The 57,671-nt window shown below is 42.1% G+C and carries 42 protein-coding genes and 2 riboswitches (2 of these 44 cut by a window edge); of the genes, 17 read left to right on the forward strand and 25 right to left on the reverse strand.

The features are described 5' to 3' along the window. On the reverse strand, nucleotides 1-305 hold the 5' end (the start) of the coding sequence (amiC, locus tag KDJ85_RS02865) for an N-acetylmuramoyl-L-alanine amidase AmiC (RefSeq protein WP_225818396.1). The gene continues 946 nt to the left of window position 1, outside the view; only the first 305 of its 1,251 coding nucleotides appear in the window; it begins with the start codon at nucleotides 303-305; its stop codon lies beyond the left edge, outside the window. Nucleotides 306-551: 246 nt separating this feature from the next. Here amiC and argA point away from each other — a divergent pair, with 246 nt between their 5' ends. Then, complete coding sequence (argA, locus tag KDJ85_RS02870; protein ID WP_225818397.1) at nucleotides 552-1,895, forward strand: amino-acid N-acetyltransferase; 1,344 nt, start codon at nucleotides 552-554, stop codon at nucleotides 1,893-1,895. A 109-nt stretch (nucleotides 1,896-2,004) separates the two neighbouring features. Here argA and KDJ85_RS02875 read toward each other — a convergent pair whose 3' ends face one another. The 13 genes from KDJ85_RS02875 to rppH all read right to left on the reverse strand — a co-directional run bounded on the left by KDJ85_RS02875 (nucleotide 2,005) and on the right by rppH (nucleotide 21,384). Continuing rightward, nucleotides 2,005-2,574, reverse strand: a complete 570-nt coding sequence (locus KDJ85_RS02875) for a hypothetical protein (protein ID WP_225818398.1) — start codon at nucleotides 2,572-2,574, stop codon at nucleotides 2,005-2,007. Between the two features lie 70 nt (nucleotides 2,575-2,644). Beyond that, the gene (gene recD, locus KDJ85_RS02880; protein ID WP_225818399.1) at nucleotides 2,645-4,492 is read right to left on the reverse strand and encodes an exodeoxyribonuclease V subunit alpha; all 1,848 of its coding nucleotides are present in this window, start codon (nucleotides 4,490-4,492) and stop codon (nucleotides 2,645-2,647) included. Continuing rightward, nucleotides 4,492-8,103, reverse strand: a complete 3,612-nt coding sequence (recB, locus tag KDJ85_RS02885) for an exodeoxyribonuclease V subunit beta (RefSeq protein ID WP_225818400.1) — start codon at nucleotides 8,101-8,103, stop codon at nucleotides 4,492-4,494. The genes recD and recB overlap by 1 nt, the downstream gene beginning before the upstream one ends. Further along, nucleotides 8,100-10,997: a pitrilysin gene (ptrA, locus tag KDJ85_RS02890; protein ID WP_225818401.1), complete on the reverse strand. Its 2,898-nt coding sequence runs from the start codon at nucleotides 10,995-10,997 to the stop codon at nucleotides 8,100-8,102. Before ptrA ends, recB begins: the two co-directional genes overlap by 4 nt. Nucleotides 10,998-11,014: 17 nt before the next feature. Then, nucleotides 11,015-14,392, reverse strand: coding sequence for an exodeoxyribonuclease V subunit gamma (recC, locus tag KDJ85_RS02895; RefSeq protein ID WP_225818402.1), 3,378 nt, complete (start codon nucleotides 14,390-14,392; stop codon nucleotides 11,015-11,017). Beyond that, on the reverse strand, nucleotides 14,370-14,756 hold the full coding sequence (locus tag KDJ85_RS02900) for a type IV pilus modification PilV family protein (protein WP_225818403.1): 387 nt from the start codon (nucleotides 14,754-14,756) through the stop codon (nucleotides 14,370-14,372). Before KDJ85_RS02900 ends, recC begins: the two co-directional genes overlap by 23 nt. Then, nucleotides 14,753-15,190: a YgdB family protein gene (locus KDJ85_RS02905; protein WP_225818404.1), complete on the reverse strand. Its 438-nt coding sequence runs from the start codon at nucleotides 15,188-15,190 to the stop codon at nucleotides 14,753-14,755. The genes KDJ85_RS02900 and KDJ85_RS02905 overlap by 4 nt, the downstream gene beginning before the upstream one ends. Continuing rightward, entirely contained in the window at nucleotides 15,190-15,795 is a 606-nt protein-coding gene (locus KDJ85_RS02910) for a prepilin peptidase-dependent protein (protein WP_225818405.1), read from the reverse strand. Before KDJ85_RS02910 ends, KDJ85_RS02905 begins: the two co-directional genes overlap by 1 nt. Further along, nucleotides 15,789-16,274, reverse strand: a complete 486-nt coding sequence (locus tag KDJ85_RS02915; RefSeq protein ID WP_225818406.1) for a prepilin-type N-terminal cleavage/methylation domain-containing protein — start codon at nucleotides 16,272-16,274, stop codon at nucleotides 15,789-15,791. Before KDJ85_RS02915 ends, KDJ85_RS02910 begins: the two co-directional genes overlap by 7 nt. A 307-nt stretch (nucleotides 16,275-16,581) precedes the next feature. Next, a complete protein-coding gene (locus KDJ85_RS02920) occupies nucleotides 16,582-17,433 on the reverse strand; it encodes a thymidylate synthase (protein WP_225818407.1) in 852 nt (283 codons plus the stop codon). Nucleotides 17,434-17,544: 111 nt separating this feature from the next. Further along, nucleotides 17,545-18,441 carry a prolipoprotein diacylglyceryl transferase gene (gene lgt, locus KDJ85_RS02925; protein ID WP_225818408.1) on the reverse strand — a complete coding sequence of 299 codons (897 nt, stop codon included), beginning with the start codon at nucleotides 18,439-18,441 and terminating at the stop codon, nucleotides 17,545-17,547. Between the two features lie 158 nt (nucleotides 18,442-18,599). Continuing rightward, nucleotides 18,600-20,846 carry a phosphoenolpyruvate--protein phosphotransferase gene (gene ptsP, locus KDJ85_RS02930; protein WP_225818409.1) on the reverse strand — a complete coding sequence of 749 codons (2,247 nt, stop codon included), beginning with the start codon at nucleotides 20,844-20,846 and terminating at the stop codon, nucleotides 18,600-18,602. Between the two features lie 4 nt (nucleotides 20,847-20,850). After that, nucleotides 20,851-21,384 carry an RNA pyrophosphohydrolase gene (rppH, locus tag KDJ85_RS02935; protein ID WP_206083716.1) on the reverse strand — a complete coding sequence of 178 codons (534 nt, stop codon included), beginning with the start codon at nucleotides 21,382-21,384 and terminating at the stop codon, nucleotides 20,851-20,853. Nucleotides 21,385-21,497: 113 nt separating this feature from the next. After that, nucleotides 21,498-21,595: riboswitch (TPP riboswitch) on the forward strand. A gap of 59 nt (nucleotides 21,596-21,654) precedes the next feature. On the opposite strand from rppH, the gene thiB reads away from it, so the two are divergent. From thiB to rluA, 6 genes are all read left to right on the forward strand, one after another. Beyond that, on the forward strand, nucleotides 21,655-22,659 hold the full coding sequence (thiB, locus tag KDJ85_RS02940; RefSeq protein ID WP_225818410.1) for a thiamine ABC transporter substrate binding subunit: 1,005 nt from the start codon (nucleotides 21,655-21,657) through the stop codon (nucleotides 22,657-22,659). Beyond that, on the forward strand, nucleotides 22,635-24,239 hold the full coding sequence (thiP, locus tag KDJ85_RS02945) for a thiamine/thiamine pyrophosphate ABC transporter permease ThiP (RefSeq protein WP_225818411.1): 1,605 nt from the start codon (nucleotides 22,635-22,637) through the stop codon (nucleotides 24,237-24,239). The genes thiB and thiP overlap by 25 nt, the downstream gene beginning before the upstream one ends. Beyond that, nucleotides 24,232-24,936: a thiamine ABC transporter ATP-binding protein ThiQ gene (thiQ, locus tag KDJ85_RS02950; RefSeq protein ID WP_225818412.1), complete on the forward strand. Its 705-nt coding sequence runs from the start codon at nucleotides 24,232-24,234 to the stop codon at nucleotides 24,934-24,936. Before thiP ends, thiQ begins: the two co-directional genes overlap by 8 nt. Nucleotides 24,937-24,998: 62 nt before the next feature. Further along, nucleotides 24,999-27,350, forward strand: coding sequence for a DNA polymerase II (locus tag KDJ85_RS02955; protein ID WP_377210617.1), 2,352 nt, complete (start codon nucleotides 24,999-25,001; stop codon nucleotides 27,348-27,350). 384 nt (nucleotides 27,351-27,734) lie between these two features. Continuing rightward, the gene (gene rapA / locus KDJ85_RS02960; RefSeq protein ID WP_219244428.1) at nucleotides 27,735-30,641 is read left to right on the forward strand and encodes an RNA polymerase-associated protein RapA; all 2,907 of its coding nucleotides are present in this window, start codon (nucleotides 27,735-27,737) and stop codon (nucleotides 30,639-30,641) included. 225 nt (nucleotides 30,642-30,866) lie between these two features. Beyond that, the gene (rluA, locus tag KDJ85_RS02965) at nucleotides 30,867-31,517 is read left to right on the forward strand and encodes a bifunctional tRNA pseudouridine(32) synthase/23S rRNA pseudouridine(746) synthase RluA (RefSeq protein WP_225818413.1); all 651 of its coding nucleotides are present in this window, start codon (nucleotides 30,867-30,869) and stop codon (nucleotides 31,515-31,517) included. Between the two features lie 636 nt (nucleotides 31,518-32,153). Here the strand turns inward: rluA and djlA are convergent. Beyond that, nucleotides 32,154-32,969: a co-chaperone DjlA gene (gene djlA / locus KDJ85_RS02970; RefSeq protein ID WP_225818414.1), complete on the reverse strand. Its 816-nt coding sequence runs from the start codon at nucleotides 32,967-32,969 to the stop codon at nucleotides 32,154-32,156. A gap of 178 nt (nucleotides 32,970-33,147) precedes the next feature. Between djlA and lptD the strand changes: the two genes are divergently transcribed. From lptD to apaH, 6 genes are all read left to right on the forward strand, one after another. Continuing rightward, the gene (gene lptD / locus KDJ85_RS02975) at nucleotides 33,148-35,517 is read left to right on the forward strand and encodes an LPS assembly protein LptD (RefSeq protein ID WP_225818415.1); all 2,370 of its coding nucleotides are present in this window, start codon (nucleotides 33,148-33,150) and stop codon (nucleotides 35,515-35,517) included. A 129-nt stretch (nucleotides 35,518-35,646) separates the two neighbouring features. Beyond that, nucleotides 35,647-36,999, forward strand: a complete 1,353-nt coding sequence (gene surA / locus KDJ85_RS02980) for a peptidylprolyl isomerase SurA (protein ID WP_225818416.1) — start codon at nucleotides 35,647-35,649, stop codon at nucleotides 36,997-36,999. Then, nucleotides 36,983-37,975, forward strand: a complete 993-nt coding sequence (gene pdxA, locus KDJ85_RS02985; RefSeq protein ID WP_225818417.1) for a 4-hydroxythreonine-4-phosphate dehydrogenase PdxA — start codon at nucleotides 36,983-36,985, stop codon at nucleotides 37,973-37,975. Before surA ends, pdxA begins: the two co-directional genes overlap by 17 nt. Continuing rightward, entirely contained in the window at nucleotides 37,972-38,781 is an 810-nt protein-coding gene (rsmA, locus tag KDJ85_RS02990; RefSeq protein WP_225818418.1) for a 16S rRNA (adenine(1518)-N(6)/adenine(1519)-N(6))-dimethyltransferase RsmA, read from the forward strand. Before pdxA ends, rsmA begins: the two co-directional genes overlap by 4 nt. Nucleotides 38,782-38,799: 18 nt before the next feature. Next, nucleotides 38,800-39,177 carry a Co2+/Mg2+ efflux protein ApaG gene (apaG, locus tag KDJ85_RS02995; protein WP_047755704.1) on the forward strand — a complete coding sequence of 126 codons (378 nt, stop codon included), beginning with the start codon at nucleotides 38,800-38,802 and terminating at the stop codon, nucleotides 39,175-39,177. A gap of 2 nt (nucleotides 39,178-39,179) precedes the next feature. Then, a complete protein-coding gene (apaH, locus tag KDJ85_RS03000) occupies nucleotides 39,180-40,010 on the forward strand; it encodes a bis(5'-nucleosyl)-tetraphosphatase (symmetrical) ApaH (protein WP_225818419.1) in 831 nt (276 codons plus the stop codon). A gap of 61 nt (nucleotides 40,011-40,071) precedes the next feature. Here apaH and folA read toward each other — a convergent pair whose 3' ends face one another. Next, a complete protein-coding gene (gene folA, locus KDJ85_RS03005; RefSeq protein WP_225818420.1) occupies nucleotides 40,072-40,569 on the reverse strand; it encodes a type 3 dihydrofolate reductase in 498 nt (165 codons plus the stop codon). A gap of 250 nt (nucleotides 40,570-40,819) precedes the next feature. On the opposite strand from folA, the gene KDJ85_RS03010 reads away from it, so the two are divergent. Beyond that, nucleotides 40,820-41,434 (forward strand): LysE family translocator, encoded by a 615-nt coding sequence (locus KDJ85_RS03010; RefSeq protein ID WP_225818421.1) that lies wholly within the window; start codon nucleotides 40,820-40,822, stop codon nucleotides 41,432-41,434. A gap of 66 nt (nucleotides 41,435-41,500) precedes the next feature. Here the strand turns inward: KDJ85_RS03010 and ftsP are convergent, their stop codons facing one another. The 7 genes from ftsP to nudF form a co-directional block, all read right to left on the reverse strand. Then, the gene (gene ftsP, locus KDJ85_RS03015; RefSeq protein WP_225818422.1) at nucleotides 41,501-42,919 is read right to left on the reverse strand and encodes a cell division protein FtsP; all 1,419 of its coding nucleotides are present in this window, start codon (nucleotides 42,917-42,919) and stop codon (nucleotides 41,501-41,503) included. 351 nt (nucleotides 42,920-43,270) lie between these two features. Continuing rightward, nucleotides 43,271-44,011 (reverse strand): 1-acylglycerol-3-phosphate O-acyltransferase, encoded by a 741-nt coding sequence (locus KDJ85_RS03020; protein WP_225818423.1) that lies wholly within the window; start codon nucleotides 44,009-44,011, stop codon nucleotides 43,271-43,273. 97 nt (nucleotides 44,012-44,108) lie between these two features. Further along, a complete protein-coding gene (gene parC, locus KDJ85_RS03025) occupies nucleotides 44,109-46,364 on the reverse strand; it encodes a DNA topoisomerase IV subunit A (RefSeq protein WP_225818424.1) in 2,256 nt (751 codons plus the stop codon). Between the two features lie 34 nt (nucleotides 46,365-46,398). Beyond that, a complete protein-coding gene (gene parE, locus KDJ85_RS03030) occupies nucleotides 46,399-48,294 on the reverse strand; it encodes a DNA topoisomerase IV subunit B (RefSeq protein ID WP_225818425.1) in 1,896 nt (631 codons plus the stop codon). Nucleotides 48,295-48,381: 87 nt separating this feature from the next. Next, nucleotides 48,382-48,963, reverse strand: coding sequence for an esterase YqiA (gene yqiA, locus KDJ85_RS03035; RefSeq protein WP_225818426.1), 582 nt, complete (start codon nucleotides 48,961-48,963; stop codon nucleotides 48,382-48,384). Nucleotides 48,964-48,969: 6 nt separating this feature from the next. Then, complete coding sequence (cpdA, locus tag KDJ85_RS03040) at nucleotides 48,970-49,809, reverse strand: 3',5'-cyclic-AMP phosphodiesterase (RefSeq protein ID WP_225818427.1); 840 nt, start codon at nucleotides 49,807-49,809, stop codon at nucleotides 48,970-48,972. A 978-nt stretch (nucleotides 49,810-50,787) separates the two neighbouring features. Next, complete coding sequence (gene nudF, locus KDJ85_RS03045) at nucleotides 50,788-51,426, reverse strand: ADP-ribose diphosphatase (RefSeq protein WP_225818428.1); 639 nt, start codon at nucleotides 51,424-51,426, stop codon at nucleotides 50,788-50,790. A 309-nt stretch (nucleotides 51,427-51,735) separates the two neighbouring features. Here nudF and tolC point away from each other — a divergent pair, with 309 nt between their 5' ends. The 3 genes from tolC to KDJ85_RS03060 all read left to right on the forward strand — a co-directional run bounded on the left by tolC (nucleotide 51,736) and on the right by KDJ85_RS03060 (nucleotide 55,402). After that, the gene (gene tolC / locus KDJ85_RS03050) at nucleotides 51,736-53,127 is read left to right on the forward strand and encodes an outer membrane channel protein TolC (RefSeq protein ID WP_225818429.1); all 1,392 of its coding nucleotides are present in this window, start codon (nucleotides 51,736-51,738) and stop codon (nucleotides 53,125-53,127) included. Between the two features lie 400 nt (nucleotides 53,128-53,527). Next, nucleotides 53,528-54,232 (forward strand): DUF1190 family protein, encoded by a 705-nt coding sequence (locus KDJ85_RS03055; protein WP_047755625.1) that lies wholly within the window; start codon nucleotides 53,528-53,530, stop codon nucleotides 54,230-54,232. 6 nt (nucleotides 54,233-54,238) lie between these two features. Then, nucleotides 54,239-55,402: a glutathionylspermidine synthase family protein gene (locus KDJ85_RS03060; protein ID WP_206083695.1), complete on the forward strand. Its 1,164-nt coding sequence runs from the start codon at nucleotides 54,239-54,241 to the stop codon at nucleotides 55,400-55,402. Nucleotides 55,403-55,483: 81 nt separating this feature from the next. Here the strand turns inward: KDJ85_RS03060 and ygiD are convergent, their stop codons facing one another. Both ygiD and ribB read right to left on the reverse strand, forming a co-directional pair. Then, nucleotides 55,484-56,287 carry a 4,5-DOPA-extradiol-dioxygenase gene (gene ygiD / locus KDJ85_RS03065; RefSeq protein WP_225818430.1) on the reverse strand — a complete coding sequence of 268 codons (804 nt, stop codon included), beginning with the start codon at nucleotides 56,285-56,287 and terminating at the stop codon, nucleotides 55,484-55,486. Between the two features lie 498 nt (nucleotides 56,288-56,785). Further along, complete coding sequence (gene ribB / locus KDJ85_RS03070; protein ID WP_225818431.1) at nucleotides 56,786-57,439, reverse strand: 3,4-dihydroxy-2-butanone-4-phosphate synthase; 654 nt, start codon at nucleotides 57,437-57,439, stop codon at nucleotides 56,786-56,788. A gap of 158 nt (nucleotides 57,440-57,597) precedes the next feature. Further along, a riboswitch (FMN riboswitch) is annotated at nucleotides 57,598-57,671 on the reverse strand (it continues 78 nt past the right edge of the window).

The following is a 57,671-nucleotide window of genomic DNA, read 5'->3' on the forward strand; positions in this document are numbered from 1 at the left end:
CTAACCAATTTGAGGTAAGGGTCACGTGTTTGAATTTGAGTTCCCATCTGCTTAAGTACGTTATTTAACTGTACGCCCTCAAGGTCAACAACAATCCGCTCTGGATTATTCAGCACAAACTGGCGGTACTTTAGCGGAACGCTTGATTCAAGCGTTACACGAGTGTAACTCGATGCAGGCCAAATACGCACAGCAATCACGCTGCTATTAGCAGAAAAACCGAATGGGCTAACGCTCAGTAACATAACTGCGGCGGCGCCTTGAATAAAACGGCGCTTAGATGGGCTGTGATCTTGCTGACTCATCAATAATTCCGAACCTAGAACTGAAAAATAAATTGATATTAGACTATATGCCAATTAATTGGCCAGAAATAAGCACTCTAACTAATCATGTGCTCTCTGTCATTAATAATACACATTTATATTTAAAGATATGTAACTCTTAAAAATATATTTGTTATTTTTTATACCATCTTTTACTTGATATTTTTCGCCAAAAAGAATAAAAATACATTATTAACGAATAAAAATTCATTAAAGAGGGTTGTTATGAAAGAGCGCAGCACCGAGTTGGTTGATGAGTTTCGCCATTCGGTACCTTATATAAACGCCCACCGCGGCAAAAATTTTATCATTATGCTTGGTGGTGAAGCGATTGCGCATGAGAATTTCCCAAGTATTGTCAATGATATAGGATTATTACATAGTTTAGGGATCCGAATTATTGTGGTCTATGGTGCTCGCCCTCAGATTGAGGATATTCTAGCAGAGCACAAATATGATGCGGTTTACCACAAACATACCCGTGTGACTGATTCGAATACACTTGAATATGTTAAGCAGGCATCTGGTGCATTACAGCTTGATATTACCGCTCGCTTATCAATGAGTTTAAGTAATACACCATTACAAGGTGCCCATATTAATGTAGTCAGTGGTAATTTTGTCATTGCACAGCCACTTGGTATCGATGATGGCGTTGATTACTGCCACAGTGGAAGAATCCGCCGCATCAATGAAGAAGCCATTAATAATCAATTAGATAATGGTTCTATTGTTTTAATTGGCCCTGTTGCGGTTTCCGTTACTGGGGAAAGTTTTAATCTGACCTCAGAAGAAATTGCGACTCAACTCGCTGTAAAAATGAAGGCCGAGAAACTGATCGGTTTCTGCTCCTCTCAAGGTGTCGCAGATAAAGAGGGGAATATCTTATCTGAATTGTTCCCTAATGAAGCAGAAAACAGAATTCAAGAACTTGAATCTGAAGGGGATTACTACTCTGGAACTGTACGTTTCCTGCGTGGCGCAGCAAAGGCTTGCCGCCGTGGGGTACGTCGTAGCCACCTATTAAGCTATCAAGAAAATGGCTCGCTGATTCAAGAATTATTCTCTCGTGACGGTATTGGTACTCAAATCGTAATGGAAAGTGCTGAACAAATTCGCCGTGCAAATATCAATGACATTGGGGGCATTTTAGAACTCATTCGCCCTTTAGAGCAGCAAGGAATACTTGTTCGCCGCTCACGGGAACAACTTGAAATGGAAATCGATAAATTCACGATTATTGAACGAGATAATTTAGTGATAGCTTGCGCTGCTCTTTACCCATACCCGGAAGAAAAGCTAGGGGAAATGGCTTGTGTTGCCGTTCACCCGGATTACCGTAGTTCTGCTCGAGGAGAGGAGCTACTTCACCGTGTTGCAGTACAGGCAAAACAATTAGGCTTAGATAAACTATTTGTATTAACGACTCGTAGTATCCATTGGTTCCAAGAGCGTGGTTTTACCCCTGCTGAAATTGAGATGCTGCCATTGAAAAAGCAAGCTTTATATAATTACCAACGCCGCTCTAAAATTTTGATCTTGGATCTAAAGAGCCAATCTGATAAGTAACCCTCTCTATTTACAATAGAATAAGTGTTGGTTAGTGCAGTTAATACCCCAAATTATTCATGGATGTCTAATTTGGGGGCATATTATTAACTCGTTAATATCGACTTAATTAAGCAATCTGTACAATTCTTGCTTTTTCACAAAGCGGATTGGCCTCTAAATGCGGCTTTATTGCCGCTTCCATTTCAGCAAAAGAGCTACCATAGAAGTAGAATGCCGTTTCTGTTGGGCCATCCCACACGCCGTGAATGCTACCAATATCTTCAACTGCGTCATCTAATACATCAAAAACGTCGTTAATGTCACCATTTTCGTAAACTTCATCAGCAAGCTCTGTACCATTAAAATAAACGGCTAAACCTTCGTGCTCACCAAAGTCGATACGAACATCTTCACCATGAATAAATAAACGAGACCCTTTTGGCGCTAGCATTGAGGTAAATAGCTGGATTATCATGCTAATATTTTCATCACTTGCGTCAGCGATGGCCAATTCAATATCACATTCCTGTGCTTCACCATTATCACCTAATAGTGTGCCGCCACCTGTGACATGAATATCCTTACCCAGACTTTTCATGACTTCATCAAATGCATCTTCTAAATCTGCACGCCTAACAGGTTCTAATCTCGCATTTAACGTAATGGTTACTGCGGTCATCTCTTGCTGGTTATCCATATCATTACCTTTAAATCATTATTATTAACAAGTTAAGTGGTTTTATTACCTATACTATCACTTGTCATGGTTACACTAACTGTCTCGTTAGCCCACTACGGCGTTTTGTTGGTGTTTCGATTGCCCGACGTAATATCTTCGGATTGCTATAAAGGGAAAGTTCTTTTTTTGCTCGAGTGATTGCGGTGTATACCAATTCTCGAGTAATAACGGGTGAATATAATTGGGGCAGAACGAATGCGGTATGAGTAAATTCCGAACCTTGTGATTTATGAACCGTCATCACATAAGCGGTTTCATGTGAAGGAAGTCGATTTGGCTGAACTCCGCGAATGCTCCCATCAGGAAACTGAAAATAAGCTCTAAGCGCGCCTTCTTCATCAGGCAAAATAATGCCAATATCGCCATTAAAAAGCCCTAATGGGCTATCATTACGGCTGATCATTATAGGCCGACCTGCATAATGTTTATTCAAATGGTTATAAGGCCGATTGATTAGCCCTTGACGATGAAGTAGCTTTTCTAGTTTATCGTTTAGCCCAACGACACCAAAAGGCCCTTCTCTTAGCGCGGTTAACAACCGATATTGATTAAACTTAGATAAAATTTCTTCGGGCGTTTTATTTGCTTTTACTGCAAGTAAGTAATCTTCATAGCAAGCTGAAGCATCAAATAAAATTTTCACATAATCATCTGCGGTCTCTTGTACATAATTATGCACATCCACTACCCCTTGGTTTAACAGCTTCTGAGCCCGAACGGAATTACCATCGTTAACAGCAAAAGCGAGTTGCCCAATACCTGATTGTGCTGAAAAACGATAACTTTTGCGTAATAAGCACAAACTATCACGAATAACAGGGCCTTCAACTGACGAGTATTCACCTAGTGAATAACCTGTAATTTCCGCCAATTGCTTCGCTCTTTCAGGGCTATAGCCAATATCTGCAAACTGGCAGATATCTCCGAGTACCGCTCCTGCTTCTACTGATGCAAGCTGGTCTTTATCACCCAGAAATATCAATTTTGCCTGTTCAGGTAGCGCCTCAATCAATTTTGCCATCATCGGTAAATCAACCATCGATGCTTCATCGATAATTAAGACATCCAATGACAATAAATTATTGCGATTAAAGCGAAATTGTTGACTTTCTGGTTGAGCCCCTAATAATCGATGCAACGTCTTTGCTTGATTTGGCAAAATTTCACGCTCTTTTTCAGTCAGAGGCATGCCTTTCATCGCATTACCAAGGGATTCCGTTAACCTTGCCGCTGCTTTCCCTGTTGGAGCCGCCAGCTCAATCTTTAACTGATTCTCCTTTTGCGTTTCCAGCTTAATTAAAGCAGCCAGTATGCGGGCAACTGTCGTGGTTTTTCCCGTACCTGGCCCCCCTGAAATAATGGAAACTTGACTGGTTACTGCAACTGCCGCTGCAATCTTTTGCCAATCAATACTTTCTGAAATAGGAAAGAGAGTATCTAACACGGTTTGAATTTGTTGATTCTGACTATTTTTCACTGACCTGTTAGAGAAAAAATGAGCAACACACTGCTCATACTGCCACATACGTTGAAAATATAAATAATCCCCCGAAAGCAATAACGGGGAGAGGCTATTTTCTGATGTTAAAGAGACCGCATGCGCATTTTGCACAGCTTGATAAAGTGTTTTTTTGTCAGGCTGCCCCATTCTTTGCCAAAAATCATTTGCAAGCTCTTGATGACGCCCTGAAAATAGATTATCCAATGTCACGTCGGATAATGCTAAACACACATGTCCTGTCATGGTTTCCGCACTCAAAAGCGCAGCAACAACCAATAAAATGGGATTGTTTTCATCAGCAATACTGTAAGCAAATTGCACATCTAAAGGCGTAAAAACTCGCTCTTCAATCCCTCGATTAAAAAGAGATTTCATTAGCATACCTCCTTATCGGGTGTATCGCTAAACAGTTGCTCGATAGCTTGAATAAACGCTTTTTCTGGGCGATAAAAGAAAATGCCATTCTGTGAATTAACGTTATTAATTCCTCTTAAAAAGAGATAATACACACCACCAAAATGCGTTTCGTAATCGTAGTCAGGTAAGCGCTGTTTTAAATAGCGATGTAGCGCCAAGGAATACAATTGATATTGTAAATCATAGCGGTGATCAATCATTGCTTCAGCCATCGCCTCTTGCGTGTAGAATGAAGCATCTTCACCAAGGTAATTCGATTTATAATCAAGTAAATAGAATTTTCCATTCCAATAAAAAGTTAAATCGATAAAGCCTTTTAAAATCCCCTGCACTTTTTCAAAATTTAATGGCGGACATCGTTTAGATAACGGATCATAGCGATGCGTTACGTTATCTAAGCTTTTCGCATTAATGATGGCGTCAATGGGCAAATAAAACTGCATTTCATCAAGCTGATCTTGTAACGGCAATACGGATAAACAAAGCCCATCGTCAGAAAGGGGAGCATCTACGATTGCTTTTAACCATTCTTGCAACATGGGCGCCCATTTAACATCAAACCCCGAACCTTCAAGCTTTTCAGTTAACCACTCGAGTAAAACTGGCTCGCTAAAGCCAATTTCCTCCATCAAGGTATGCAAAAAAGTTCCAGGTGATGCGCCTTTAGGAAACTGATGAGGCGTTAAGATGTTATCGATTTCATCTTCTTGTTGTTCGATATCAACACTCGCTTCGACATCCATTTTAGGTGCCAATGAGTTTGCAAACTGTAATGGAGAAACTGTTTGCTCATCTTCTACATGGCTAGCACCATAACTAAGCCCTGAATAGCTGGTTACCCGCCAGTGATCGTCAAAGTAACGAGTTAGTTCCCTCGCCATTAAATCGCCATGAGTTTCTTTGTCTAACACAAGTCTTTCAGGTTCAAACTGACCAATAGGAATAACGTCAATAATCTCATTGCCAATCTCATTTAACATATTATTTAGCAGCAGATGATCACCTGGCTCTCCTTTTTGGATAACGTAGCCAAGGGCTGATAAATGTAAATCCGTTTCACCACTTTTCTTTCTGTTTCCCTTTATTAACGGAGCAATACCGACGCTACAGTGATAAATTGCACGAGTTAATGCTACATACAGCAAACGGAGATCTTCAGCTAAACGTTCTTCATCTGCTAAAATAACGGTTTCTTCACTATCTTCTAAATCTAACCTCGTACCATAATCATTCCTATCATGATATAAGCCTTTAGATTGCGGTAAGAAATTGCTAGCGAAAGGTAACCACACAATTTTATATTCAAGGCCTTTTGATTTGTGGATTGTACTAATTTGAACAAGGTGCTTATCGCTTTCCAAGCGCATCTGCTGTGCGTCCGATTGATGATCGGGATGAGCAATTTGTTGTGCTAACCAGCGAGTTAGTGTGTGCTCACCTTCAAGTTGAACTGACATTTCCTGCAATAACTCACCGATATGCATAACATCCATCAAACGCCTTTCACCATCAATTGAAGATAATAATGTTTCAGCAATATGGCGCTGTGACATTATCATTCTCAACATTGGCAATACACCTCGTTTTTGCCAGACGGTAGAATAGCGAGAAAATTCATCAACGAGATTTTCCCATGCTTTCTCATCATGGTTGAGTTCATCAATCTCTTTCGCGGTTAGCCCTAAAATCCCTGTTGCTAATGCACTTCGTAGCACGCGCTCTTTTTCAGGTGTCAATACTGCCTGTAGCAGCCACAATAAATCCCTCGCTTCAGGTGTTGAAAATACACTTTCCCTATTTGATTGAAAAACTGAAGGAATATTTAGCTGATTTAAGGCATCTCTAATTAATACTGCTTCACGGCGGCTGCGCACCAATACAGTAATATCTGAAGCGGAAACTGAAACCTGTTGTTCATTATTCACGAAGTATGTTTTACCTTCGAGCCCACCTTGCAGGTATTGTGCAATTTGCGCTGCACATTGTTTCGCCATTCCATGTTCATATTCAGAAACAGAGACCGCTTCTGCATCTAACTGCCAAAAAGTGAGAGCCTTGACCTCATTACCTCTGTTGACCAGTTTTTTCCCTACATTTTGTTGTGCAAAGTTAACGGGCTGGAATGGAATTTGTTCAAAAATAAAAGGCGATTGGCAATGGCTAAATACACGATTTATGGCTTCAACCATACTCTGTGATGAGCGATAGTTGGTTTCTAATGTGTAGTGAGCGCTAACTTCTTTTTTCGCTTCAATATAGGTAAAAATATCTGCGCCACGAAAAGCATAGATGGCTTGTTTCGGATCACCAATAAATAAAAGAGCTGTATCATCAACACCTTGATAAATTCGCCGAAAAATACGGTATTGCTGTGCATCTGTATCTTGAAACTCATCAATCATTGCAACAGGAAAACGTTGGCTAATCGTCTGTGCTAAAAACTTACCGCCATCATGACTCAGCGCACGGTCTAAACGCGTTAAAAGGTCATCGAACCCCATTTCTCCGCGACGATGTTTTTCATCAGCAATAGTTTGCCTAACTTCTGAAATCGCTAATGGGATCACAATATCTTTCAACGTGAGTGATTGAGTGAGTAACACCTCAATTTGCTGAAAAACCGCATGCTCAGGGCCCTGCCCACTTTTTGATTTTTCATGTAATACCGTTTGAGAAAAACGAACAAGATCTTTTGGAAGATCATAATCTTGGGTGATTTCTTCCGCCCACTGGCCTATTTTGGTTAACCAACCGGGTAAAAAACGAGAACTGTAACTTCGTTTATCAACATCAGAGCCTGTAATGAGTTTTTCAAAATCCCCTGCATTTTCTCGCCAAGATAGTTTCACCGATTCAATCAGGGAAATTATGCGTTGATGCCGCTCCTCCAAAGACTCTTGAACCCTAGGCTGATTAATAATAAGCGGCATATCTCCTTGTAAGAAAGGCCTTATTTCAGCTAAAAGAGACTCAGGGCCATTCCATTCGGACTGCACGACTTTAGTCATTGAGTAATCAAGCGGGTAAAAATGGCGTCGCCAAAAGTCTGCACAGGCTTGCTTTTGAATTGGAAATTCATCTTGGATCATTGTTTGTTCAAAGAGTACACCAGATTCAAATGCATTATGCACTAGCATCCTTTGGCAAAACCCATGGATAGTATAAATAGCAGCCTCATCCATTTGCCGTTCAGCCGCCAATAACCACTCTTGTGCAAACTTTAATTGTTCTTCACCCGAAAGCTCACCAAGCAACTCCAAATATTCAGGTTGAGATTCAAAGCCAACGCCATTTCTTAAGCAAACCAAACGCATTTCATGAATTCGCTGACGTATTCGTCCACGTAATTCATTTGTTGCAGCCTCGGTGAATGTCACCACCAATATTTCTTCAACACTAAGCGGTCTAGGGAACGCATTTCCCCCCCCTAGACCTAATAAAAGCCGCAGATAGAGTATACCAATAGTATATGTCTTCCCTGTTCCCGCAGAAGCTTCTATTAATCTTTGTCCACGTAATGGTAAAGAAAATACATTTAATAGTTGGGACTCTACCTGCACTTTATTCACTCAGCATCTTCCTTTATTGGCAAAATCTTTTGTAACTCTGAAGCTGTTGGGTAAAATACCCAATCTTTCAGTTGAGCAAAACCAGACTTCGCATCCGCACCTTGACCAATGACTTGAGATGTTAATGCTAGCCCTTTTCGCTTAATGACTGCATTTTCGTAATATTCAATGACTTGCTCTTTCGTTGCAGCCCCTAAGGCCAACAAAACTTTCTCACGGGTGTCAAAACTAAAAATATTACGTGAGAAGTCTGATGAATAACGCCCAAGCTCTTCATAAAATGTCTGCGGTGGCTGGTTCATTTCAGTAATAATTGATTGTTTATACTGACTAAACTCTTCAACTGGCAGCTTTTTAAGTTTATCTAATGCCTGAGCATAAAACGCTTGATAGCGCGTGTTAAGGTAATCGGGTGTCTTGGCATTACTTTGTAATAAAAAGCCCATTCCCCACTGGTCACCTAAGCCAGATTTAAATGCAAATACCGCATAACCTAGCTGTTCATTAGTCCTTAATTGATCATAAAACCAAGGCTGAATAACCTTCGCTAAAATACCTGACAGCACTGCGCCATCTATGCGACTATAGCCATCTGGAACAAAGATTTCAGCTAGTGCGTTATCGGTACTATTCCCTTGTTTATGGAAGTCAGCTAAATAGTTTTTATCAATAACAACCACATCACCACGCCACCATTCAGTCCCCTCACTATGTAATAACTTTTGAGCATCCTGAATTGTTTTGATACTTTGCGACTCACTCATGTTACCGAAAACGAGTGCTTGTAATGCTGCGCTTTTCACCAATAGCTGACGATAACGAGTCAAGTCACCTAACGATATGTTCTGCAACTCAGCAAGACGCTGCTCTTGTTCAAAGTAAGGTACGCTATTAATGCGCTGAAGAGGCTGCATTGCCAATTCATAAGCTTTAGCATTATTTGCAACAGCTATTTGTTCCTTATACCAAGATTTTGCCTGTGCTAACTCTTGCTCTGTTGGCTCAAAGCTTAAATACAGCTTAGTCATTGATAGAAAGAGTTCTGGTAAATGTTGCGTATAACCACTCGCATTAAGCTGTAAACCAACATCTTGTGAAACAGAAACAGACATACCCGCAACGGATGCTTGATATTGCAGCTCATCCATTTTTAATGACGAAATATATTGCAGTAATGCCCCTGTTACTTGGTCTTTCGCACTCTGATTACCTTGCTTTGTACGTAAAGACAATGTGATATTTGCTTTAGGTTCATCAGCAAAATATTGGCTTGGCATATATAACACACGAGTATTTCCATTTTGGTAAATAAACTCAGGGTGTTTATAGGCTTTTTCTGGTTTAATTAAGGTTAGTTTATCCGCAATGTAAGGGTTTAATGCTGGCAGTTTAAAGTGCATTTTAGACTCTAAACTATCCCAATTTTCAAACTGTTTTTGCGTGATCTGATCAACTTGATAAGGCGCTTCAACAAAATACGCTTTTTTATTGCTTGGTTCATCAGGGCTAATAAACCAGATTCTTGCATTTTTTGCAGTCAACTCGGATAGACGTTGCTTAATGGCTGCTGGATCATATTTATCTGCAATATAATCAGAATCAAGCACATGATTAACAGGAACATCGATCATTTGGTCAGACAACCATTCGATGTAGTTCATATCCCTAACAACCGAACCATAGCGGAAAGATAAGTTAAGCACTTTTGCAATTTCATCAAAATAGCTTTTGCTTATGCCATCATTTTTGATTAAATCTATATAGGAGAAAATAGCGGCGATTATCTGGTCTCGCTCCTGTAACCCCTTATCCGTTAAAGTGACATAAATAGAGAAAGAACCATAATTTCTATCCGCGTTTGGTGATGCTGATGCACTTATTCCTTCAGCTAAACCCTGCGAAATTAACCAGTCAGCTAATGTTCCAGGGCTACGATTCCCAAGTAGGTAACTAATATAGCTATCACTTTTACTGCGAAAATCCGCCATATTGTTTTTAATACTAAATTCAATTTGAATCGCTTTTTGTGGCTGCGCTGGCACGTAATGAATAATAATGCCTTTTTCTTTATCCGTAACCGCTTGAGTATTAATGGCAGGAACACTGGCATTAAAATTAGGAATACGACCAAACGTTTCTTGCGCTATATTGGCAAGAGATTCAATTGATTGATCACCATAAAGAACACCATTCATCAAATTCGCTGAATAATAATGTTTATAAAAACCAACAAGTTCATCCTGTAATTTACTGTTAGGCTTATCTTTTAATGTATCTAAGTTACCGCCAGAAAAACGAGAGTTAGGATGTTGTGGGTTTAGTGTTTCAGAACGTACTTGCCATATACGCATTCCATCGCGAGAACGCGCCATCGTTAATTCTGCATTAACTGCATTACGCTCTCTATCTGCATTAGTAGGATCCAATAACGGCTCTGCTAATGCATCAGCTAATCTGTCAGTCGCCTCTTTTAATGCGCCGTTCTCCACTTCAAAATAATATGCTGTTCGGTGTGGTGCAGTACTGGCATTATGGCTACCGCCGTGTTTTTGTAAGAATTCAGAAAAACTACTTGGTTCTGGGTATTTTTTAGAGCCCATCAGTATCATATGTTCTAAATAGTGAGCTAACCCTAGCTGGCTATCTGGATTTTCAATACTTCCTACTGGTATAGAAACGGCTGCTAATGATTTTGTTGCTTTAGCATCAGACACCAATAAAACCGTCATATTGTTCTTCAGTTTTATTGCCTTATACTCGCGAGGGTCGCTCTCACTCTTATTAATCGTCTCAGGTAACAATTGCCATAATGGTTGAGCGGCAATAGCACTACCACACCCTAATACTATGAATAATAAGAATAGTTGGGCGATTTTTTTGGATAAATATTGCATCCTATAATGCACTCCCGTTATTTTAAATATTTAGTCATTGGCTGTAAAAAACACTGAGTATTCTGTAACAACGATTGAATCATTGTACTATTCAAGTTTCTACAAGCCCTCAACACGTAATCATCTTCCATCTCACCTTTTTTCATCGAACTCCCTTGGAGACTTTGAATTAAGGCTGATAGTGCTTTTTGTTGGTTATCCTCTGAAACGAAATCATATTGCTTCGTTTTTTTATCAAAACATGCATTTAACCAACTCCAACCACTTTGGTTTAAAAGAATTAATGGGGAGTTTAACCCTTCACAATAACCTTTTACTAAGCTTTTTAAGTAACCTAATGCATCATCTTTTTCAATGGATGAAAACTGCCAAATACTGTTATCGCGCCCCAATGCAATGCTCTCTCCTTCGCCAACTTGAACATTAAAAAGAAGATGCTCAATCCATAACTGCATTCCATCATTCGCAGTTAGATAAGCTGGACGGTAACGTAATATACCTGCTTCGTGCACATTCTGAAGTTGCCCTGTCAATTTGATCCCTTCAATTTCGCAATCTATTGGATAATCAAACGGTTGAACTTCATAATCTTTTATTTTTTCAGCTAATGGAATAATCTCGTTAAGCTGTTGCTCCCAAAAAAGTTGACCAAATTGTTTCGCTGGCAGCTGCCCTGATGCTTTAAGTGCATGATAAAAAGGATCAGGGCTTTCCTCTTTGACCAGCAAATCTAAAATTTGGTCGTTAATTTTATAGCGTTGTAGCCGCCCAAGGATAAAAGGTTCTTCCTCTGGGAGCTCGGTATCTTCAATTGAGAAATGAACTTTCAGACGTTGCTGGAAAAATGCACGAATAGGATGACGATAAAAACGTAAAAGCTGCTCTAAAGAAATATGCGTAATTTTTTCTTCTGGATCTTGAAGAACTGAGCAAAAAGAGGTGTCTACACTCTCTGTCGTCTTCGCTGCAGGTAACCACTCTTTAGCAAAACTTTGATAAGGGGCTTGAGGAAGATAGTTTTCTTTCGCAAAAGGAACTCGATTGTGTTGAGTAACCAGATGAGATCTTAGCCGCTTAGAACTGTCATCGATATTGAGGAACTCATCACCTTCTAAGCAGAAACTTTGGCAAATATAATCGAGTAGCTCCGTCACTAAGACAGATGGATTGCATGGTTGATTATCACGAATTGAGAGCCCGATATAGCTAATATACAGCTGTTTACTTGCTGAATTGAGCGCTTCTAAAAAGAGGTAACGGTCATCATCTCGACGCTTTCTATCCCCTCTTGCAGGCTTCTCTGCCATTAAATCAAAACCCAATGGTGGAATACTACGTGGATAGGCTCCATCGTTCATCCCCAGCAAACACACGACTTTAAATGGAACAGAACGCATTGGCATCAATGTACAAAAGTTAACGGCTCCTGCTAAGAAACGCTGACTAATTTTTTCATCATCAAAGCGTACGGAAAGTTCGTCCCTAATCAAACGAAGTGGAATCGCTTCTTCATAACCTGATACCATCGCATTTTCAATAATTTGATGCCATTGGTCGGTTAAAAGCGCTAAGACGAGCTCAGTTTCACTATCAACCATAAAACAACTATCAATAATTTGCTGACAAAGCTCTTTCCATTCGTTGAGCGTTTTTTCTAGCGCTAATATGGCACGCCATTCTCTTAATGTATTAATTAATAAAGCCAATTTTCCTGCTAGTTGAGCAGCCAACCCACTACACTCATCGTAAGGCAAAATACCATTCCATGGACCATTTCTACTATCCATAGCATACCCCAATAGCATTCGGCTTAAACCAAATTGCCACGTATTTTGTCCTATAACGGGTAAAGCAAATGAACGTACATTATCATCATCAAGCCCCCAGCGGATCCCTGACTCGTTCACCCAACGTCGTAGCAAACTTAATTCACTTTCATCAATCCCAAAATGCTGAGAAAAAGCCTTAACCTCAAGTAAACTAAGTACTTGTTCCGTAGAAAAACGACTTTGTGGCAAATCTAACAATGTGATAAATGCCTGCAAAATTGGATGAGCTTGTAATGCTTTCCTGTCAGAAATAGAAAAAGGGATATAATGTGAAGATGTTGTATTACCAAAAACAGCTTGAATATACGGTGCGTAGCTATCTATATCTGCCACCATAACAATGACATCTCTTGGTGTTAATGATGGGTCTTCTTCAAAAATAGAAAGCAGGTGATCTTGCAACACCTCAACTTCACGTTGGGCGCTATGACACAAATGGAACGAAATAGAATTATCCCCTTTATGTATTAGCCCTTTTCCTTGGCTTGTCTTATAGTTTTCTATTGTCGTCCCAAGTTGGGCGTGATCCTCAAGGTCTAAAATATCTTGCTGAATATTTTCTAGCAGGCTCGCTCTATTTGTATCAACATAAGCAGAAATTTCATTCGCTGTATCAATTTGAGAAATAAAATATAAATTATCTCGACCAAGCTTTCCCCACGAGGCCAGCAGCGGATTCACAACATCCTGCTCCCCCTCGTCATTAAATAGATGAGTTACATGCTCTTCAATTTTAAAACGCGATATCTCATGCTTATCAAGATAATGGCGTAATTTCCTTTGTTGCAATCTGGCTAAAAAAGAAGCGCTCTGAATATCCCCCCAATAATAACGGCAAGGGTTTGTAAACATTAAATGGATGTCGGTATGTTCCGCAATGGCATTCAACGCTTGAAGATAAACAGGTGGGAGTGATGAAATTCCGCAAATAAAAATACGCTTAGGAAGCATTTTCCCTAAAGAAGGTGTACTTCTCAGCTTATCAATAAAATTTTCGTATAAGTTAGCTCGATGCCAAGGTGATTGATTTAATTCATTTGAGTATTCAACAAGACATAGCCACAACCTTTTCTGCCATAGCTGATTAGTACTAAGCCCTTCTATTAGCTCATTTTGTTGCCATTTTTCAATCCATTGAGGCCGATAGACTAGATATTGGTCAAATAGGTCTGCAACCCTTCCCGCAAGCTGATGAAGTTTTCGTTTATCGGTATCATGTTGTAGATAATGTCTTAATGGCTCAAATTCATCATCATCAATAACCTTGGGTAAGATTGTCATCAATTTCCATGTCATTGCATGTTTGGTATACGCACTTTCTTTCGGTATCTCAGGTAGCACACGTCTGAACATGTCCCATATAAACGTCGCTGGCAACGGGTAGTTAATATTTGCGGCAATCCCAAATTGCTTTGCGAGTTCAATCTGTAACCACTGAGACATTCCAGGGCTTTGCACTAAGATGATTTCTTGTTCAAAGGGGTGAGATAAAGGCTCATTCTTCATTAAATGAGCAATGAGCTCTTTTAACAAATCTAATTGGTTAGAATGATAGACTTGGAACATGACGCTCTCCTATTGAGCAATACCAACGGCTAAGCGAAAGCCGCTGCCTAGGAATAAGTAATGAAACCATCAACTCAGTGCAAAACTCCGCTGGGTAGCGGTGACTTTGCTCAATCTTTCCAACAGAGTATCGTAAATCTGTATCAATGAAAGACCTTTCCGTCTTCGAAATTTTATCGACCAGTATTCGTTGTTTTTCTAATGCACTATGCAATTCCCTGACAGCCATTGAACTCTTATATAATTGATTAAAATTCAATACGATATATTGTGTATAGTTTAGCAAAGCGATAAGCAGGATAGCAAAAACCACCATAGCTATCATTGATTCTATTAATGCAAACCCTTGTTGTTGTCTTTTCACAAACAAAATCCTTTTTGTTGAACAGGACAATAATCTAACCAGCCATTCTTACGGGGAGTAACTCTCTGCTTCAGAGGATCCCATTCAACCCATTGATATACTTTAATATCTAAACCATCTTTATAAGAACTTTGACCTGATAAAATAGAAGTTGAGCGACCATAAGGCTTTAAGCAGCTTTTCCAATTCTGTGTTGCGTCTTGCTGACAAACCCATTTTTTCTTTGTATTTGTTTCCCAAGATAGCGTTAAACCCCACGCTAACGCGGATTCCGCTCGGTTAAACGTATGATAATATTTAGTTTCTTTGTGCCACTCATCTAAAGCTCGACGTTGAAAAAAATGAAGAGAACTCATTAATAACAAACTCATAGTCATTAAAACAACTGTCATCACTAAAGCAATATTGCCTCTTTGGCTGTCCATTTTTGCCATTATAAATTCCTAAGCTTTACTGAGATTCTGTACTCAAAAAGCTGTCCAGCTAATAACCTTGTTTCAACACTCATAATAACTTCAAGTAGTTGAGTATCTTCAATCCAATTAAAAGCTAATTTTTTTACTGTAACCAATTTTGCATCGAACAATGACTGCCAACGTGTTCCGCTACAATCCCTAACATTTCGGTTTGACTCTAACTTTCCATTATTTAGCCGATAACCAAAATAGTCGGTCTCTCTTTTTTTTGACTTAACATCCACCCACTCACCTGATAAATCTTGGTCATAGGCAAAAATGATACACGTATTTTTTCCCTCACTTAACGATTTAGCGCTAATCATTATTGGTTCTCCCTGACAACTAGAATTGTGGCAATAACCAATGCGCCTAAAGTCCTTTTCCATATTAAGTAAAACCTGCCTAACATCCCTATTTATTTGATATTGAAAATAAGCGCGGTAAGTTTGCTTAAAGATTGAAGGGATACTATTCATAACAGCGAGACAAATAAGGCTACTTATTACCATTGCAACCAACATTTCAATTAATGTGAACCCCTTTTGCCTTGCCTTATTTAAGCAATTTGCCAGCGTCAACATTTAGGTATCCCTGCCATACCAAAGTGTGAACAGGCTCTAACTCGCCCTAAAGCAGACATATAAATAGAAATAACCCTATCTTTATTCTTTAACTGAAAACTAAATGCGCGGCTGGTGCCTTGCTTCCCATATAACTCGACTGAAGTACGAGTTGAGCTAGCCAGTTCAATTCCCTGAAATTTATCAGATGTAACATTCCCTACCTCTTGGTGTGTATTTGAATCTTTGATGGACATACACCAGTCAGCTTTTCCTGGTCTTACGAAAAGAGTTTGCTGTCGATTCATGTAAATTCCTTCTTTTACATGCTGGTAAATAAACTCAGTCAGTTGCCTCGCAGTATCAATGAGCCGTTGTTGAGCAATGTGCTGTTGCCAAGAATGCAGCCCCGAAAAAGCAGTCAAAGAACAAATAAACAGCACAACTAATATCTCTATTAGTGTAAAACCTAGCTGAGTTTGATCCCGTTTGATTTTCATAAACCCCCTCCATGTATATAGAGAAGGAATCTCGCTAAAAAAAACGGACATAACGAGTAAATGTTTTTCTGTTTACATAGTGCTTCCCAAAAAAGTGGACGCTCTTGGCTTAAGTTCAAATCAATTTGCGAAACGCTTCGCAAAATCATAGAAAGCATCCAAAAAAGTGGAGTTTTTTTACTCAAGGAAAAACAAAATAAAACACACCGGTAAAGTGTAAGTAACTTAAGGAGGAGAAATATGTATTCAAGAATAGGACTGATGGTGGCTCATCATCTCAAGCCACCATAGTTATGAAAGAGAATAATTAAACAGTAAATGGATACTTGATAGCTTCATGACACTGATACCCATCAAGTGTGAAGTCATCTGTTGTTACCCATGTTTCAAGATCTTCTAACGTTTTAATTTTTGGGTTAATTGTTAATGAAGGGGAAGGAAATGGTTCACGCTTTAGTTGCACATCTCTCATCAACGGTAACTGATTTTCATAAATATGTGCATTTACAATTTTATGATAGGCCTTACCTGCTTTATGACCCGTAATCCGAGCCATTAATGCAAGTAAAACAAAGCATTGTACTTGATTGAAATTCAAGCCGAGCGGAACATCACAGCTACGCTGATATGATGTTAGATGCAGCGTATCGCCTAGCAGCGAAAATGTATGAGTGTGCATACAAGGACGTAGGCACCCCATTTCAAATTCACCTGGATTATAGAAGGTGATAATTTCCGCACGGTCATCAATGCCATTTTTTAAGTTATTAACCACTTTTCGAAGTTGATCGAGATGGGTGCCATCTGGGCGTTGCCATGAGCGACCTTGAACTCCATAAACACGGCCCATATCGTCCTCACCTTTTCGATGGGGATTATTTAGCCAAGCTTGGTTTTCATTCGCATTTGCATTCCATGTGTTGCAACCAATTTCACGAAATTGTGCTGCATTATCATAACCACGCAAATAACCCAGTAGCTCAGCAATCGCCGCTTTATAAAAGCTCTTACGAGTCGTAATCAAAGGGAACTGATTATTACCAACATCATATTCAAGATCGGCATTAATTACAGTTAAACAACGAACGCCCGTACGTTTGTTTTCAACCCATTGCCCTTCATCAATAATACGTTGGCATAACTCTAGATACGGCTTCATAGTGGCTCTCTTATTCGAAATAACTTAACTGGCAAGCTTAGAACTAAATACCTTATTTTCAATGAAATTATTGTATTTGAAATACTAAGCTAGCCTCAACAACAAGGTGAGTTAACTACCTTTAGGCTCTTTTTCTGGCTTATGAGCAGGGACATTTCGACCATATTTATATGCCCAAACAATCATTAAAATACCAATAATGATCATTGGGATAGATAAAATTTGCCCCATACTAACACCGCCAAATAACCCAAGCTGGGCATCTGGTTGCCTGAAGAATTCAACAATAATCCTAAACGCACCATAACCAATTAAAAATAGCCCTGAAACGCTCCCCATTGGCCTTGGTTTACGAACAAATAAATTCAGGATAAGGAATAAGACAATACCCTCTAAGAACATTTCATAAAGCTGTGAAGGGTGTCTTGGTAATACACCATATTGCTCTAAAATCGGTAATAAAGAAGGGTCCTGCGCAGCCAATTGAATATCTTCGCTGCGTGAATGCGGGAATAGGAAAGCCCAAGGCGTATCAAGGGTTACACGTCCCCATAATTCACCATTAATAAAGTTACCGATACGCCCCATTCCTAAACCAAACGGGATTAACGGAGCAACAAAGTCAGAAACTTGAAGAAAACGACGACGAGTACGATGTGCAAACCACATCATGGCACAAATCACACCAATTAAGCCGCCATGAAAGGACATCCCGCCATCCCAAACTTTAAAGAGATAAAGCGGATCATCAAGGAAAACTGGGAGGTTATAGAAAAATACGTAGCCAAGACGACCACCAACAAATACACCCACAAACCCAACATACAGCAGGTTTTCAACTTCGTTTTTAGTCCAGCCGCTATTTGGTTTTGCAGCACGACGCCCTGCTAACCATAATGCGAAAACAAAACCAACGAGGTACATAAAACCATACCAGTGCAACGATACTGGCCCAATTGAGAACATAACAGGATCAATTTCCGGAAATGCTAAGTAGCTGTTACTCATCGTTCCCCACTTTTAATGATTAAGCCAATAGTTGGCTGGCTATAAAATATCCAATACACATCAACGCATTTGAATGAGCGCAAAAGCATACAACAAAAGGTATGGTAACTTATACTCGAATATAATAATTTAACCGCAAACACGCAAAAATAAGGAAGCTAAATTCCACCGCGAACAAACCCACCTAAGCGATGAATTTCCATAAAGTGGCTCGCTTCTTTTCGAACATTTTCACATGTTTCTGCCATTAATAATTTATCTACCAAATCCGCCATTAGCTCAGGATCAAGTTGACGAATAAGGTACTTCATCCTCGGAACACTTCGCCCACTCATACTTAAAGAACGGTAACCAAGGGCAATTAATATCATAGCACTGAGTGGCTGGCCTGCCATCTCACCACACACACTGACAGGAAGCGCCAAACGCTGACACTCTTCACTGACCTTAGCCAGAAAGCGAATAACCGCTGGATGGAGATTATCATATAGCGCAGCAACATGTGTATTATTGCGGTCAACAGCAAGTAAATATTGTGTAAAGTCATTGGTACCAATAGAAATAAAATCTACGCGTTTTTTTATCTCTGGCAACAAAAATAACAACGAAGGCACTTCAAGCATTACACCAATTTGTGGCATTTGTACTGGCTGTCCAAGCAATTGGCTGACCTCGCCTTTCGCTCTTTTTATTAATAAAATAGCTTCATCTATTTCATTAATACTGGTCACCATAGGCAACAAAATGCGTAAATTTCCAGATAATGCATTAGCCCGTAGCATCGCCCTTAATTGAATTAAAAAAATCTCAGGCTGATCAAGCATTATGCGGATCCCTCGCCAACCTAGACTTGGATTTTCTTCACTAATAGGCATATAAGGAAGCTGCTTATCTGCCCCAATATCAAGGGTGCGTAGCACGACTGGCTTTGTTGGAAATAACTGTAAAACTTCTTTATATAGCTGTTTTTGTTCATCTTCTGAAGGAAAACCATTGTGCAGCATAAATGGTAATTCTGTACGGTATAGCCCAACACCATCAACCCCTGTATTAATTTGCTGCTCATAGCGCGGACTTAACCCTGCGTTTAGGTGGATCTGTATTTGTTCACCGCCTATTAAGGTTGCATCTTGCTCTAAAGTTCCCTCAGCCAAACGACTAATCACATTCTCTTCTTCAATAATTTGCTGATATTCCTGAGTAATTAGGTTTTCGGGCTCGATGAAAACCTCACCACGGTAACCATCTAAAATCAAATGACGGTTATGCAGTAGAGACGGTTCAATATCCGCTCCCATTATGGCGGGAATACCCATTGCTCGGATTAAAATTGCTGAATGCGAATGCGTTGCGCCATCACGGACAATAACACCTGCCAGCTGCTCCATCGGCAACTCAGCAAGCACACTGGCACTGAGTTCATCAGCCACTAAAATAAAGCGATCGGGCCACTGTTCATTCGCCTTTAACGAATCATCAAGATGAAATAATAAACGCTGACCTAACGCTTTGAGATCTGCGCCCCGCTCTCTTAAATAGAGATCACGTAAACGAGAGAATTGCTCAACATAGTTTTCAATAACCGTTTTCACCGCCCATTCAGCAGCTGCTCCGCCATCAATGGCTGCAAATAGATGTTTTTTAAGCTGAGGATCACTAAGCAAATGATTATAAAGGTCAAAAATTGCTGCGCTTTCTTTTGCAGAACTCGCCATAAAGCGTTTGCTGATCCTCCGGCATTCTGCGGTCGCACTTTCTAAGGCGGTAATTAAACGTTGCTTTTCACTATCGATATTAATGGCGCTAGTTTGGCTGATGCTATCAAAAGAGGGCTGTGAATTGTCTTGCCAACCATAGGCCATTGATATTCCCTGAGAAACAGGGATAGCTTTAATTCTATTTTGCCGATACTGTCCAAAAATCCCTTTGGCTTGTGCTTGTGATAAAATCACGGCAAGCTGCATCGACAGCGTCACCATAAAAGACTCTTCTGTCTCATTAAACAGTCGTTTTTCACGCTGCTGAACGACAAGCACACCTAATAATTGGCGCCGATAAACAATAGGGACACCCAGAAATGCTTTAAGCTGCTCTTCTTTTAATTGAGGAAGGTATTTATATTGAGGGTGTTCACGAGCATCAGCGAGGTTTAGCATTTCAGATTGACGCCCAACAGCGCCAACAACACCTTCATCAAAACCAAGGCGAATAGCAATCCCGCTAGGTTTTTTTAACCCGCGGGTTGCCATTAAGTAATAGCATTGGCGGGGGTGATCTGCCAAGTAAATCGAACACACATCGGTTCGCATTGCTTTGCAGGTTTCATCCACCAACACTTCTAGCGCATCAGTCAAACTTGTCGCCATCGCAACTTTTTCGACAATTTCACGTAAACGCATCAACATAGGCTTACTTTGCTCCGCGCCTACGGTTATTAAAAGCGGGTCGTTGTGGTAATTTCTGTTCCTGTAAAGGCATAACAACTGGAGCGAATTCTTTCATTACACGGCGATAGACTTCCCGTTTAAAAGAAACCACCTGCCTGACAGGATACCAATAACTGACCCATCGCCAGCCATCAAATTCTGGCGATTTACTGCGCTGCACGTTTATATCGGCATCATTACATTGCAGTTGGAGTAAAAACCAACGCTGTTTCTGCCCAATACAAACTGGTTTTGTATCCCAACGCACCAAACGCTTGGGTAATTTGTAACGTAACCAATTACGGGTAGATGCCAGTAACCTAACATCCTTACGCTGTAGCCCAACTTCTTCGTATAACTCACGATACATCGCTTGCTCTGGTGATTCCCCAGGATTGATGCCCCCTTGAGGAAACTGCCATGAGTGCTGACCATAGCGGCGAGCCCATAGAACCTGCCCTTGCCGATTACAAATTACAATTCCTACATTCGGGCGGTAGCCATCATCATCAATCACTCGACTACCCCAATAACCAAATTTGAAAGATACCTAATTGTTTCACACATACCCTAACTGGTAAACCTATATCAATACAGTTTGCAGATATGTCCGAAGTCTCTACAATAGTGAGTGTCTCAACGGGGTGCTAAATTTATTTTGGCTGAGAAATAACCCGTAGAACCTGATCCGGTTAATACCGGCGTAGGGATTTGAGCCACCGCCTGCAAACCTGCATCGGTTTACTCTCAAATCCTGTGTCACTCTCTTTTTAGCGCAGGAAAAAGCATGTTTAAAAACAAAATTATAGCATCGATTTTTACCCTCAGTGCACTCAGTTTGAGTCAATTCGCATGGGCAGAGAAACCGACCCTAACTGTCTATACCTATGACTCCTTTGCCGCAGAGTGGGGACCCGGCCCGCAAATTAAAAAGAATTTTGAAGCTCAGTGTGACTGTGAATTAAAAGTTGTTGCGTTAGGTGATGGCGTTGCCTTGTTAAATCGTTTGAGAATGGAAGGCAAGAAAAGTAAAGCTGACATTATTTTAGGCCTAGATAACAACCTATTAGATTCTGCTGAGAAAACAGGCCTTTTTGCCCCAGCTGAGATTGACACAACCGCACTAAAATTACCCATTGCATGGGATAGCTCTGTTTTCATTCCTTATGACTATGGCTATTTTGCATTCATTTATGACAAGAATAAAATCCAACAACCTCCCACAAGTATGGATGCACTATTAAATAGCGAAAATAACTGGAAAATCATCTACCAAGACCCACGCACCAGCACACCAGGACTTGGGCTGATGTTATGGATTGAAAAACTGTATGGTGATAAATCCGCTGATGCATGGAAAAAAATGGCAGGAAAAACCCTAACGGTCACCAAAGGTTGGAGCGAGGCATACGGTTTATTCTTAAAAGGTGAAGGGGATTTTGTTCTGAGCTATACCTCATCGCCAGGCTACCAGATGCTAAATGATAAAAAAGATAATTATGCCGCGGCCTTATTTAATGAAGGCCATTACATGCAAGTGGAAGTTGCTGCAAGATTAAAAAACAGCCCACAGCCTGAACTTGCTAAGCAATTCTTGCAATTTGTTTTAACTCCTGATTTCCAAAATACTTTACCGACCACTAACTGGATGTACCCTGTCATTGATATCCCCCTTCCAGACGTTTACAACCAACTCCCTCTACCAGAAAAAGCCTTACAATTTAGTTCACAAGAAGTGGCTAAAGAACGTCAAAATTGGACACGTTTATGGCAAGCCGCCGTCAGTCGTTAATTAATCTCTCTTTATTACCGGGAGTTCTCGCTTCCGGTTTATTAATTGCGATAGCGCTCCTCAGCTTTGGGGCGCTCTGGTTTTTTGCGCCTGAAATAGCCATTGATGACATTATCAGCGATAGTTATCTATGGCATGTCATTGGCTTTACCTTTTGGCAGGCATTTTTATCGGCTGTTTTTTCTGTGCTTCCCGCCATTTTCCTTGCGAGAGCGCTTTATCGCCGCCGTTTTTGGGGGCGGACATTATTTATACGCCTCTGTGCGATGACACTTGTCCTCCCCGTTTTAGTCGCTGTTTTTGGTATTTTATCGGTATATGGACAAACAGGTTGGCTGGCAAAAGTCTGCCACTGGCTAGGCGTGGAATATCACTTTTCCCCATATGGCTTAAAGGGGATTTTACTTGCGCACATTTTCTTTAATATGCCGCTCGCCACAAGGATGTTGCTGCAATCCTTAGAAAACATCGCCATTGAACAACGGCAATTGACCGCACAATTAGGTTTTAATGAGTGGCAGCAGTTTAAGATACTAGAATGGCCTTATTTACGTAGGCAAATTCTACCAACTGCCGCACTGATCTTTATGTTGTGCTTTGCCAGTTTTGCCACTGTACTCGCTTTAGGTGGAGGCCCTTCGGCAACAACGATTGAGCTCGCAATCTATCAAGCGCTTAATTATGATTTTGACCTTGGTAGAGCCACCATTTTGGCGCTCATCCAATTGTTTTTCTGTATTGGATTGATGTTTGTCTGCCAAAAAATCAATAACTTATTTTCTGTTGGTTTTAGCCAGCAAACGCGGTGGGTAGACCCCGCAGATACCCTTTTTCGCCGTATTCGTGACTGCTTATTAATTACGGCGGCGATGTTATTGCTGCTTCCCCCGCTGCTTGCAGTGTTTTTTGATGGTTTAAACGGGCAGTTATTCTCTGTTTTACAGCAGCCTGCATTATGGCAAGCCACAGGAACATCCCTTTTTATTGCACTCTGCGCAGGTGTGGTTTGTGTGATCCTCACTTTAATGTTGCTTTGGAGTAGCCGTGAGCTGCGTTTGCGCCACGCAATACGACTTGGACAAGCGATTGAATTAAGCGGTTTAATTATTTTAGCCATGCCGGGGATTGTACTTGCAACGGGATTTTTTATCTTTTTCAATGAAACCATTGGACTACCCGAGTCCCCCTACCCCTTAGTGATCATGACCAATGCCCTGTTGGCTATCCCGTATGCCTTAAAAGTCCTAGAAAATCCAATGCGAGACACTGCGGAGCGATATAACCCTTTATGTCAATCCTTGGCAATAACAGGGTTTAACCGTTTTAAAATTATTGAGCTCAAAGTATTACGCAAGCCTATTGCCCAAGCACTCGCATTCGCTTGTGTGATTTCGGTGGGGGATTTTGGCATCGTAGCCCTGTTTGGCAATGAAAATTTCCGCACGCTTCCCTATTATCTGTACCAACAAATAGGGGCGTATCGCACCAACGATGGTGCAGTAACAGCGATGCTACTGTTATTACTGTGTTTTTGTTTATTTAGCCTGCTCGAACGTATTTCAGGAAAACACCATGATTAAACTGACGCAATTAGATTACCAATACGATAACCTGACAATGTCATTTGATTTTTCAGTAGCACCAGGGGAATGTGTCGCGATTATGGGGCCAAGCGGTGCGGGGAAAAGTACGTTACTCAGCTTAATCAGCGGTTTTCAATTTCCTAAAACAGGCACAATAGAACTTAATGGGCGGGATCATACCTTTACCCCACCAGCACAACGCCCTGTTTCCATGCTATTTCAAGAAAACAATTTATTCGCACACTTAACGATACGGCAAAATATCGGCCTCGGTTTGCAGCCAAGCCTGCGCTTAAGCACAAAGCAAATGCAGATCGTCGAGCAAATTGCAGCCCATGTCAGCCTAACTGAGTACTTAGACCGCTTGCCCGCACAGCTTTCAGGAGGACAGCGCCAACGTGCTGCACTGGCTCGCTGCTTAGTTCGCAATCAACCGATCTTATTGCTTGATGAACCTTTTTCAGCCCTCGACCCTGCGCTTCGCCATGAAATGCTTACGTTGTTAAAAACAGTCTGTGCGGAAAAGTCCATCACACTATTAATGGTATCTCATAATGTGGACGATGCCTTGCAAATCGCACCAAGAACCTTAGTGGTAGCTGCTGGTGAAATTGCCTATGACGGCGATACACAGGCTTTATTGCAAGGGCAAAGCGCAGCCTCTGCACTTCTTCGTGTCACCAACACCAATTAATACTGTATAAATTCACACTATTGTCGTATATTATTGGGGATATTAGCAAACCGAGTTGCCCAATGCCCCAACCAATGACCCCTGCACAACAAGGCTTTATCTTGAGCCGGCACTGGAAAGACACCCGCCACGGCGTCGAGGTCACGTATTGGCTTCTTACAGACACACACCCACAAAAAGTAACCATTCCTAATCAAAAAGCAATTGGCTTTTTATCCGCCTCAAAACTGCCGATTGTTCAACATCTTTTAGATGAGCAACCAAATGTCAGCTACCGATTACTCGAACTATCTGACTTTAAAAGGGAAAAAGTCTACGCCATCTATTGCCATCAATATCGCCAATTACAAAATATCGAAAAAAGCTGTAAAGAATTCGGTGTTGAGCTATTTGAAACGGATATTCGCCCTTGTGAACGCTATTTAATGGAGCGTTTCATTACAGCGCCTGTGTGGTTTTTCCGTAATTCGCGTGGTGAATACCAGCTCAAACCTTGTGAAGGTTATCGCCCGAACATTAAAGCCGTTTCTCTTGATATCGAAACCAGTCAACATGGCGAGCTGTATTCCATCGGGCTATCTGGCTGTGGTGACAATGTGGTGTTTATGTTAGGCCCTGAGCAAGGCCCTGCATTAAATTCAGATCACCGCCTTGTGTATGTAAATAGCCGACCTCAATTGCTCGATAAACTCAATGAGTGGCTACAACAATATGACCCTGATGCCATAATCGGTTGGAATTTAATCCAGTTCGACTTACAGGTTTTGCAAAAACACGCAGAACGCTATGGCATTCCGTTGTTATTTGGCCGGCAAGGAACAAAACTTGAGTGGCGGGAACATGGCTTCAAACAAGGTGTTTTCTTCGCCTCAGCTCAAGGGCGGCTAATTATCGACGGCATCGATGCACTTAAAAATGCGACATGGCATTTTGCTTCATTTAGTTTGGAATTTGTCGCACAAGCACTTTTAGGGGAAGGTAAAGCGATTGATACCCCCTACGATCGAATGGACGAAATCAACCGTCGCTTTGCTCACGATAAACCCGCGTTAGCGCACTACAACATTCAAGACTGTATTTTAGTCCACCGCATTTTCGAAAAAACCGATCTGATGGCTTTCTTGCAAGAGCGTTCATCCGTTACAGGTTTAGTGCCAGATAAAATGGGGGGTTCTGTTGCTGCATTCTCCCATCTTTATATTCCACGCTTACATCGCCTTGGCTTCGTTGCACCAAATTTGACTGAGCACAAAATGCAGTTAAATCCAGGGGGATTTGTAATGGACTCACAACCGGGGTTGTATGACTCCGTGTTAGTGCTAGACTACAAAAGCCTATACCCCTCAATTATTCGCACCTTTTTAATTGACCCTGCGGGCATGATTGAAGGGCTTGCTCATCCTGACCCACAACATTCTGTTCAAGGTTTTCGCCAAGCATGGTTTTCGCGTACAACCCATTGTTTACCTGATATTGTTAGCCATATTTGGCAAGAGCGCGATAAAGCCAAGAAAGAACATAACGCACCACTTTCTCAAGCCCTAAAAATCATTATGAATGCCTTTGCAGGTGTGCTTGGCGCAGAAGGTTGCCGTTTTTTTGACCCGCGATTAACCGCTTCGATTACGATGCGCGGCCATGAAATCATGCGTACAACCAAGCGATTGATTGAATCCCAAGGTTACCAAGTCATTTACGGGGACACAGACTCCACATTTGTCTGGCTACGCGATCAACACAGCGAGGAACAAGCACAAAATATTGGCTATGCTCTGCGTGATTACGTTAACACTTGGTGGAAACAGCACTTAAAAGATGAATGGCAGCTCGAAGGTGTGCTTGAACTTGAGTACGAAACGCATTACCGCCGTTTTCTCATGCCGACCGTGCGTGGTGCGGAAATGGGCAGTAAAAAACGTTATGCGGGTTTAAGCCAAGATAAAATGATATTCAAAGGGCTAGAAACGATCCGTTCAGATTGGACTCCGCTAGCACAAATTTTTCAAAAAGAGCTCTACACCCGAATTTTTCATCGGCAAGCGTATCGTGAATATATTCGTGAATATATCCAAAATATTCGTGAGGGTAAATTTGATGACCGCTTGATCTATCGTAAGCGCTTACGTCGAAAACTCACAGATTATCAACGTAATGTTCCGCCTCATGTCCGCGCTGCACGTGCCGCAGATGACTATAATATGAAATTGCAACGCCCATTACAGTACCAAAATGGGGGCTGGATAAGCTATATCATCACGCAGGCTGGGCCTGAACCCCTCGAAATCGTGACAGCAAAACCAGATTATGAACACTATATTTCTAAGCAAATCAAACCAATAGCTGATGCAATTTTACCTTTTCTACAGGATGACTTTGATACCCTATTAACAGGCCAAATCACCCTGTTGTTTTAAAATTTATTATTCCACTGATGCTTTTTTAACAGGTGACGATAAGCCGCGGTTGAATTAATATAACGCCCCTTTGATATCCGCACAGCTTGACTGCACAAATAATGCGCGATAATCAGCAATACTCGTTATAATTCAATCAGCATTTCTTGCCTTATCTTTAACGCGTTTTTCGCTAAGAAGAACAAGCAATGATGGTGAGCCACTGCAATTTGAATCTATTAATGTGTATAATTAATCATCAGGTAATGACTATTTTTACAAAAAATCGAATTCTTCCTTGCGCAACAGATGATTAGTTGCACCAACACTGGGCGAAGACTCTGATAAAAATTGTCTTAAAAAATCTAAGAATAACTCACAAATTTATGGAATTAAGTTAAATCTATGCCATTTACTCTTGGTCAACGCTGGATCAGCGATACAGAAAGCGAACTTGGATTAGGCGCCGTTGTGGCTATCGATACCCGCATGGTAACGTTACTTTTCCCTGCAAGTGGCGAAAACCGCCTTTACTCACGCAGTGATGCGCCCATTACCCGAGTGATGTTTAATGAAGGTGATACCATCACCAGCCACGATGGCTGGCAACTTCAAGTTGAAAGCATTGAAGAAGATAAAGGATTATTAACTTACATTGGTACGCGTTTAGACACGCAAGAAACCGATGTAAGCCTCAGAGAAGTGTTTCTCGATAGTAAATTGACCTTTAATAAACCGCAAGACCGTTTATTTGCAGGGCAAATTGACCGTATGGATCGCTTCGCACTGCGTTTTCGCGCACGTAAATTTCAAAGCGAGCAAGTTAAGCACCAAGCAACAGGCCTACGTGGCATACGCGCCAGTTTAATTCCACACCAATTACACATTGCCAACGAAGTAGGCAAACGCCATCATCCACGTGTTTTACTCGCAGATGAAGTCGGTTTAGGAAAAACTATTGAAGCTGGGATGATTATCCACCAGCAACTCATTGCAGGCCGTGCTGAGCGCGTCCTCATCATTGTTCCTGATAGCTTACAGCACCAATGGCTAGTGGAAATGCTCCGCCGTTTTAACCTGCGTTTTTCGCTGTTTGATGATAGCCGCTATAGCGAAGCACAACACGATAGCGATAACCCATTTGAAACCGAGCAATTAGTCCTGTGTTCACTGGATTTTGTCCGTCGCAATAAGCAGCGTTTCGATCAACTGGTTGAAGCAGGCTGGGATATGATGGTTGTCGATGAAGCCCACCATTTACAATGGAGTGAAGCAGCGCCAAGCCGTGAATACCAAGTCATTGAAACTTTAGCAGAAAATATTCCATCAGTCCTTCTGTTAACCGCGACACCTGAACAGCTTGGCCAAGAAAGTCACTTTGCACGTTTGCGTCTTCTCGACCCAAGCCGTTTCCATGAATATGCAGAATTTGTTGCAGAGCAAGATAACTACCGCCCTGTTGCTGATGCCGTTTCATTATTGTTATCTGGCGATAAACTGACTAATGATCAACAAAACTTACTCAATGATTTGATCAAAGAGCAAGATATTGAGCCATTACTAAAAGCCGCTAACCTTGAAACAGAAGATGGCACTGCAGCACGCCAAGAACTGATTAACATGTTAATGGACAGGCATGGCACAAGCCGTCTGTTATTCAGAAATACCCGTAATGGTGTTAAAGGCTTCCCTCGTCGTGAGCTACATTCGTTAAAAATGCCATTACCGACCCAATACCAGACTGCAATTAAAGTCGCAGGTATTATGGGAACCAAAAAAGACACGGAAACCCGTGCGAAAGAGATGCTGTACCCTGAGCAAATTTACCAAGAGTTTGAAGGGGAAAATGCGACATGGTGGAACTTTGACCCACGCGTTGAATGGTTGATGGGCTTTCTAACCGCGAATCGTAATGAAAAAGTCCTAGTTATCTGCGCAAAAGCAGCAACTGCACTGCAATTAGAACAAGTATTACGTGAACGTGAAGCAATTCGTGCCGCCGTCTTCCATGAAGGGCTATCACTGTTGGAACGCGACCGTGCTGCAGCCTACTTTGCTTCTCAAGAAGAAGGCGCGCAAGTATTACTGTGCTCTGAAATTGGTTCAGAAGGCCGTAACTTCCAGTTTGCTAACCAATTAGTAATGTTCGATCTGCCGTTTAACCCTGATTTACTAGAGCAGCGTATTGGTCGTTTAGACCGTATTGGTCAAAGTCGTGACATCAGCATTCATGTGCCTTTCTTAGAAAATACCGCGCAAGCAGTGCTAATTCGCTGGTACCACGAAGGTTTAGATGCCTTTGAGCATACCTGCCCGACAGGTCGCGCCATTTACGATAAATACTACCAACCACTGCTGCAATTTATGGCTGAACCGACTGTCACCGAAGGGTTTGATGAGTTCATCAAAACATGCCGTGATGAACACGACAGCTTGAAACTGCAATTAGAACAAGGCCGTGACCGTTTGCTGGAGATGCATTCAAACGGCGGAGACGCAGGCAACCAGCTAGCAGAAGAGATTGGTGAAGGCGATAACGACACTGAGCTGGTTAACTTCGCACTAAATTTGTTTGATATTGTTGGTATTAATCAGGAAGATAAGAGCGATAACTTAATCATTTTAACACCATCCGACCATATGCTAGTCCCTGATTTTCCAGGTCTTCCACAAGATGGTTGCACCATTACATTTGATAGGGAGCAAGCCCTTTCCCGTGAAGATACGCAATTTATCAGCTGGGAACACCCAATCATCCGTAATGGATTAGATTTAGTGCTATCGGGTGATACTGGCAGCTGCGCCGTTTCTTTACTGAAAAATAAAGCATTACCTGTCGGTACGTTATTGACTGAGTTAATTTATGTGGTCGAAGCGCAAGCGCCAAAAAACTTGCAAATTAGCCGTTTCTTACCCGCTACACCAGTACGTTTATTAATTGATTTAAAAGGTAATAACTTATCTTCTCAAGTGGAATTTGAAAGTTTTAACCGCCAATTAAATGCCATTAACCGTCATATGGCGAGCAAACTGGTGAATGCAGTGCAAAATGAAGTGCATTCAGTTCTGCGTTTGTCTGAACCGATGGTGGAAAAAGAAGCGAAATTACTGATTGAGAGCGCGAAAGATGCCGCTGATAAAGCGTTAACCTTAGAGCTTTCTCGTTTAGAGGCGCTAAAAGCGGTCAACCCAAATATCCGTGATGAAGAGCTGGATATTATTGAGGAAGAACGCCAACAACTGATGACCAATATTGACCAAGCCACGTGGCGCCTCGATGCCATTCGCTTAGTTGTCGTGACGCATCAGTAAGCTATAACAATCGAACCATAGAACACGTTATGGTTCGATTGTGAATTTAAAATCTACAACTCGATTTAAGGGCTTTTTTACGTAAAATTTTTGCGGAACAAGCGAATTACCCTAAATAATTCGAGTTGTAGGTAGGCGGCAAGCAAAGATATCTCGGGGAACATATGACCCGAGTATCTGGGCGACACCAACACCCCTACAACTTGAAGTATAACGGGTAATTGAATGATACCTTACAATCCACCACTTGAACCTTGGCTGCATGTTCTATACCAAGATGACCATATTATTGCGGTGAATAAGCCAAGCGAACTGCTTTCTGTGCCCGGAAAAGCCCCTGAGCACCACGATAGCATTATGAGCCGTATTCAACGTGATTTTCCTGCTGCTGAATCCGTACATCGCTTAGATATGGCGACTAGTGGCGTCATGGTTGTGGCATTACACAAAAAGGCTGAGCGTGAGCTAAAACGCCAATTTAGGGAACGTGAGCCCAAAAAATTCTATATTGCTCGTGTCTGGGGTCATTTAGAAAAAGATGAAGGGTTAGTTGATTTACCGCTGATTTGCGATTGGCCAAACCGACCCAAGCAAAAAGTGTGCTTTGAAACAGGTAAGTCGGCACAAACGGAGTACCAAGTATTGGCGCGTGAAGAACAAGCTACTCGCGTGAAACTATCACCGATTACGGGGCGTTCCCATCAATTGCGCGTTCATATGCTTGCATTGGGCCACCCTATCCTTGGCGATCGTTTTTATGCCCACGATGAGGCCAAAGCCCTTGCACCTCGTTTGCAGTTACATGCTCAGGAGTTATACATCACGCACCCTGAATATGGCACACCTATGCATTTTACCTGCCCGCCTGATTTTTAAGCTTATTCAAGCGATTGATTAAACTTCAATATCCTAAGTGCAAAAATTAATTCACTCTATTTTTGCACTTGTTATTTTCCCCAATTGTTGTTTCTAGAATAGGCTTTAATTGAACCCTAAAAGCATAGATAACTACGTGACTAGAGATAGTCTTTATGTTCTTATCTTTGATTTTTTGCTCTTAAGCTAGCCTATTTCCCCTAGATAGTTTGTGCTACCGCAAGGCGTCGATTGAGCGAGCCCTAGGAGCGTAGATAACTACGTGACTAGGGCTCGAGAATGAAGACAACAAAGCGGTAGTGCGAAATATGACGGGGATTAAAGAGTTCGTGTTGCTGCTAGGCGATAAGAGAGCAAATCCTAGGAGCATACAAAAGTATGTGACTAGGGTGCGCGAACGCAGCCAACAACGCTGCGGCGCAAAATATGACAAGATGAAAGACGATAATAAACCCGCCTATCTGAATTTCAATTTTTTGGTTTTTTTAATTGTCGCACCACGTTCCTCTTTCCCCTAAAGAGTTCGTGTTGCAGCTAGGCGGCAAGAGAGCGAATCCCTAGGAACATACAAAAGTATGTGACTAGGGTGCGCGAACGCAGCCAACAACGCTGCGGCGCGAAATATGACGGGGAAATTTATTTGAAGCCAAGTGAACTCTTCACTAAGTCGTACGCCGCTTGGATTGATTGTGCTTTTTGCTTCGCGATTTCCATCATTTCTGGCGGTAAACCTTTCGCCACTAATTTATCTGGATGGTGTTCGCTCATTAACTTGCGATATGCACGTTTTATTTTAGTCGGTTCATCGCTAGGAGACACACCAAGGACTTTACAGGCATCTTCTAAGGTTGGACCATTAGATTGCTGGTAATAGCCCCCTGATTGCTGCTGGGAGTATCCTTGACCAAATTGGCGACCACTTTGAATCATATCTAAGAATTGTTCGAACTGAACTTTTGATATACCCAACTCTTCTGCGATGATAAACAGCACTTTCCTTTCGTTTGGATGGAGTGAACCATCGGCAAAAGCAGCCTGTAATTGAATTTCCAGAAACATCTGAATTAGGTCAAAACGACCATAGCACGCCATGCGTAATTGTTTTAAAACATCACGTAATGGAAAGTTAGGCGACTTCCCTTCACGAAAGGCTTGTTGAGCGGCTTTTCGAGTTTCTCCGTGCAGTTGCATTCTATCCATCAAATTTGATGCGAGCTGAATGTCCGTCTCGGTTACACGGCCTTTAGACTTGGTTAAATGCCCTAAAATCTGGAAAGTACTCGCAAAGAAAATAATTTGGCGATCACGTTTATTCATCGACCCGGCAAATTTACGTTGTATTGATGCTTTATCAAAGCCGTGACCAATAATTAACCCCGCTAACGCCCCCCAAAAGCCTAATCCAGAGACGATTGCGAGTATTACGCCAATAATTTTACCCCAATAGTGCATATATCCCTCAATTCTTCAATGCTCAAAATGCAATTTTGCATTATCATACTATTCATTCTGCTCTATGCATAACTACCCGCGCGTAAAGTTTCTTACATTATACTGGCGCAAAGTGGTTGGCTAAGTTAGTCTTTGAGCGTTTGCTGGCTGTGCCAATGATGACGGAACCGCATATTTAATGATGAAAAAAAGCTATCCAACACTAGTTGCCACCCTTGTATGGGCGGCTATTTACAGTCAGCAAGCGCATGCTGACCTTGCGCAGCAGTGTATGCTGGGTGTCCCTGTTTATACAAAACCGATTGTAAAAGGCGACCCTAACAACCTGCCTATTAATATTACGGCTGAAGATGTTCGTGGTGAATACCCTAATTTTGTTGAATATGACGGTAATGTCGATATCCAACAAGGGAACCAAACACTGACGGCTGATAAAGTTAAATTAACGCAGACTGAAACTGCGGGGCAACCCCCCGTTCGCGAAGTCACTGCTACGGGTAACGTTCACTACGATGACCCTCAAATTATCTTAAAAGGCCCTTCTGCTTGGTCAAATTTAGATAATAAAAATACCGACGTAAATGACGGTAACTACATGATGGTCGGTCGCCAAGGCCGTGGTGATGCGACGAAAATGAAAATGCGTGGCGAAAACCGTTATTCCATCATGGAAAACGGGACATTTACCACGTGCTTACCTGGCAATAATAGCTGGAGCGTTGCGGGCTCTGAAGTCATTATAGACCGCGAAGAGGAAGTGGCTGAGATTTGGCATGCGCGCTTTAAAGTCGGCGATGTACCGATTTTCTACAGCCCATACATGCAATTACCGATTGGTAATAAACGCCGCTCTGGTTTCTTGATCCCAACAGGCAGCTACTCGAATAATGATGGCTTAGAATTTTCTTTACCCTATTATTGGAATATTGCCCCTAACTACGATGCGACCATCACGCCTCAGTTTATGACTCACCGTGGTGTGAAGTTAAACAACGAATTCCGTTATCTCATTACACCAGGTACAGGGACTGTTGCCTTTGATTATATTGCCCGTGACCGGGCTTATATCAAAGATAAAGACCGTGAAAAACGTGCTGCTCGTGATAGCGATGACCGCTGGTTATTCTATTGGCGTCATTCAGGCACCTACGCGGGGCACTGGAATTTTGCATCTGACTACACCAAAGTCAGCGATCCACAATACTTTACGGATTTTAGCTCTCAGTACGGCAGTACAACTGATGGCTACGCTACGCAAAAATTCAGCGCAGGCTATTCGGATACCAACTGGAATGCAAAAGTTACCCACAAACAATTCCAAATTTTTGCGGATAACCCGAACAAACGCGCTTATAAAGCAGAGCCTCAAGTTGACTTCAATTATTATAAAAATAATTTAGGTGCTTTTGATGTGCACACCTATGCACAAGCTGCTCGTTTTACCAGCGTGGGCAAAAATAACCCTGATGCAACGCGTTTACACATTGAGCCAGAAGTGAACCTGCCATTATCAAATGGCTGGGCAAATATGAATAACAGCATCAAACTGTATGCCACCCATTATGACCAAGATATTCCAACATCGAATACGGACACTAGCTTAGAGAAAAACGTTAGCCGCGTGCTACCAATGTTTAAGAGTGATGCGAAAGTCGTTTTCGAGCGCGACCTTTTCCAAGGCAGCGATTATGTACAAACATTAGAGCCTCGTGTTCAATATCTGTATATTCCGTATAAAGATCAGGACAATATCAATAACTTTGACTCATCTTTATTGCAATCGGATTACAGTGGTTTATTCCGTGAACGTATTTACAGCGGCCTTGACCGCATCGCTTCTGCAAATCAATTTACTACGGGTTTAACCACGCGTGTCTATGATGATGCACTCGCAGAACGTTTTAATTTCTCTGTTGGGCAAATCTATTACTTTGAACGCCCACGTGCAGGGAACTCAAACCGCCCTATTGATGATAAGAGCAACACGGGTTCTTTACTGTGGGCGACAGATTCTATGTGGCGCATTGATGAAAACTGGGGCATTCGTGGTGGGTTACAATACGACCGCCGCCTTGGTAACGTCACAATGGGTAATGCCGTTGCAGAATACCGTTTAGATGCCGACCGTTTAGTTCAATTGAACTACCGTTTTGTTGACCGTGATTATATTCAAGCCACTTTCCGTGATTTAGATAAAATCGGTAAAAATCAGGAATTACCCGAATATCAACGCGGTATTTCTCAAGTTGGTACAGTTGTAAGTTGGCCGTTAAGTGAACAATGGGGCTTTGTCGGTTCCTATTATTACGATACAAAACAACAGCAATCTGCAAGCCAACTGGTTGGGTTGCAATACAATACTTGCTGTTGGGCAGTCAACCTTGGTTACGAGCGCAAGATTGTCGGCTGGCAAAAAGAGAAGTTCAGCAGCGAATATGACAATAAATGGTCAGTCAATGTGGAACTTAGAGGCCTAAATAACAATCATAGTTTAGGTAGTCAGAAAATGTTAGAAGCGGGCATCATGCCTTACCAACGTGCTTTCTGATGACAAATAACATCGTTTATTCTGAATAGTTTGAGATGTATTTACTCGAAGTATGACTGTATTTACTCTGAATAATTTGAGATGTATTTACTCGAAGTATGACGAGTAAACAACGTATTAGCCCGCATTTTGCGGAATCAAAGTCAATATTATAGGACCATTATGAAGAATTGGAGAACGCTTATTCTGGGACTGATGTTCGCAAGCTCTGCTACGTTGGCTGCGCCACAGCAAATGGATAAAGTGGCTGCGGTTGTCAATAACGGAGTTGTGCTAGAAAGTGACATCCAGAATATGATCAACACTGTTAAGCTGAATGCACAAAACGCACGTCAGCAGATCCCTGATGATCAAACTCTGCGCCATCAAATCCTTGATCGTTTGGTGATGGATAACATCATGCTGCAAATGGCGAACCAAATGCAGATCAATATCCCTGATGAAGCAGTTACCGCAACCATCGCCGATATTGCTCGTCAGAATGGTTTAACACTGGAACAAATGCAACAGCGTTTAACCGCTGATGGCATCAACATGAACCAGTACCGCAGTGAAATTCGCAAAGAAATGCTGATTGCAGAAGTTCGTAATAACGAAGTTCGCCGTCGCGTTACCATTTTGCCACAAGAAGTTGACTCCCTTGCAGAGCAGATGAGTTCACAAGCTAACTATGAAATGGGTGTAAACCTGAGCCACATTTTAATTCCACTACCAGAGAATCCAACACCAGAACAGTTAAAAACTGCAGAAGCGTTAGTGGACAAAATTTTAGCTGACCTGAAAAAAGGCGGTGACTTCGGTAAATTAGCCATTGCTTACTCTGCCGACCCTCAAGCCCTCAAAGGCGGGAATATGGGGTGGTCGCGTCTGCAAGAGCTCCCTGTCGTATTTGCTGAACAATTAAAGAATGCGAAAAAAGGGGATATCGCAGGCCCAATCCGTTCGGGTGTCGGTTACCACATTTTACGCGTGAATGATGTCAGTGGAGGCAGCCAGCCTATCTCTGTCACTGAGGTAAAAGCACGCCATATCTTGATTAAATCATCTCCAATTATGGATGATGCACAAGCAAGACAAAAACTGAATAAAATTGCCCAAGACATCCGCTCTGGTGCCGTGTCATTTGAAGATGCTGCGAAAGAAAACTCAGAAGACCCAGGCAGTGCATTGAAAGGGGGTGAACTTGGCTGGAATATGCCTGATATTTACGACCCAGCATTCCGCGATGCGTTGATGAAACTGAATAAAGGCGAATTAAGCCAACCTGTTCCATCAAGTTTTGGCTGGCACTTAATTCAGTTAGAAGACACACGCAGTGTAGATAAAACAGACGCTGCACAAAAAGACCAAGCTTACCGTTTACTGTTCAACCGTAAATTTAACGAAGAAGCGCAAAGCTGGATGCAAGAGCAACGAGCTTCCGCTTACGTGAAAATTGTTGATGGTCGCGATAGCCAAGCTCAAGATGAAAAATCTAACTAAGCCGATTGTGATTACCCCTGGTGAGCCCGCAGGGATTGGCCCAGATTTGCTTATTCAGCTCGCTCAACAGGCATGGCCTGTTGAGCTTGTTGCTTGCGCAGATCCCAACTTATTACTTGAGCGCGCCAAAATATTAAGTTTGCCGCTCACGTTGGGTAAATACGAGCCAAATGACGTACCTAAAGCACACACAGCAGGCCATCTATCCATCGTTCCTGTGCCATTAAATACCTCTGTGAAAGCAGGAGAGCTTAATGTCAACAATGGCAACTATGTGGTTGAAACACTTGCTCGAGCCTGTGATGGTTGCTTAACTGGTGAGTTTTCCGCCATTGTGACGGGGCCTGTGCATAAAGGCATTATTAACGATGCTGGTGTTTCTTTTAGTGGGCACACCGAGTTTTTTGCCGATCGTAGTGGCTGTGAGCGTGTTGTTATGATGCTGGCTACAGAAGAATTACGGGTTGCCCTTGCGACCACACATCTCCCGCTAAAAGATGTTTCAGCCGCGATTACACAACAAAGCCTCCATGAAGTCATCACCATTTTACATCATGACTTGCAAACGAAGTTTGGCATTGAAAAACCAGTTATCTATGTCTGTGGGCTGAACCCTCATGCAGGAGAAGGCGGTCACATGGGTACAGAAGAGATTGATACCATTGAACCTGCATTGGAAAATTTACGAGCACAAGGCATCCATTTAGTTGGGCCACTGCCAGCGGATACACTTTTCCAAGCCAAATATTTAGACCACGCTGATGCAGTTTTAGCAATGTATCACGACCAAGGTCTTCCTGTGTTAAAATACCAAGGTTTTGGTAGAGCGGTAAATATTACCCTCGGCCTACCATTTATCCGCACCTCCGTCGACCATGGCACAGCCCTTGAGCTCGCAGGTACGGGTCATGCAGATGCGGGAAGTTTTATCACCGCATTGACATTAGCTATCCAAATGACATCTAAGAATACATGAATAATCGAGTCCATCAGGGGCACTTTGCCCGCAAACGTTTCGGGCAGAACTTTTTAACTGACCAGTTTATTATCGACAGCATCGTTGATGCAATGAACCCTCTGCCAGGTCAATCCATTGTTGAAATCGGCCCTGGTTTAGGCGCGCTGACTGAGCCTGTCGGTAGCCGCATTGAAAAAATGACGGTAGTCGAACTTGACCGTGATCTCGCGGCGCGTTTACACGTCCATCCACAGCTTAAAGACAAATTAACAATCATCCAGCAAGATGCAATGACCGTTGATTTTGGTGAATTGGCGAAACAAGCGGGTCAGCCACTACGCGTGTTTGGTAACCTACCTTACAATATTTCAACACCATTAATGTTTCACCTATTCACATTCACCAACTCCATAGCTGACATGAATTTCATGCTGCAAAAAGAAGTGGTAAACCGTCTGGTGGCAGGCCCTGGCAGTAAAGCCTTTGGTCGCTTGAGTGTAATGGCTCAATATTATTGTCACGTCGTACCTGTACTTGAAGTGCCGCCAACAGCGTTTACTCCTGCACCAAAAGTAGACTCAGCCATTGTCCGCTTGATCCCACACCGCGAGAATCCATATCCTGTTAAAGATATTAAGTTCTTAAGTCGGATCACCACGCAGGCCTTTAATCAACGCCGTAAAACCATCCGTAACAGCCTTGGTGATTTATTTAGCGTTGAAGAATTAACTGAATTAGGCATCGACTTAAGCACCCGTGCCGAAAATATTTCTGTTGAACAGTACTGCAAAATGGCAAACTATCTTTCTAACCGATCAGAATAGAATGTTGAAGGAGGCACTATGCTTAATGAACCGAATGTGAGCATCCAAGTTCAGAGTGTCTACATAGAGAGCCAATCTCAGCCCGATATTGCCAGATATGTGTTTGCTTATACGATTTGCATTCGCAATTTAGGGCGTGATCCTATCCAATTAATGAGCCGCTATTGGCTCATTACTAACAGCGATGGCCATAAAACAGAAGTTCAAGGTGAAGGGGTTGTTGGTGAACAACCGATTATTCAGCCTGGAACGGAGTATCGTTATACCAGTGGTGCGGTTCTTGAAACGCCAATGGGTACGATGGAGGGCTATTATGTGATGATTAGCACGCAAGGGGATAATTTCCATGTGGATATTCCTGCTTTTCGTCTGGCAATTCCAACACTGATTAATTAATTATGTCGACATATATAGTAGGTGATATTCACGGCTGCTATCGTGAATTACGTGAATTGATGGACAGTGTCAATTTTGACCCGCAACGAGACACACTATGGTTAACGGGTGACTTAGTCGCTCGAGGTGCAGAGTCGCTGCAAGTTTTGCGTTATGTCAAAAGCCTAGGTGATTCTGCTCGTTTAGTCTTAGGCAATCACGATCTCCATTTACTTGGGATTTATTGCAAAATTAGCCGCAATAAGCCTAAAGATCATCTTGATGAATTATTGCATGCACCTGATTTGGATGAGCTAATCAACTGGTTACGCCGCCAGCCATTGCTGCAAATCGATGAAGAACGAAAAATGGTGATGACCCATGCAGGGATCACACCACAATGGGACATTGAAACTGCCAAAATGTGTGCAAGGGAAGTGGAAGCTGTTCTATCTAGTGATGCTTACCCTTTATTCATTGACTCAATGTATGGTGACATGCCAAATAATTGGTCTGATGGCTTGATGGGGCTCGCGCGATTACGCTTTAGCACTAATGCACTGACGCGCTTACGCTACTGTTTCCCCAACGGTCAGTTAGATATGATCTGCAAAGAAAATCCGAAAAAAGCCCCTGCGCCTTTAAAACCTTGGTTCGATTTGCCTAGCCAACTTCCTGAAGACTATTCGGTATTTTTTGGTCATTGGGCGTCATTGGAAGGGAAATGCACACCAGATAACGTATATGCAATGGATACAGGTTGTTGCTGGGGAGGGGATTTAACGCTACTCCACTGGGAAACCAAGCAATATCATCGCCAAAAGTCCTACCAGAAGAGTCGCAAAGAATCCTAATTGAATAAAATGCAAAATGGCGCAATTAAGCGCCATTTTTGTATTTGTAATCGATTAAAAATCAATCTCTTTTCGTCAGAATTTCGAAGCAATACCCGTGAGTATTATTTTCATCCGCTTCGTGATATTCCGTAAAGATAGAATCCCACTCATCAGGTTCATATGCAGGGAAATGTGTATCGCCAATCACTTCAGCATCAACATGCGTCAAATAAAGCTTATTGGCTAATGGTAGAAATTGTTGGTAAACCTTACCACCACCAATCACCATTACTTCTTCAACCCCTTCTATCGCTTGCGCGGCGGCAAGCGCCTCTTCAATAGAAGTAACCCAAATAACGGTATTGTCCGCACCTGCTGGGTGGCTGCTCAGTACGATGTTGACTCGCTGCGGTAAAGGACGCCCGATAGATTCATAGGTCACACGCCCCATAATCACGGGTTTATTTAACGTATTTCGTTTGAACCACGCGAGATCCCCAGGCAAATTCCAAGGCATCGCTTTTTCCATGCCGATAACCTGATCGATCGCCATTGCTGCGATTAAGCTAATATTCATTTACTCACCTTAGAAGCAAAATATAAAAATTGAGCACACTATACGTAAAGAGATTTGCTTCGTCGACTAAATTTAAACTTCCTTAAACAGCTTTGAATCACTTATACTCGAATTGCTAAAATTAAGACTAAAAATAACATTAAAAATCAAAAAAGAGCCTGTTTTTCCTCTCTGAAGAGCCAGACATTCAGTAGATAATGGTTAAGCGCCAAAAAAGACCAAAACAGGGCTAAACAAAGAGACATGTATCATGTACGAAACCAGCATTATGGTGGCGACGATCGCCGCATTAGGGATGCTCTCACCAGGGCCCGACTTCTTTCTTATTGTCAAAAATGCCGCCCGTTACCAACGCTCTGCAGCACTCATGACCGCCTTTGGTGTGATTGCAGCCATTGCCTTGCATATGTCTTATTGCGTCGCTGGACTTGCGGTATTAATTACCACCACTCCATGGCTATTTAATATTTTAAAATATGCTGGTGCCGCTTATTTGGTATGGATAGGCGTTAAAAGCTTATTGCCTCAGTCTAGTAATTTGGCCGATTTGAGTACAACTAAACACGAAATTGTTTCATTTAAAAAAGCATTTATGCAGGGGTTTCTGTGTAATGTATTGAACCCAAAAGCGACACTATTCTTTCTTGCCGTATTTACCCAAGTGTTGGATATCAATTCAACGTTTAGTGAAAAACTGTGGTTTGCTTTTATTATTTGGGGATTAGCCGTTATTTATTGGCCTATTTTAGTCTTTCTTATCCAAAGTGCTCCTGTCAGGAAAGGGTTGGCGAAAGTGCAAAAATATGTCGATAGAGTACTTGGTGTGATTTTAATTGCTTTTGGGATCCGTGTGGCACTTAGCTAATCATTTATTTCATGCATAAAAAAGCAGGCACTGAATAAAGTCCCTGCTTGCTATTATGCTATTTGATCAGTATTGCATCGCTTCTTGTGGCGCAACGACCATCTGCCCAACGGAACCTAAATCTGCTTTTTCTAAATTCTGGCTATAAAATAAAAATGGGAAATGATTGTATGAAGGTTGCATCATTTGCACTAATAGTTCAGTGCGACCACTAACCCAAACTGTATCTTTCCAACCGTAATCTTCAGGTGGCGTAGGTTGCCCATTGCGATTAATAATTTTAAAGCGTACCCCCTCAATATGAAATGCTTGAGGTTCATTTGTGGTGACAACCCAACGCTCCCAATTTCCCTGGCGGCTGGTAATATCCACACGACGGGTATCAATGACTGCATTATTAATACCAAAACCATCATTAAGATGAATATCTCTTTGTGTAATACTGGACGTGACTTGCGTCTTATCTTCCGTCAATTGTGTTGGTAAACCATCGGTTACCAATGACATCAACCCCGTCGCTTTAATGGTCAACACATTCGTCGAAATTAAGCTATTCGAAGGCTCAAACAATCCTTTTAATCTATCCATAAACGTAGCAGATTCGCCAGCAGTAATAGTCAGTTCCTGCGTTTTAGCCATATCAATTAATACTTCACGTCTTTCACCTGGTGCAAGAGGTAACTCTTGAACATTCACTGGAACCGTTAATAATCCTTGATCCGAGGCAATCATCGCAAATGGGCGACCATCACTGATTTTCATTACATAATTACGTGAATTTGATGCATTTAATAACCTTAAGCGTACCCAGCCGCGAGACACTTCAATATAGGGGTTTTGTACACCATTGACTAATAATGTATCCCCGAGAAAACCATTTTCATTGGCTTTATATTCAGGAACACCAAAGTTATCCAAGCGTTTATCTTGAATGATCACTGGAAAATCATCTACGCCATAATGGTTAGGTAAACGAAGGCTTTTTGTAACATCATCTTCGATAATCCACATACCCAACAACCCATTATGGATTTGCTGCCCCATTTTTCCTTGCGTATTTGCATGGTACCAAAGCGTCGCCGCATTTTGGCGAATTGGGATCACTGGAGACCAATCCGCATTAGGGGAAATTAACCTTGCTGCACCACCAATTTGTGTGCCAGGTATCTGCAGTCCACTGACAGTCATTGAAACCGCTTCGGGTAAGCGATTGCTGTATATTAGCTTGATATCATCGCCATTTTTGACTTTCACCGTCGGACCTGGGGAAGAACCATTAATCCCCCATACATCCGCAGAATATTTTCCATCAAAAGACCAATGGACTTTTTGTAGTGTTAAAAAAATCGGCTGTCCAGACCGAGATTCTAACAATGGGGGCACAGGCAATGCAGTTGCGCCTTCTGCACTCGCATTAATTGGCGCATAGAGCACACACAGAGCCAACCCTACCGCTACTAGGGTTTGGCATCGATTGAATGACATAAATTCTCCGCTAAACAAACATTCCAGCGCATTTTATTTTTTAATATTCGAAATTTTCAGCCTATGGATTGGCTAATTTTAGATTGGCGCTAGTAATAATACGACTTAGAGACAACAATTTGTTACTTCGCTAAATTTGTGAGCCATGATATCGCGAAAAAAGATTAAATTCTAAAAATATCTTTCTAATATATAAAAATTTAATTAATAGAATTATAAATTGTGTGGTTTATTAATTATGGATGAATATAGGGCAAAGAAATGGTTATTGGCTTGATGTTAGTTGGCATACACAGATAAAACTAAGGGCGATGATTTCCATCGCCCTTTTTATATTATCCAATTAAGTTATTACGATTTTTTAGCTTGCTTATTCATTTCTTCCACTTCTAAATCAAGCTCTTTGATTTTAGCTTCCATCAATGAATGACAATACTCCGATAACTCCCTAACTTGATCGCGGCTATAGGCTGAGGTATCGATAGGCTCTAACATCTCAATAATAACATTGCCATTGTTCCAGCGATTTAGCTTAATTTTGCCCTGTGTACTAGATACACACACGGGAACAATCGGCACTCCCGCTGCTATAGCAGCATGGAAGGCCCCTGTTTTGAATGGGAGCAAACCGCGGCCACGGCTGCGTGTTCCTTCTGGGAACATCCACACTGAAATCTTACGTTTTTTGATTTGGTCTGCCACTTGAGAGATTGTGTTATGCGCTTTCGAACGATTCGCACGGTCAATCAAAATATTCCCCGTGATCCAATATAAAAAACCAAAGAAAGGGATGAACACCAAGCTTTTTTTACCCACTGTGACTGTTCTAGGCAACACACCATTCGACATCGTGACCATATCGTAGTTGTTTTGGTGGTTACCAATATAAATACTTGGGCCATAGCCTTTCGCTTTTTTAGGCACGCGGTTGATAACTTTTATGCCAAAAACAACGGACAAACGCCCAAACATATGGCCGAATGTCATCACGTGTTTTGGGTTACGTGGGCTGAATAAGCAGTAGATGCCACCGCCCACACAAACGAGGATGGTGTAGATAATAACAATAATCGCTCTAATAAGCGCTAACATACTAACCCCAAATTAGCGGAGCCTCAGCGCCCCGCGATGAATTTTAACCTTCGGTGCCAAACACAAGTCCTTGATAAGACACCCATTAAATTTATTGTTATACGTTATCTACAGGTTCGATATCGATACGCTCGATATTGTGCATTCCACGAGGCAAGGATGTCCCTTTACGGCCACGCTCCGAACGGTATTTCTGTAGATCTTCGGCTTTAAATTTCAGTTTTCGTTTACCAAAATGTAGCGTCATTGAAGCACCAACAGGTAAAAGCATCAACCATGTTAATACATCTTCACCACTTGCCGCTTGTGCGCCCGCAATATTGATAATTTTATTCCCTTTACCTTTTGAAAGCTGAGGCAAATCTGCCACAGGGAATATTAACATACGCCCTGCTTTCGTGATTGCCAATAACAAGTCTTCTTGCGCGTTATTTAGCTCAATCGGTGCCAATACTTTGGCATTTTCAGGTAATGAAATCAGTGCCTTACCAGATTTATTCTTTGTCACTAAATCATTAAATGTGCAAATAAAGCCATAACCTGCATCTGATGCCATCAAGTATTTTTGCTCTTCTGGCGCCATTAAGACGTGCTCAATCGTTGCGCCTGGCGGCAGCGTTAATTTACCCGTAAGCGGCTCACCTTGGCTACGCGCAGACGGCAATTCCAGTGGATCAACCGAATAGCTACGCCCAGTGGTATCAAGGAATACTGCGGCTTGGTTTGATTTACCGCGGGCAGCGCCTTTAAAACCATCACCCGCTTTATAGTTCAGGTTGGTTGGCTCAATATCATGGCCTTTCGCACTGCGCACCCAGCCCATATCAGACAGCACAACCGTAATCGGCTCTGATGGCAGAATTTCATGTTCGCTCATCGCTTTCGCTTCTTCACGCTCTTGGAGTGGAGAGCGACGGTCATCACCATAAGCTTTCGCATCAGCCTGAATTTCTTTTCTAATTAAGGTATTCAAACGACGCTCTGAACCTAAAATCGCTTGTAACTCATCACGCTCTTTCGCTAATTCGTCTTGCTCACCACGGATTTTCATCTCTTCCAGTTTGGCTAAATGACGTAATTTTAGCTCTAAGATAGCCTCTGCTTGTGTGTCCGAAATATTAAAACGAGACATCAATACAGGTTTGGGCTCATCTTCAGTACGAATGATTTCAATAACTTCATCAATGTTTAGATAAGCAATTAATAAACCGTCTAAAATATGTAGGCGTCTTAAGACTTTGTCTAAACGATGGTTCAAGCGGTTACGTACAGTTTGGCGACGATAAGTAATCCACTCTGTTAATATCTCAACCAAGCCTTTCACCGCAGGGCGGTTATCTAAACCAATCATGTTGAGGTTAACGCGGTAGCTTCTTTCTAAATCCGTTGTCGCAAATAAGTGGGTCATCACTTGTTCAAGGTCAACCCGATTACTGCGTGGAACAATCACTAAACGAGTTGGATTTTCATGATCAGATTCATCACGTAAATCTTCCACCATCGGCAATTTCTTCGCACGCATTTGGCTAGCGATTTGCTCAAGAACTTTGGCTCCCGAAACCTGATGAGGTAATGCTGTAATCACCGCATTGCCATCTTCTTTTTCCCACACCGCACGCATGCGTACTGAGCCACGACCGTTTTGATAGATTTTACGAATATCTTCACGGGAAGAGATAATTTCGGCTTCTGTTGGGAAATCTGGGCCTGGTATATAACCCATAATCTCATCAAGATTCAGAGTCGGTTTTTCCAGTAAGGCGACCAAAGCTTCTGCCACTTCACGGGCATTGTGTGGTGGAATATCCGTTGCCATCCCAACCGCAATACCCGTTGTCCCATTCAACAAAATATTGGGTAAACGTGCAGGCAACATTTTCGGCTCGTTCATCGTGCCGTCAAAGTTGGGTACCCAGTCAACAGTGCCGTGACCTAACTCGCTAAGCAATACTTCTGCGTATTTAGATAAACGTGATTCCGTATAACGCATCGCAGCAAATGATTTTGGATCATCTGGAGCCCCCCAGTTTCCTTGCCCATCCACTAATGGATAGCGATAAGAAAACGGCTGCGCCATCAACACCATTGCTTCATAACACGCACTATCACCATGTGGGTGATATTTACCTAACACATCACCGACGGTTCTCGCTGATTTTTTGTATTTTGCACTATTACTGAGGCCAAGTTCCGACATTGCATACACAATACGACGCTGAACAGGTTTTAATCCATCACCAATAAATGGCAACGCCCTATCCATAATGACGTACATCGAATAGTTTAGGTAGGCACTTTCAGTAAAGGCATGAAGCGGTAGACGCTCCACACCATCATGAGTAATTTCACTCATTCAATTCGTTCCTTACTCTTTTTATCGCAGGATGTTAGACATCAATTTCAGCCATATCGCCTTTTTCTTGCAGCCAATTACGGCGATCTTCTGAGCGTTTTTTCGCCAAAAGCATATCCATCACTGCAAGGGTTTCTTGGTAGTTTTCATCATCGATGATCAACTGAACAAGGCGACGAGTATTGGGATCCAACGTGGTTTCACGCAATTGCAGTGGGTTCATTTCCCCCAGCCCTTTAAAGCGCTGAACATTTGGTTTCCCACGTTTACGACTTAACCTGTCGAGAACCGCATTTTTTTCGCTTTCGTCTAATGCGTAAAAGGTTTCTTTGCCTAAATCGATACGATACAACGGCGGCATTGCCATATACACATGCCCCGCTTTCACTAACGTTGGGAAATGGCGTACAAATAACGCACACAATAATGTGGCGATATGCAAACCATCCGAGTCCGCATCCGCAAGGATACACACTTTGCCATAACGTAACTGGCTTAAATCTTCGCTGTCAGGGTCGATACCAATCGCCACAGAAATATCATGAACTTCCTGTGAAGCTAGTACTTCATCAGAAGATACTTCCCATGTATTCAGTATCTTACCGCGAAGCGGCATAATCGCTTGATATTCACGATCTCGGGCTTGCTTCGCTGAGCCCCCTGCCGAGTCCCCCTCAACAAGGAACAATTCTGTCATACTTAAATCTTGCGAGCTACAATCCGCCAGCTTGCCTGGTAATGCAGGGCCGCTTGTCAGCTTTTTACGCACCACTTTTTTCGCAGCACGCATCCGACGTTGAGCGCTTGAAATAGCCATTTCAGCAAGTTGCTCTGCAATTTGTACATTTTGGTTTAACCACAGACTAAAGGCGTCTTTGACCACCCCTGAAACAAAAGCAGCACATTGGCGTGAAGACAAACGCTCTTTGGTTTGCCCTGCAAATTGTGGGTCTTGCATCTTAACTGAAAGCACATAAGTACAGCGCTCCCAGATATCATCCGCAGATAATTTTACACCACGAGGCAGGATATTACGGAATTCACAGAATTCACGCATCGCATCCAGCAAACCTTGGCGCAACCCATTTACGTGAGTACCGCCTTGTGCTGTTGGAATCAGGTTCACGTAGCTTTCAGTGAGCAGCTCACCGCCTTCTGGTAGCCATAATAGTGCCCATTGCGCCGCTTCCGTTTCGCTAGAAAACTCGCCAGTAAAAGGTTTTTCTGGCAAGGTTTCTAAGCCATCAACGGATTCCATCAAATAATCCGTTAACCCATCACTGTAGCACCAGCTTTGCTCTGTATTATTGAGCTGATCCTTAAACGTGATTTTCACGCCAGGGCATAAAACCGCTTTGGCTTTTAAGTTATGAGTTAGACGAGAAACTGAAAATTTCGGACTATCAAAATAGCTTCCATCAGGCCAAAAATGCACACTGGTACCTGTATTACGCTTCCCACAAGTACCAATTACATGCAAATCTTCGACTTTATCACCATTTTCAAAGGCGATTTGGTAAACCTGGCTATCACGACGCACAGTCACTTCAATACGTTTTGATAACGCATTGACGACAGAAATACCCACTCCATGCAAACCACCTGAAAATTGGTAGTTTTTATTAGAGAATTTTCCTCCTGCGTGCAACTGACCTAAAATCAATTCAACTGCGGAGACTTTCATTTCTGGGTGAATGTCGACTGGCATTCCGCGCCCGTCATCAATTACCTCAAGGGATTGATCTGCGTATAAAATAACTTCAATGTGCCCCGCGTGCCCAGCAAGCGCTTCGTCGACACTATTATCAATTACTTCTTGAGCCAAATGGTTCGGCCGCGAGGTATCGGTATACATCCCCGGACGACGGCGAACAGGCTCCAAACCACTGAGGACTTCAATAGCCTCTGCGTTATAACTAGATTGAGTCATGTTGTCATTCTGCGGTAATTGGTGATTAATTGAACTATTCAATCAGTGAGTTACTGGTGATAATAACAGTGTTCATGCGTTTTAGCACTATTTCTCTACTAATTGAAGAAAATGAACAATTTGAGAAAAGTAAGCGTCAAAACCAGTAAAGGCATGATTACCGTCAGGTTCTACAGTCTGTTTACACTTTGAAAGATAGGTAACAGCTTCGCGATAATCAAGTACTTCATCACCCATTTGTTGTAACAGCCAAATTCGATGAGATGCAGAAAGCTGTTCAATATGGAGTGATTTTAGCTCGCCAATATGTTTTGGTTCCAGAACATACTGTTCATGAGTATAGGGATTAATATTGACACCCAAATAGTCTTTCAGCAAGTCAAACGGGCGTACAGCAGGGTTGACTACCACTGCGGGAAGGTGGTAACGCTCTGAAAACCAAATCGAAAAATAACCGCCAAGGGATGAGCCAACTAAACCAATGCGCTCATGACGATGCTGTTGAATTATCTCATCCAACGTCGCTTCGGCTTGCGCAGGGAAATTGGGTAATTGAGGCACAATCATATGAATGTGTGGATAATTAACCTCAATCCATTGTTTTAAGTGAGTGGCTTTTTCCGATAAAGGCGAGCTATTAAAGCCATGAATATAAAGTAACGTGGCCATAGTGAATTAATAACCGTCTGAGTCTAGATCAGGGCTAAACTCACGTGTTTCTAAGCGATGCACCGTTGTCGTAATATGCCTTTGCCCTTTTTCATTCACGCTTAATTCAAGGTATCGCCAACCAGGCGCAACAGTATCTAATGCAAAGTTCGTACAGTGTGGCTTAAATTGCACGCAAGTCGATGGGGTCGCTAATAAACGAATTCCATGCCAATTTTCATCCATTTCCTGATGAATGTGCCCGCAAAGCATCGCTTTCACGTTCGGATAATTTTTTAAATAATCCGCTAAGATATGTGAGTTTCTTAAACTATGCTGATCAAGCCATGTACAGCCCGATGGCAGGGGGTGATGATGCAGCATCACTAATGTAGTGCGTTGTGGTTGTGCATCTAAACTCACTTTCATCCATTCCAACTGCTGCTCAGAAAGCTCTCCGTGAGGAACGTCTTGCAATTGGCTGTCCAGCATAAGAATTTGCCACTCATCACCGATCAAGATTTGCTTCGCACTCGAAATCCCAGCCACTCGCAGGCTTTCGACCATTGCAGGAGGATAATCGTGATTTCCAGGGAGCCAAACACAAGGTGCGGGAATACGTTCGATGCCTTTTGCAAAGTGTTGATAAGCTTTTGGTGATTGGTCTTGAACCAAATCCCCTGTCGCAACGATCAAGTCAATTGGGAGATTTTGTGCTGCGATAGCATCAAGTACCGCCTGATAGCTTCGATACGTATTTACACCTAAAAGGGTATTTTCTGTATCAGCAAACAGATGCGTATCAGTAACCTGTAAAATTCTCACTACTTTAGAGTGCTTTGCAGTCACTTCAAGCTGGCTATCCAAAAGTCTTCCTTTTCCATAAATATTGTTTATGCCTAATCTATTCTATTCATTACAACTATACAAAAACTCAACGCACTTGCAGTTAGCCTATCTAGCTTATGAATTCTCTTCATCCCCCCAACTGAATTACTCTAAATAATTCAAGTTGCAAGAAGGCGGCAAGCTAAGCAAGCCCAAGGAATATACACAAGTATGTGACTTGGGTTGCGCAGTGTAGCAAACACACTTGCAGCTTGCTGTAAAACCTAACTTATTACACGCATTGAACAACTACACACCCTAGCAATACACTGAATTACTCTAAATAATTCAAGTTGCAAGAAGGCGGCAAGCTAAGCAAGCCCAAGGAATATACACAAGTATGTGACTTGGGTTGCGCAGTGTAGCCAACACACTTGCAGCTTGCTGTAAAACCTAACTTATTACACGCATTGAACAACTACACGCCCTAGCAATGCACTGAATTACTCTAAATAATTCAAGTTGCAAGAAGGCGGCAAGCTAAGCAAGCCCAAGGAGCATACATGAGTATGTGACTTGGGTTGCGCAGTGCAGCCAACACACTTGCAGCTTGCTGTAAAACCTAACTTATTACACGCATTGAACAACTACACGCCCTAGCAATACACTGAATTACTCTAAATAATTCAAGTTGCAAGAAGGCGGCAAGCTAAGCAAGCCCAAGGAGCATACATGAGTATGTGACTTGGGTTGCGCAGTGCAGCCAACACACTTACTGCTTACTGTAAAACCTAGATTATGACACGCCCTAGCAATGCACTGAATTACTCTAAATAATTCAAGTTGCAAGAAGGCGGCAAGCTAAGCAAGCCCAAGGAGCATACATGAGTATGTGACTTGGGTTGCGCAGTGTAGCCAACACACTTGCAGCTTGAAGTATGACGAGTAATTGGAGTATGACGACTAATTAGTTAAATATCTGCTAATCAGCACACACTTCACTAGATTAATTGTTCTTTAAGAGAGTTTCATCCATTTTTCATTAAGTTTTTGATAGTTGAGCTGTAACCACTGAATGGCAATGACTGTTGCTGCATTATCAATTGTGCCATTTTCTACCCACTGGTATGCTTTTTCTCTACTAATAACATGAACTTTGATATCTTCGTTTTCTGAAGCTAAACCGTGAATACCTTTAGCTTGAGTGCTATCGACTTCGCCAACAAATACGTGCATGCGCTCTGTTGTCCCGCCAGGGCTTGAAAGGTAGCTGAGCGCTTTTTCCGCATGGCGGATCTCTAGGCCGGCTTCTTCTATTGCTTCACGGCGAATGACCTCTTCTGGGGATTCATTTTCTTCAATCATCCCGGCTACGGCTTCAAGCAACCACGGCGTTTCGCTGGTTTCTATTGCTGGAAAGCGAATTTGTTCAATCAGCACAACATTATCGGTTTGCGGGTCATAGGGTAAAACAACACCAGCGTGACCGCGCTCAAAAACTTCACGGCGAATTTCGTTGCTCCATCCACCAGCAAACAATTTGTGGCGAAATCGGTATTCCATCATTTGAAAAAAACCGTTAAATAATTTACGCTTGGATATAATTTCAACATCATTTTTGCCATATTTAATTGGCTGTTCTATTTTATTTGTCATTGCATTCTCCAAACTCACTAATTTCCATCTTAAGGAAATAATTGTGGATTAAAACTGTTTTTAAGGTTTTTTAACCTCAGATGAGGTAATGTTTAATAAAATTGAGACAAAATGGCACAAAAGGCTACCGTGAATTCAAACGAACCTCTGCTACAATAAGCGCCATTATTCAAATCTAAGAGCAACATAGGGTCTGTTTTTTTATGATTGTCTCTAAAACGCATATTTTTATATCAAAGGCCTCAATTAGGCATGGTACGTTTTAGGCAACAGGCTCAACTTAATTTGCTGTTTAATCAAGGAATCAAAATGAAGAAACTGCTTCCCCTTTTAATTGCGATGAGTTTTGTGGGTCTCAGTACCAATAGCTACGCAGACGATTTACTGCAGGTTTACCAAAAATCGAAAGAAAGTAACCCTGAGTTAAGAAAATCATTAGCTGAACGTAATCAAGCTTTTGAAAAAATTAATGAAGCTCGCAGCCCATTATTACCTCAATTAGGTTTAGGCGCAGGGGCAAGTTACGGTAGTGGTTACCGCGATGCGAATAACACCGAAAGCACGGGTTTAAATGCGTCGCTGAAATTAACGCAAACTGTTTTTGACATGTCAAAATGGCGTCAACTGACGATTCAAGAAAAAACGGCAGGGATTTCTGATGTCACTTACCAGACTAGTCAGCAACAATTAATTTTAGATACCGCAACTGCGTACTTTAACGTTTTAAAAGCAATTGACGCGCTATCTTATATTGAAGCCAATAAAGAAGCGGTTTATCGCCAATTAGACCAAGTTACTCAACGTTTTAACGTTGGCCTTGTGGCGATTACTGACGTGCAAAACGCCCGTGCGAACTACGATAGCGTTATCGCACAAGAAGTTGCGGGTCGTAACGACTTAGAAAATGCAATTGAAAAACTGCGTCAAGTCAGCGGTGTATACTATAACCAACTGGCATCTTTAAATATCGAGCGCTTTAAAACCACTGAGCTGGGCGACATCAACGCTATCTTAAAAGAAGCAGAAGAGCGCAACCTTAGCTTATTAAGTGCACGTTTAGCTCAAGACGTTTCTCGTGAAAACATCCGTTTAGCAGAAACAGGCCATATGCCAACGGTGAGTCTCGATGCATCAACCGCAGTAACCAATACCTATAACCATGGTAGTGGTTACAACAATAGCTTAACAGGTAAAGGTGCAAGCAACAGTTATAATGGGCAAAACAGCATTGGCTTAAACTTAAGCATTCCTTTATACACTGGTGGTGCAACGAGTTCACAAGTTGAACAAGCACAATATGGTTTCCAAGGTGCGAGTGAGCAACTGGAAAGTGTTTACCGTAATGTGGTTCAATTAGTACGTTCATCATTTAATAACGTATCTTCATCTATCAGTAGCATCAATGCATACAAACAAGTGGTTGTGTCTGCACAGAGCTCATTAGATGCGATGGAAGCAGGTTACCAAGTAGGTACACGTACAATTGTTGACGTATTAACATCAACAACCGCACTGTACCAAGCGAAGCAAAACCTGTCTAACGCACGTTATGACTATATGATTAACCAACTGAATATTGAATTTGCTCGCGGCACATTAAACGAAGATGACATTGCACGCTTAAATGCTAACTTAGGCAAAGAAATTTCCACTGAGCCAAGCAGCATTATCCGTAATACCAATGCCCCTCAAATTAAATAATTTGATCGTTTAGTTTTAGATAAATAGAATGACCCGCTGTATTGGCGGGTTATTTTTTATCAAATCGTAAAGAAAACCCTCTAAATCACTCGTTTTGCTTCAATTGAATCAGTTAAAACAGTTTTCCCTTCCCCCACTTATAAAATTCAGTGAATTCTCACTTTAGTTATTATTAAATAGTTCAAAAAACAAGCTCAAATTAATTCATTGATATTCAATGGAATATCTCTATTTCTTTTTCAGTTTTAATCATCCTTTCCTCAAAAAAGAGAAGAAAGTTACAAAAATGATAATTTCAATCTATTTCCGCTATATTTCTGCTTTAATTTTCAACGTTTATCCCCTATCCTAGAGGTAACTTATAAAACATCTTACTTAAATTTTATTCAGGGTAATTACCATGACCATGAAGCGTACTAAAGATATTAATCAAAACGCCTTCCGCAAGTCTTGGCGTTCATACCGTTTAGCGCCTGTTGCTGTTGCTGTCAGTGCCGTATTTATGCTTTCTGCCTGTGAAGAAAGCGATGAAACAGTATCTCTGTATACCAATGCGCAAGATTGTAGCCAAGCAAACCCATCTCAAGCAGAACAATGCACATTGGCTTATAACAATGCATTACAAGAAGCGGCAAAAACTGCACCTAAATATGCAACGCAAGCTGACTGTATTGCAGAATTTGGTGAGTCTATGTGTACTCAAGCCCCTGCCCAAGCAGGTCTTGCAGGCACAAGTTCAACCAATGGCGAGCAAACTGCACAAGCACAAAGCAGCGGCGGCAGCATGTGGATGCCATTAATGATGGGTTATATGATGGGGCGTATGATGGGCGGTAGTGCGGCATCCCAACCACTGTTTAGCTCGAAAAACCCAGCAAGCCCTGCAAACGGCAAATTTGTCGATGCATCAGGTAAAAGCTATGGCCCTGCGGTTGCAGGTGGTCGTTCAATGAGCGTACCAAAAACCGCAATGGCACCTAAGCCACCGACCACATCAACCGTCACTCGTGGTGGTTTTGGTGACACCGTTAATAAACAAGCGATGGCACAACGTTCGTCTTCATCTGCAAAATCAACGTCTTCTTCCCGTTCAATGGGTGGTTGATCAGTAATGAAACGAGTTCCCATTGTTGAGCGCCCAAATTGGCGCGAAAAAGCCTCCGAGTTTGGTTTTGAATTTCACACCATGTACGGCGAGCCGTACTGGTCTGAAGATGCGTATTATCAATTCACTATGGCACAAATCGAAGAGATTGAAGATGCAACCGCTGAGCTGCATCAAATGTGCCTAAAAGTGGTTGAGCGTGTTATTGAAAGTGACGAATTATTGGCACGTTTTCAAATTCCTAAGCACTGCTGGGAATTTGTTCGTAGTTCGTGGAAAAGCGAGCAGCCTTCACTGTATTCACGGCTTGACCTTGCCTACGATGGCGTTAATCCTCCTAAGTTACTGGAAAATAACGCAGACACGCCAACATCATTATATGAATCTGCATTCTTCCAATGGATCTGGTTAGAAGATCAAATTGAAGCTGGCAAACTCCCTGAAAATGCGGATCAATTTAACAGTATTCAAGAACAGTTGATCGAACGTTTCACTCAACTTAAAGATCAACATGGTTTCCGTCTGCTTCACATGTCTTGCTGTCGTGATACGGAAGAAGACCGTGGCACAGTTCAATATTTACAAGACTGTGCCAACGAAGCGGGTGTTGCAACCGAGTTCTTATATATCGATGAAATCGGTTTAGGTGAAAGAGGCGAATTCACTGATACACAAGATCAGGTTATCAGTAATCTGTTTAAGCTGTATCCGTGGGAATTTATGCTACGTGAAATTTTCTCTACCAAGCTACAAGATGCTGGCGTTCGCTGGTTGGAACCCGCATGGAAGAGCATTATTTCTAATAAAGCCTTGCTGCCGATGTTATGGGAAATGTTCCCTGACCATCCTAATCTACTCCCTGCCTATTTTGCTGATGGTAAAACTCAGCCAGAGCTCGATAAATATGTGATTAAACCGCTGTTTTCTCGTGAAGGCGCCAACATCCGTATTATTGAAAATGGCAAGGAAATTGCCGCTGCGGATGGCCCATACGGTGAAGAAGGGATGATTATTCAACAATTCCACCCACTACCGAAATTTGAAGGTAGCTATACCTTAGTCGGAAGTTGGTTGGTAAATGATCAACCTGCTGGGATTTGTATTCGTGAAGATAAAGAGCTGATCACCCAAGATCTGTCCCGCTTTTATCCACATACGATCATAGACTAATTGTATATAAAGTTAAAAGCTAAGCCCAAACATAGTAATATGATTTGGGCTTTTCATTAGTAAATTCTCTAGCAGAAAGACTTATCCTATCTGAATAGACAACATACTTAACGATGCTGACACAATTCCTTCAATGGGTGTACTGATCCCCTCTTCACCATCCCAAGTGCCTAAAATTGGTAAAATAGGCAAGTAGTGTTCCGCGGACGGGTTTGATAATTTGCCATCTTCCCTTTCTAACCCTTTAGTTAGCGGGTGTGGGATCGTTTTACTTTGCAAGTTATCGTAGACAAATTGTTCAAAAGATAAAGCCCATGGATAAGGCTCTGCCTGTGCATTTTGCCAATTCATGGCGCGCAGATTATGCACCACATTACCACTGCCCATGATAAGCACGCCTTGCTCTCTAAGTACCGCCAATTTTTTACCTAATTCGTGGTGCCAAGTCGCAGGTTTTGTGCCATCAATACTTAGTTGGATCACTGGAATATCAGCTTCTGGGTACATGCGAACTAAAATTTCCCATGTCCCGTGGTCAAGTCCCCACTCTTCCTTATCGAGGAAAATGGGTTCTGGTGCTAATAAATTTGCAACCTGTTGGGCAAGTTCTGGTGAACCTGGCGCTGGGTATTCAATTTGGTATAACGCTTCTGGAAACCCGCCAAAATCATGAATAGTTTTGGGCTTTAACATCGAGGTCACCGCCGTGCCGCGGGTATACCAGTGCGCTGAAATCACCAATATCGCGTTTGGACGAGGTAAGGTTTTGCCGAGCTGTTCCCACACTTTGGTATAAGGATTATCCTCAATAGCATTCATTGGGCTACCATGGCCTATGAAAATCGCGGGGATCTTGTTATTTACGACTGAAGTATTTGCCGACATGATGATTTCAACTCCAACTCAATTAGTTTCTGCTTACAGCATACGCTTTTGTGTAAAAAACACAGTGGCCTAATTATGAGTATGATCATCAAAAAAATTGAAAAGGCCACGAGGTGTGCAACTCAGTGGCCTTCATAAGATTCTATATGCTTAACGTACTATCAATAACTTAAATAACTTAGCTGAAATTAGCCTATTCATATTTAAGTTAAAAAAACGAACTCTTCCTCGAAATACAATGAGGACATCCCTCTAAATAGTTCGAGTTAGCGCAAGGTGGCAAAACAAAGCTATCCCTAGGAGCATACATAAGTATGTGACTAGGGTAGCTGCGTGAAGCCAACGCAGTGATCACTCGAAATATGACGAGACAATCCTCTAAATAGTTCGAGTTAGCGCAAGGCGGCAAAACAAAGCTATCCCTAGGAGCATACATAAGTATGTGACTAGGGTAGCTGCGTGAAGCCAACGCAGTGATCACTCGAAATATGACGAGGATCAGCTCGCTTTCTTTTCATGCTGCAAACGATATTGTACTAAATCCTCGATAGTCACTACCGTCAGGCCATGTTGCTTACCAAAAGCCGCCACTTCTGGCGTACGTGCCATTGAGCCATCATCGTTGGTCAATTCACATAACACCCCTGCTGGTTTAAACCCTGCTAATGAGGCTAAATCGATAGAGGCTTCTGTATGACCACGACGTGCTAATACACCACCTTCGCGACCACGTAATGGGAAGACGTGTCCTGGGTGATTAAGATCTGCTGGGACTGCGTTATCCGCAATAGCTGCACGAATGGTTGTAATACGGTCTGCTGCCGAAACGCCAGTGGTAACACCGTTTGCCGCTTCAATTGTCACCGTAAAACCTGTTTGATTTTGGCTGGTGTTATTTTCTACCATCATTGGCAGTTCCAGTTTTTTGCGACACTCTTCAGTGATACACAGGCACACAATACCGCTGCTGTAGCGAATGGTGAATGCCATTTGCTCTGCGGTCATGGTTTCTGCTGCAAAAATTAAATCGCCTTCGTTCTCACGATCTTCATCGTCCAGAACTAAAACACCCTGACCTTTGCGTAAGGCCTCGATTGCTTTTTCAACACGTTCGATTGGATTACCGAATTCGGAAAGTAGCGTATGATCCATGGTAAAAACCTCTTAAATAGTTATTAACTAGTTACCAGAATCAAGGCAGTCTTAGGATTACGAGAAATGATGAATAAATAAATTGCCCATAAATGGCAACCTACCTATTCAGGTATGCAGAACATGATTGTGCATTACGGCACAAATATGCAGATACAGTTAATTCTCTCCCATCCGGACTATAACCGTCGGCTCCAGATTTACACTGGATCTGCTGACCTTTACCACCAAA

Source organism: Providencia vermicola (genome assembly GCF_020381325.1).
Taxonomy (GTDB): Bacteria; Pseudomonadota; Gammaproteobacteria; order Enterobacterales; family Enterobacteriaceae; genus Providencia; species Providencia vermicola.

What these genes read in the sequence shown, in the direction of transcription:
- argA (WP_225818397.1), top strand. Translation starts at nt 552, where the DNA reads ATGAAAGAGCGCAGCACCGAGTTGGTTGATGAGTTTCGCCATTCGGTA.
- KDJ85_RS02875 (WP_225818398.1), bottom strand. Translation starts at nt 2,574, where the DNA reads ATGGATAACCAGCAAGAGATGACCGCAGTAACCATTACGTTAAATGCG.
- recD (WP_225818399.1), bottom strand. Translation starts at nt 4,492, where the DNA reads ATGAAATCTCTTTTTAATCGAGGGATTGAAGAGCGAGTTTTTACGCCT.
- ptrA (WP_225818401.1), bottom strand. Translation starts at nt 10,997, where the DNA reads ATGCAATATTTATCCAAAAAAATCGCCCAACTATTCTTATTATTCATA.
- recC (WP_225818402.1), bottom strand. Translation starts at nt 14,392, where the DNA reads ATGTTCCAAGTCTATCATTCTAACCAATTAGATTTGTTAAAAGAGCTC.
- KDJ85_RS02905 (WP_225818404.1), bottom strand. Translation starts at nt 15,190, where the DNA reads ATGGCAAAAATGGACAGCCAAAGAGGCAATATTGCTTTAGTGATGACA.
- KDJ85_RS02910 (WP_225818405.1), bottom strand. Translation starts at nt 15,795, where the DNA reads ATGTTGACGCTGGCAAATTGCTTAAATAAGGCAAGGCAAAAGGGGTTC.
- KDJ85_RS02915 (WP_225818406.1), bottom strand. Translation starts at nt 16,274, where the DNA reads ATGAAAATCAAACGGGATCAAACTCAGCTAGGTTTTACACTAATAGAG.
- KDJ85_RS02920 (WP_225818407.1), bottom strand. Translation starts at nt 17,433, where the DNA reads ATGAAGCCGTATCTAGAGTTATGCCAACGTATTATTGATGAAGGGCAA.
- lgt (WP_225818408.1), bottom strand. Translation starts at nt 18,441, where the DNA reads ATGAGTAACAGCTACTTAGCATTTCCGGAAATTGATCCTGTTATGTTC.
- ptsP (WP_225818409.1), bottom strand. Translation starts at nt 20,846, where the DNA reads ATGTTGATGCGTTTACGTGAAATTGTCGAAAAAGTTGCGATGGCGACA.
- thiB (WP_225818410.1), top strand. Translation starts at nt 21,655, where the DNA reads ATGTTTAAAAACAAAATTATAGCATCGATTTTTACCCTCAGTGCACTC.
- thiP (WP_225818411.1), top strand. Translation starts at nt 22,635, where the DNA reads ATGGCAAGCCGCCGTCAGTCGTTAATTAATCTCTCTTTATTACCGGGA.
- thiQ (WP_225818412.1), top strand. Translation starts at nt 24,232, where the DNA reads ATGATTAAACTGACGCAATTAGATTACCAATACGATAACCTGACAATG.
- KDJ85_RS02955 (WP_377210617.1), top strand. Translation starts at nt 24,999, where the DNA reads ATGCCCCAACCAATGACCCCTGCACAACAAGGCTTTATCTTGAGCCGG.
- rapA (WP_219244428.1), top strand. Translation starts at nt 27,735, where the DNA reads ATGCCATTTACTCTTGGTCAACGCTGGATCAGCGATACAGAAAGCGAA.
- rluA (WP_225818413.1), top strand. Translation starts at nt 30,867, where the DNA reads ATGATACCTTACAATCCACCACTTGAACCTTGGCTGCATGTTCTATAC.
- djlA (WP_225818414.1), bottom strand. Translation starts at nt 32,969, where the DNA reads ATGCACTATTGGGGTAAAATTATTGGCGTAATACTCGCAATCGTCTCT.
- lptD (WP_225818415.1), top strand. Translation starts at nt 33,148, where the DNA reads ATGATGAAAAAAAGCTATCCAACACTAGTTGCCACCCTTGTATGGGCG.
- pdxA (WP_225818417.1), top strand. Translation starts at nt 36,983, where the DNA reads ATGAAAAATCTAACTAAGCCGATTGTGATTACCCCTGGTGAGCCCGCA.
- rsmA (WP_225818418.1), top strand. Translation starts at nt 37,972, where the DNA reads ATGAATAATCGAGTCCATCAGGGGCACTTTGCCCGCAAACGTTTCGGG.
- apaG (WP_047755704.1), top strand. Translation starts at nt 38,800, where the DNA reads ATGCTTAATGAACCGAATGTGAGCATCCAAGTTCAGAGTGTCTACATA.
- apaH (WP_225818419.1), top strand. Translation starts at nt 39,180, where the DNA reads ATGTCGACATATATAGTAGGTGATATTCACGGCTGCTATCGTGAATTA.
- folA (WP_225818420.1), bottom strand. Translation starts at nt 40,569, where the DNA reads ATGAATATTAGCTTAATCGCAGCAATGGCGATCGATCAGGTTATCGGC.
- KDJ85_RS03010 (WP_225818421.1), top strand. Translation starts at nt 40,820, where the DNA reads ATGTACGAAACCAGCATTATGGTGGCGACGATCGCCGCATTAGGGATG.
- ftsP (WP_225818422.1), bottom strand. Translation starts at nt 42,919, where the DNA reads ATGTCATTCAATCGATGCCAAACCCTAGTAGCGGTAGGGTTGGCTCTG.
- KDJ85_RS03020 (WP_225818423.1), bottom strand. Translation starts at nt 44,011, where the DNA reads ATGTTAGCGCTTATTAGAGCGATTATTGTTATTATCTACACCATCCTC.
- parC (WP_225818424.1), bottom strand. Translation starts at nt 46,364, where the DNA reads ATGAGTGAAATTACTCATGATGGTGTGGAGCGTCTACCGCTTCATGCC.
- parE (WP_225818425.1), bottom strand. Translation starts at nt 48,294, where the DNA reads ATGACTCAATCTAGTTATAACGCAGAGGCTATTGAAGTCCTCAGTGGT.
- yqiA (WP_225818426.1), bottom strand. Translation starts at nt 48,963, where the DNA reads ATGGCCACGTTACTTTATATTCATGGCTTTAATAGCTCGCCTTTATCG.
- nudF (WP_225818428.1), bottom strand. Translation starts at nt 51,426, where the DNA reads ATGACAAATAAAATAGAACAGCCAATTAAATATGGCAAAAATGATGTT.
- tolC (WP_225818429.1), top strand. Translation starts at nt 51,736, where the DNA reads ATGAAGAAACTGCTTCCCCTTTTAATTGCGATGAGTTTTGTGGGTCTC.
- KDJ85_RS03055 (WP_047755625.1), top strand. Translation starts at nt 53,528, where the DNA reads ATGACCATGAAGCGTACTAAAGATATTAATCAAAACGCCTTCCGCAAG.
- KDJ85_RS03060 (WP_206083695.1), top strand. Translation starts at nt 54,239, where the DNA reads ATGAAACGAGTTCCCATTGTTGAGCGCCCAAATTGGCGCGAAAAAGCC.
- ygiD (WP_225818430.1), bottom strand. Translation starts at nt 56,287, where the DNA reads ATGTCGGCAAATACTTCAGTCGTAAATAACAAGATCCCCGCGATTTTC.
- ribB (WP_225818431.1), bottom strand. Translation starts at nt 57,439, where the DNA reads ATGGATCATACGCTACTTTCCGAATTCGGTAATCCAATCGAACGTGTT.